General features: G+C 71.2%; 39 protein-coding genes and 3 pseudogenes. 22 read left to right on the top strand and 20 right to left on the bottom strand.

The genetic code is table 11. The annotated features are described in order from the left end of the window. Together ETD83_RS11565 and ETD83_RS11560 are read left to right on the top strand one after the other, a co-directional pair. Positions 1-826 (top strand): annotated as a pseudogene (locus tag ETD83_RS11565) (hypothetical protein); the annotation flags it as partial. 92 nt (positions 827-918) lie between these two features. Continuing rightward, positions 919-1,581 carry a nitroreductase family protein gene (locus ETD83_RS11560; RefSeq protein WP_138645078.1) on the top strand — a complete coding sequence of 221 codons (663 nt, stop codon included), beginning with the start codon at positions 919-921 and terminating at the stop codon, positions 1,579-1,581. 47 nt (positions 1,582-1,628) lie between these two features. Here ETD83_RS11560 and ETD83_RS11555 read toward each other — a convergent pair whose 3' ends face one another. After that, positions 1,629-2,261, bottom strand: coding sequence for an HhH-GDP family DNA glycosylase (locus tag ETD83_RS11555; protein WP_138645077.1), 633 nt, complete (start codon positions 2,259-2,261; stop codon positions 1,629-1,631). Positions 2,262-2,334: 73 nt separating this feature from the next. Then, positions 2,335-3,117 (bottom strand): ribonuclease HII, encoded by a 783-nt coding sequence (locus tag ETD83_RS11550; protein ID WP_138645076.1) that lies wholly within the window; start codon positions 3,115-3,117, stop codon positions 2,335-2,337. 159 nt (positions 3,118-3,276) lie between these two features. Here ETD83_RS11550 and ETD83_RS11545 point away from each other — a divergent pair, with 159 nt between their 5' ends. From ETD83_RS11545 to ETD83_RS11535, 3 genes are read left to right on the top strand one after another with little or no spacing between them, the layout of a single operon-like run. After that, on the top strand, positions 3,277-5,898 hold the full coding sequence (locus tag ETD83_RS11545) for an AAA family ATPase (protein ID WP_138645075.1): 2,622 nt from the start codon (positions 3,277-3,279) through the stop codon (positions 5,896-5,898). Positions 5,899-5,951: 53 nt separating this feature from the next. Next, positions 5,952-7,037: a winged helix DNA-binding domain-containing protein gene (locus tag ETD83_RS11540; protein ID WP_138645074.1), complete on the top strand. Its 1,086-nt coding sequence runs from the start codon at positions 5,952-5,954 to the stop codon at positions 7,035-7,037. A gap of 58 nt (positions 7,038-7,095) precedes the next feature. Beyond that, positions 7,096-7,821 carry a histidine phosphatase family protein gene (locus tag ETD83_RS11535; protein WP_138645073.1) on the top strand — a complete coding sequence of 242 codons (726 nt, stop codon included), beginning with the start codon at positions 7,096-7,098 and terminating at the stop codon, positions 7,819-7,821. 21 nt (positions 7,822-7,842) lie between these two features. On the opposite strand, the gene ETD83_RS11530 is transcribed toward ETD83_RS11535, so the two are convergent. From ETD83_RS11530 to ETD83_RS11480, 10 genes are all read right to left on the bottom strand, one after another. Then, positions 7,843-8,691, bottom strand: coding sequence for a 5-oxoprolinase subunit C family protein (locus ETD83_RS11530; protein WP_138645072.1), 849 nt, complete (start codon positions 8,689-8,691; stop codon positions 7,843-7,845). Between the two features lie 13 nt (positions 8,692-8,704). Beyond that, entirely contained in the window at positions 8,705-9,319 is a 615-nt protein-coding gene (pxpB, locus tag ETD83_RS11525) for a 5-oxoprolinase subunit PxpB (RefSeq protein WP_138645071.1), read from the bottom strand. Beyond that, positions 9,316-10,068: a LamB/YcsF family protein gene (locus ETD83_RS11520; RefSeq protein WP_138645070.1), complete on the bottom strand. Its 753-nt coding sequence runs from the start codon at positions 10,066-10,068 to the stop codon at positions 9,316-9,318. Before ETD83_RS11520 ends, pxpB begins: the two co-directional genes overlap by 4 nt. 29 nt (positions 10,069-10,097) lie before the next feature. Then, positions 10,098-10,466 (bottom strand): hypothetical protein, encoded by a 369-nt coding sequence (locus ETD83_RS11515; protein WP_138645069.1) that lies wholly within the window; start codon positions 10,464-10,466, stop codon positions 10,098-10,100. After that, positions 10,463-11,965 carry an SseB family protein gene (locus tag ETD83_RS11510; RefSeq protein ID WP_138645068.1) on the bottom strand — a complete coding sequence of 501 codons (1,503 nt, stop codon included), beginning with the start codon at positions 11,963-11,965 and terminating at the stop codon, positions 10,463-10,465. Before ETD83_RS11510 ends, ETD83_RS11515 begins: the two co-directional genes overlap by 4 nt. Positions 11,966-12,028: 63 nt before the next feature. Beyond that, positions 12,029-13,528: a TY-Chap domain-containing protein gene (locus tag ETD83_RS44360; RefSeq protein ID WP_230420836.1), complete on the bottom strand. Its 1,500-nt coding sequence runs from the start codon at positions 13,526-13,528 to the stop codon at positions 12,029-12,031. Positions 13,529-13,628: 100 nt separating this feature from the next. Further along, on the bottom strand, positions 13,629-15,167 hold the full coding sequence (locus ETD83_RS11495) for a hypothetical protein (protein WP_171064150.1): 1,539 nt from the start codon (positions 15,165-15,167) through the stop codon (positions 13,629-13,631). Positions 15,168-15,346: 179 nt separating this feature from the next. Further along, positions 15,347-15,595 (bottom strand): hypothetical protein, encoded by a 249-nt coding sequence (locus tag ETD83_RS11490; protein ID WP_138645066.1) that lies wholly within the window; start codon positions 15,593-15,595, stop codon positions 15,347-15,349. A 64-nt stretch (positions 15,596-15,659) separates the two neighbouring features. Then, positions 15,660-16,430 (bottom strand): cytochrome b/b6 domain-containing protein, encoded by a 771-nt coding sequence (locus ETD83_RS11485; RefSeq protein WP_138645065.1) that lies wholly within the window; start codon positions 16,428-16,430, stop codon positions 15,660-15,662. Then, complete coding sequence (locus tag ETD83_RS11480; RefSeq protein ID WP_230420837.1) at positions 16,417-17,064, bottom strand: molybdopterin-dependent oxidoreductase; 648 nt, start codon at positions 17,062-17,064, stop codon at positions 16,417-16,419. The genes ETD83_RS11485 and ETD83_RS11480 overlap by 14 nt, the downstream gene beginning before the upstream one ends. Positions 17,065-17,215: 151 nt before the next feature. Between ETD83_RS11480 and ETD83_RS11475 the strand changes: the two genes are divergently transcribed. From ETD83_RS11475 to ETD83_RS11465, 3 genes are all read left to right on the top strand, one after another. Further along, positions 17,216-17,797, top strand: a complete 582-nt coding sequence (locus tag ETD83_RS11475; protein ID WP_138645063.1) for an HhH-GPD-type base excision DNA repair protein — start codon at positions 17,216-17,218, stop codon at positions 17,795-17,797. Positions 17,798-18,153: 356 nt separating this feature from the next. Beyond that, positions 18,154-20,334: a SpoIIE family protein phosphatase gene (locus tag ETD83_RS11470; protein ID WP_138645062.1), complete on the top strand. Its 2,181-nt coding sequence runs from the start codon at positions 18,154-18,156 to the stop codon at positions 20,332-20,334. Between the two features lie 255 nt (positions 20,335-20,589). Continuing rightward, positions 20,590-22,269, top strand: a complete 1,680-nt coding sequence (locus ETD83_RS11465) for an RNA polymerase sigma factor (protein WP_138645061.1) — start codon at positions 20,590-20,592, stop codon at positions 22,267-22,269. A gap of 57 nt (positions 22,270-22,326) precedes the next feature. Here ETD83_RS11465 and ETD83_RS11460 read toward each other — a convergent pair whose 3' ends face one another. Further along, entirely contained in the window at positions 22,327-23,070 is a 744-nt protein-coding gene (locus ETD83_RS11460) for a YaaA family protein (protein WP_138645060.1), read from the bottom strand. Positions 23,071-23,093: 23 nt separating this feature from the next. Here ETD83_RS11460 and ETD83_RS11455 point away from each other — a divergent pair, with 23 nt between their 5' ends. Beyond that, positions 23,094-23,819, top strand: a complete 726-nt coding sequence (locus ETD83_RS11455; protein ID WP_138645059.1) for a GNAT family N-acetyltransferase — start codon at positions 23,094-23,096, stop codon at positions 23,817-23,819. Positions 23,820-23,995: 176 nt separating this feature from the next. Here the strand turns inward: ETD83_RS11455 and ETD83_RS11450 are convergent, their stop codons facing one another. After that, a complete protein-coding gene (locus ETD83_RS11450; RefSeq protein ID WP_138645058.1) occupies positions 23,996-24,226 on the bottom strand; it encodes a DUF7455 domain-containing protein in 231 nt (76 codons plus the stop codon). A gap of 346 nt (positions 24,227-24,572) precedes the next feature. Between ETD83_RS11450 and ETD83_RS11445 the strand changes: the two genes are divergently transcribed. The 4 genes from ETD83_RS11445 (at position 24,573) to ETD83_RS11430 (ending at position 29,078) form a co-directional block, all read left to right on the top strand. Beyond that, positions 24,573-26,663, top strand: a complete 2,091-nt coding sequence (locus ETD83_RS11445; protein ID WP_138645057.1) for a DNA gyrase/topoisomerase IV subunit B — start codon at positions 24,573-24,575, stop codon at positions 26,661-26,663. Between the two features lie 111 nt (positions 26,664-26,774). Next, positions 26,775-27,911, top strand: coding sequence for a sensor histidine kinase (locus tag ETD83_RS11440; RefSeq protein WP_138645056.1), 1,137 nt, complete (start codon positions 26,775-26,777; stop codon positions 27,909-27,911). 52 nt (positions 27,912-27,963) lie between these two features. Continuing rightward, complete coding sequence (locus tag ETD83_RS11435) at positions 27,964-28,623, top strand: response regulator (protein ID WP_138645055.1); 660 nt, start codon at positions 27,964-27,966, stop codon at positions 28,621-28,623. A gap of 74 nt (positions 28,624-28,697) precedes the next feature. Continuing rightward, positions 28,698-29,078, top strand: a complete 381-nt coding sequence (locus tag ETD83_RS11430; protein WP_138645054.1) for a hypothetical protein — start codon at positions 28,698-28,700, stop codon at positions 29,076-29,078. Positions 29,079-29,120: 42 nt separating this feature from the next. Here ETD83_RS11430 and ETD83_RS11425 read toward each other — a convergent pair whose 3' ends face one another. Continuing rightward, on the bottom strand, positions 29,121-29,687 hold the full coding sequence (locus tag ETD83_RS11425; protein ID WP_138645053.1) for a thioredoxin family protein: 567 nt from the start codon (positions 29,685-29,687) through the stop codon (positions 29,121-29,123). A gap of 82 nt (positions 29,688-29,769) precedes the next feature. Then, complete coding sequence (locus ETD83_RS11420) at positions 29,770-32,259, bottom strand: DNA gyrase/topoisomerase IV subunit A (protein WP_171064149.1); 2,490 nt, start codon at positions 32,257-32,259, stop codon at positions 29,770-29,772. Positions 32,260-32,408: 149 nt separating this feature from the next. On the opposite strand from ETD83_RS11420, the gene ETD83_RS11415 reads away from it, so the two are divergent. After that, positions 32,409-33,572, top strand: a complete 1,164-nt coding sequence (locus tag ETD83_RS11415; RefSeq protein WP_138645051.1) for a lactate 2-monooxygenase — start codon at positions 32,409-32,411, stop codon at positions 33,570-33,572. Positions 33,573-33,616: 44 nt separating this feature from the next. On the opposite strand, the gene ETD83_RS11410 is transcribed toward ETD83_RS11415, so the two are convergent. From ETD83_RS11410 to ETD83_RS11395, 4 genes are all read right to left on the bottom strand, one after another. After that, the gene (locus ETD83_RS11410) at positions 33,617-34,309 is read right to left on the bottom strand and encodes a class I SAM-dependent methyltransferase (protein WP_138645050.1); all 693 of its coding nucleotides are present in this window, start codon (positions 34,307-34,309) and stop codon (positions 33,617-33,619) included. Positions 34,310-34,386: 77 nt separating this feature from the next. Further along, positions 34,387-35,133 (bottom strand): SDR family NAD(P)-dependent oxidoreductase, encoded by a 747-nt coding sequence (locus ETD83_RS11405; protein ID WP_138645049.1) that lies wholly within the window; start codon positions 35,131-35,133, stop codon positions 34,387-34,389. 80 nt (positions 35,134-35,213) lie between these two features. Further along, positions 35,214-35,795, bottom strand: a complete 582-nt coding sequence (locus tag ETD83_RS11400) for a TetR/AcrR family transcriptional regulator (protein WP_138645048.1) — start codon at positions 35,793-35,795, stop codon at positions 35,214-35,216. A gap of 41 nt (positions 35,796-35,836) precedes the next feature. Then, positions 35,837-36,406 (bottom strand): hypothetical protein, encoded by a 570-nt coding sequence (locus tag ETD83_RS11395; protein WP_230420835.1) that lies wholly within the window; start codon positions 36,404-36,406, stop codon positions 35,837-35,839. Between the two features lie 320 nt (positions 36,407-36,726). Here ETD83_RS11395 and ETD83_RS11390 point away from each other — a divergent pair, with 320 nt between their 5' ends. The 8 genes and pseudogenes from ETD83_RS11390 to ETD83_RS11360 form a co-directional block, all read left to right on the top strand. Then, positions 36,727-38,031: a sensor histidine kinase gene (locus ETD83_RS11390; RefSeq protein WP_138645047.1), complete on the top strand. Its 1,305-nt coding sequence runs from the start codon at positions 36,727-36,729 to the stop codon at positions 38,029-38,031. Continuing rightward, entirely contained in the window at positions 38,019-38,666 is a 648-nt protein-coding gene (locus tag ETD83_RS11385) for a response regulator (protein WP_138645046.1), read from the top strand. The genes ETD83_RS11390 and ETD83_RS11385 overlap by 13 nt, the downstream gene beginning before the upstream one ends. Beyond that, positions 38,663-39,541, top strand: a complete 879-nt coding sequence (locus tag ETD83_RS11380; RefSeq protein WP_138645045.1) for a DUF4097 family beta strand repeat-containing protein — start codon at positions 38,663-38,665, stop codon at positions 39,539-39,541. The genes ETD83_RS11385 and ETD83_RS11380 overlap by 4 nt, the downstream gene beginning before the upstream one ends. Positions 39,542-39,929: 388 nt before the next feature. Beyond that, positions 39,930-40,898: pseudogene (locus tag ETD83_RS11375) on the top strand (methionine ABC transporter ATP-binding protein); the annotation flags it as partial. 239 nt (positions 40,899-41,137) lie between these two features. Then, positions 41,138-41,794: a methionine ABC transporter permease gene (locus tag ETD83_RS42420; RefSeq protein WP_171064148.1), complete on the top strand. Its 657-nt coding sequence runs from the start codon at positions 41,138-41,140 to the stop codon at positions 41,792-41,794. A gap of 20 nt (positions 41,795-41,814) precedes the next feature. Beyond that, positions 41,815-42,630 (top strand): MetQ/NlpA family ABC transporter substrate-binding protein, encoded by an 816-nt coding sequence (locus ETD83_RS42415; RefSeq protein ID WP_171064147.1) that lies wholly within the window; start codon positions 41,815-41,817, stop codon positions 42,628-42,630. Positions 42,631-42,715: 85 nt separating this feature from the next. Continuing rightward, entirely contained in the window at positions 42,716-43,693 is a 978-nt protein-coding gene (locus ETD83_RS11365; protein WP_138645043.1) for an STM4015 family protein, read from the top strand. Positions 43,694-43,736: 43 nt separating this feature from the next. Beyond that, a pseudogene (locus tag ETD83_RS11360) lies at positions 43,737-44,128 on the top strand (STM4014 family protein); the annotation flags it as partial.

Below are 44,128 nucleotides of genomic sequence, written 5' to 3'. Positions count from 1 at the left end.
GTGTACTGCCCGCCAGGAGGCGGCGCCTCCGCCGCCTCCTGGCGGGCAGTACACGCCGCCACCGCCGCCGCCGGGGGGCCAGTACGCGCCGCCCCCTCCTCCGCCACCGCCGCCAGGCGGCCAGTACGTGCCTCCGCCCCAGCCACAGGCGCAGCCCCAGCAGCAGGCGCAGCAGGCGCAGCCGCAGCAAGGTGGCGGTGCCATCTCGCTGACCAAGAACTCTCCGTCGGTGTCGCTCACCAAGCACGGCGCGACGTCCGGGCACATGCGGGTCAACCTCAACTGGACGGCGCGGGCGGGCGTCGCCAAGGGACGGCTCGGCAAGCGCCGCCGCGGCGTCGACCTCGACCTGGACCTGTGCTGCCTCTGGGAGCTCCGGGACGGCCGCAAGGGGATCATCCACGCGCTCGGCGACATGGGCGCCCTGGACCGCGCGCCGTTCATCAAGCTCGACAAGGACGACCGGACCGGAGCGATCGAGGCGGGTGAGAATCTTCACATCAACCTCGACCACACCGCGGACTTCAAGCGCATCCTGGTGTTCGCCGAGATCTACGACGGCGCCGACGACTTCCGCGGCCTGGACGCGATCGCCACGCTGTTCCCGGTGGGCGCGCCGCCGATCGACATGCGGATGGACGACTGCGTCGACGCGTCCCGCGACGCCGTCCTCGCCCTCATCGAGAACGTGAACGGCGAACTGGTCGTCCGCCGTGAGGGCCGGTTCGTCCTGCCGCCTCCCGGCCGTCCGCGCTGGGGGAAGATGTCGGTCGACCAGGCGTACGGCTGGAACCTGGAATGGGTCGCCTCACGCGGCAAGGACTGAACGGCCCGTCCGCGCATGTGCTGGTTAGGGGCCGGAACGTTGGCTGATGCTGCCGATTGTCCCGAGCCTGGCGGCAAGGGTAGGAACGTCGCATGAGCTCTGAGCGGCAGTACCCCGTCGTCCCGGCCCCCCATTTCGATGTTCCGCAGGAGGAGGCGGTCGAGCGCGTCCAGGCGTTCGCCGATTCGATGACGTTGCGGCGCACCGTGCGTGACTTCTCCCGCCGTCCGGTGCCGCCGGACGTCATCGAGCACGCGATCCGTGCGGCGGCGACGGCGCCGAGTGGGGCCAACCTCCAGCCGTGGCGGTTCGTGGTCATCACCGACGCCGAGCGCAAGCGGAGGCTCAGGGAGGCCGCGGAGCAGGAGGAGCGGGAGTTCTACGAGCGGCGCGCCTCGCAGGAGTGGCTTGAGGCGCTGGCGCCGCTGGGCACCGACTGGCGCAAGCCGTTCCTGGAGGACGCCCCCGCGGTCATCATCGTCTTCGAGGTGCACAAGGGCCCGGAGACGCCCCGGCCTTACTACGTGAAGGAGTCCGTGGGCATCGCCGTGGGGTTTCTGTTGGCCGGGCTGCACCAGGCGGGTCTGGCGACGCTCACGCATACGCCGAGCCCCATGAGGTTCTTGAACGAGGTGTGCGACCGTCCGCAGGAGGAACGCGCGTACGTGGTGATTCCGGTCGGCTACCCGGCCGACGACGCGATGGTGCCCGACATCACCCGCAAGCCGGTCGACGAGGTCATCGTCCGGCTATGACCTCCGCGCGTTCGTGACCCTCCGCACGTCGTGACTCTCCGCGTGGCTCACGCGGCCTTGAGGGCCTCGGCGAGCTTCTTGTCGCGGGCGACTCGCACCAGGGCCGCGCTGAGCCGCGCGAGGTCCTTGTCGGGCACCTTGGACGCGAGCTCGCCGGCGTCGGTGGGCAGGCCGAGCCGTTCGGCGCCCTTCCTCACCTGGCCGTCGATGTAGGGGCGCAGCCAGGGCCAGATGGACTGGGCCTCACGGCAGAAGATGTCCACGCCGGTGGGCCCGATCCCGGGGAACTCCTGGAGCAGCTCGGCAGCCTTGTGCGGGTCGCGTCCGGCGTCGATGGCGAGCCGCCGCAGATCACCCCCGTACCTGTCCTGGACGATCTCGGCGGTGTCGCCGAGGCGGGACGCGGTGCTCTCGTCGTAGCGGACGTAGTGGCCGCGGCCGAGTGCGTCGACCCGTTCCTGCCAGGTCAGCTTGCTCATCCCGCGCGGTGTCCCGCCGCCCGCCTCGAACAGTTCGCGGGCCGCCGCGATGGCGATGTCCGAGGAGATGCGCGCGCTCAGCAGGTTGGCCAGGACGAGCAGCTTGAAAAGCGCGGCCGGCTGGTCCTTCAGCGGGATGCCGGCCTCCTCGGCGAACGTCTCGCCGGACTCGTGCAGCAGCTTCTTCACGACGGTGTCCATGGCATCTACCTCCTGTCATCGCCCGCCCTACCCGAGTCGGCGAGGATGACTCATGCCCAGGCGCGGGCAAGGGTCACAGAAGGCTGAGCTGCCCTTCTCCTGCGAGCGGGTCACGGTGCTTCTTGAGGTGCCGCCAGCGTGGAAGGTCGTCCAGGTAGGACCATGACAGCCGGTGATGCGGTGTCGGTCCCGACTCCTCAAGGGTCTTCTGGTGGGTGGGCGACGGATAGCCCGCACTGTCCGCGAACCCGTATCCGGGGAATTCTCCGTCGAGGTCTGCCATCAACCGGTCACGGTGGACCTTCGCCAAGACGGAGGCGGCCGCGACGGTGACCGACCTTTGGTCGGCCTTGACCTCGCAGCGCACCCGCCAGGGCCGGCTCAGGAAATCGTGCTTGCCGTCGAGGATGACCACGTCGGGCGGGACGGGCAGCGACTCCAGCGCCCGGACGGCCGCACGCCGCAGCGCCTCGGTCATGCCGAGCTCGTCGATCTCCTCGGGACTGGACGCGCCAATGGCATGGCCTGCGAGCCATCCGGGCAGCACTTCGGCGAACGACGCGCGGTGGGCTTCGGTGAGGAGCTTGGAGTCGGTCAGGCTGACCGTTCTCTTGCCGCGCCCCTGGAGGACGGGCGGCGGAGTCAGGTCGGTGACCGCCGCGCACACCACGACGGGGCCCGCCCACGCGCCGCGTCCGACTTCGTCCACCCCGGCGATCGTGCCGGGACTGCCGCTCCTGGACGATCCTGCCCGGAGTTCGTCCTCGATCTCGTAGCCCGCGACACGCGAGATCTCCTTCGCGATGGCAGGGCCCGGATCCAGTCCGGGCAGGGCGTGCGTGGGGTCGGTCCGCATGCGCCCATCATCGCAGTGGCCGTCCACTTCTGGACACTACAAATGTGCTGGTCTCGGGACTGAGGTCTTGCCTGTCCCGCACCAGGCAGGCGCACCGGAGCCAACGAACAGGGCGCGGGGAGTCCCGTTCCGGGCGGTCCTGCGCTTTACTCGCTTCTGATGGCTTTGTTCGGCAGGTCCCGCTCCCGCCCGGCGAAGGACGCCGCGGCGCGGGATCTATTTGAGCGCCTGCGATGGCGCTACTTCCAGGTCACCCCGGGCGTGAGGTTCCTGGGCGGGCTGTTGCTCGTCGCCTTGGCCGTGTCCGCCACGGTGGTGCTTGAAGGACCCGTCCTTGCTGCTGTGGCGTTCCCGGTGATCCTGCTCGTCGTCGTCCACCTGACGTTGCGCTCGCCCACGGGCATGGCAGTCGTAGCGGTGATCGTGGCTTGGCTGGCGCTCTCGGTTCCTCTGGGAAGCCTCTACCCGGACGAAGGGCACCCGCCGTACCTGAGCCCCGCACTGCTCCTGGCCTTGCTCGCGCTCCCGGTGGCGTTCGTGGCGTTCCGGCTGCGCGGTTACGCGCCATGGCGTTCCGCGCTCCTCGCGCTGAGCGCGGCGGGCGTGACGACCGCGGCCATCGCGCATCCGTTGCCGGAGGCGAGCGTGGCGCCGGGCTGGGTGGCGGCCCTGGCCTTTCTCGCCTACCGCTGGGACCAGGCGCGGCGCACGGTGCCCGCTGAGGCGTACGAGACCGGCTGGGTCCAGGAACAGGCCGGCCCGAAGGGGGACGGCAACGCCGGGCCGCGCAGGAACCCGTCCGGCGGCGACAGGCGCGAACGCCCGGACCGGCTTGACAAACACGACAGGCCCGAGCGGTTCGACAAGGCCGACAGGCCGAGCCGGCCGGGGAGATCCGATAGGCGCGTCCCAGACGACGATGAAGCCGGCGCTTCAGCGGTTGTGCACGCGGGTCATGAGCAGCGCGCCGCGGCGCAGGCGGCCGACAATGCGGTGGCCCCGGAGCGTGCGAATCCCACGGAGCCGCGTAAGGAAAAGGCGCCGGAGATCTCGGTGGCCGAGGCGCTCGCCGAACTCGAGGACATGATCGGGCTTGAGCCGGTCAAACGGCAGGTCCGTTCCATCGCCGCGTCCATTGAGGCCGCGCACATGCGCGCCGCCGCCGGGGTGCCCACAGAGAAGCCGATGCGGCACTTCGTGTTCGTCGGGCCCTCTGGGACGGGCAAGACCACCGTGGCGCGCGTCCTGGCCAAAATCTTCTACGCCTTCGGGCTGCTGCCTGAGCCGGCCCTGGTCGAGGCGCACCGCGCCGACCTCGTCGGTGAGTTCCTCGGTGCCACCGCACTGAAGACCAACCGGCTCGTTGACTCCGCCCTGGGCGGGGTGCTGTTCATCGACGAGGCGTACAGCCTGGCCAACTCCGCTGAGGGCCAGCCGGACCGGTTCGGCGATGAGGCCGTGCAGACGCTCCTCAAGCGGGCGGAGGACGACCGCGACAACCTCGTCATCATCCTTGCGGGATACGACGCGCAGATGGCCGAGTTCCTCGACTCCAACCCGGGGCTGGCGTCACGGTTCGGCACGCGTGTGCATTTCCCTTCGTACCGTCCTGCCGAACTGCTCCGGATCGCCGACTACCACACCAGCCTCCGCGAGGACCGGCTCGACGCGGAGGCGCGGCGGCGGCTCGCCATTCGGTTCGAGGAAGTCGAACGGCGCGGCATCGTCGACGAACTGGGCAACGGACGGTTCGTCCGATCCCTGACCGAGGCGGCGGCGCGCGCGCGGGACGTGCGTGTGGTCGACGCCGTGTCCGCGTCCGCGGCCCCAGCGAACCCCAGCGCCGACGACCTGGTCACCCTGCGCGCCGAGGACGTCGAGGCGGCGTTCGCCGAGGTCACCGAGCGCTACCGCGGCTACGCCGAGACGCCGACGCTCGACGAGGCCCTCGGCTCGCTCGACGCGATGATCGGGCTCGAACCGGTGAAGCGGCAGGTCCGCGAGATCGCCGCCCAGCTCCAGGTCGCGAGGATGCGCCAGGCGCAGGGCCTGGTCACCCGCCCGCCGACCCGCCACTTCGTCTTCACCGGGCCGCCCGGCACCGGGAAGACGACCGTCGCGCGCGTGCTCGGGCGCATCTTCGCCGCGTCCGGGCTTCTCGCCCGTCCGGAGGTGGTCGAGGCACAGCGCGCGGATCTCGTCGGCGAACACCTGGGTGCCACGGCGCTCAAGACGAACAAGGTGGTCGACTCCGCCCTGGGCGGTGTGCTGTTCGTCGACGAGGCGTACGGGCTGAGCAACCCGGGCTACGCCGGTGGGGACGCGTTCGGCGCGGAGGCCGTGCAGACGCTGCTCAAGCGCGCCGAGGACGACCGCGACCGTCTCGTCGTCGTCCTTGCGGGATACGAGGCCGAGATGAACCGGTTCCTGTCGTCCAACCCAGGGCTTGCCTCACGATTCGACGTCCGCGTCGACTTCCCCTCCTACGGGCCGGACGAACTGCTCCGCATCGCCCAGCTCATCGCCGAAGAAGGCGGCGACCAGTGGGAGGAACGCGCTCTCGACGACCTCGCCCTGGTCTTCCAGCGCGCGTGCGGGTCGGGCCGTATTGACGAACTTGGCAACGGCCGCTTCGCCCGATCCATGTACGAGAAGGCGAGCGCGCGCCGTGCGCTGCGGGCGGCACGGCTCGGCGACGCCGCGACCGCAGCCGACCTCACGGTCCTCACCACCGAGGACGTCCGCGACGCGTTCGCCGAACTCACCCACCGCCTGACCTGACCCAAGCGCGTGTGCCGTGCCGCCGTGTCGTGGGCGTGCGCTGTAATCGGGGCATGACCTCGGTGACGTGGGCGCAGGTGCTGGCCTGGCGGATGCGGCGGCAGTTCATCGAATCCGCCGCCGACGCAGGGGCGTTGCAGATAGCGCGAAGGTTGGCGGGAGTGCAGGCGCAGGTCGCCTCGGCGGCGGAGTTCGCCGTGGCGATACGGCAGACGGCTCCCGAAACGGGCGCGGTGCAGAGAGCAATCCTGGACGAACGGACCCTCGTCAAGACCTGGGCCATGCGCGGAACCCTGCACCTGTTGCCCGCCGACGAAGCCGCCGCCTATCTCGTCCTGTGCGCAGCCGTGCGCAACTGGGAGAAACCTGTCTGGCAGAGGAATTTCGGGGCCACGCCCGCCGATCTGGAGGCGATCGCCGAAGCCGCCGCCGGCGCGCTGGCCGACGGCGCGGTACTCACACGCGAGGAGCTGACCACGGCCGTCGTAGAGGAGACCGGCTCACGGCATCTGGCCGAAGTGCTCGGCTCCGGCTGGGGCACCTTGCTCAAGCCTCTGGCCTGGTGGGGCGTGCTCTGTTACGGGCCGTCGCAGGGTACCCGCGTGACGTTCACGTCCCCTGAGCGGTGGCTCCCGGGCTGGACGGGCCTGCCGTCCATGGAGGACGCGGCCCGGACGGCCATTCATGCCTTCCTAGGTGCGCACGGGCCTGCCACCCCCGACATGTTCGACAACTGGCTGATGCGCAAGCTGAACCGCAAGAAGGACGTCAAAGCCTGGTTCGCCGCAGCCGAGGACGGGCTCTCCACCATCGAAGTGGAGGGCGTGCAGATGTACGTCCTGGACGAGCACCGCGACGAACTCCTGAACACCGAACCGAGTACGTCCGTCCGGCTCGTCGGGGCCTTCGACCAGTACGTCCTGGGAGCCGGGACGGGTGCGTCCTACCTCGTGCCGGCGGAGCGCCGAAAGGAAGTGAGCCGCGCGGGCGGCTGGATATCGCCTGTCGTCCTTTACGAGGGGCGTGTAGCGGGCGTCTGGGAGGCGAAGGACGCCGATGTGACCGTCACCGCTTTCGAGGACGTTCCCACCGCCCCGCTCAGGGACGAAGTGGCCCGGATGGAAGCGCTGCTGTCCTGACGGGTGTGGCACGACCCGGATCGAAGCGGGTGTGGAGCGTTCATCTAGTGTGCCGCCCATGGACGATCGCGACGACACGGCCCATCGGCGCGACGAGGCGGACGAGCCGGCCGTGTACCGGCAGACGCGGTACAAGGCGCCGGACGGAGCGGCCGAGCTTCTGCTGATCCGGCACGGCGCCTCTGAGCCCGCCCATTCGGACCGGCCGTTCCCGCTTGTGGACGGCCAAGGCGATCCCGAACTCGCGCCAGAGGGACGCGAACAGGCGGAGCGGGTCGGTGAGCGGCTCGCTGAGGAGAACCTCGATGCGATCTATGTGACGCCCCTGCGTCGTACGGCGCAGACCGCGGCTCCGTTGGTCCGTCGCCTGGGACTGGAGCCTCGCGTCGAGCCCGGCCTGCGCGAGGTGTATCTCGGTGAATGGGAAGGCGGTCTGTTCCGGAAGATGGTCGCCGAGGGCGATCCGGTGGCGCAGCGCATGTTCGCCCAGGAGCGCTGGGACGTCATCCCCGGAGCGGAGGCCAACGAGGCGTTCGCGGGACGGGTCGACGCGAGCCTCACCCGGCTCGCGGCGGCGCACGCGGGCGGCCGGATCGCGGTGTTCACCCATGGTGGCGTGATCGCCCAGGCGCTCGCGGCCGCGACCGGGGCCAGGCCGTTCGCGTTCCTCGCCCCCGACAACGGTTCCATCTCGTGCCTGGTGAGGATCGGTGACCTGTCGTCCATCCGCGGGTTCAACGACGTCTCCCACCTGGACTGGTCCGTGGCCGCCCCGCTGACATAGGCGCCGGGTGCTCGCCAGGTGCTAGAGGCGGAAGCGGAGGCGCTGGCCAGGGCGCAACTGCGCGGCGTCGGCGATACCGGTTGAGGCGAGCACCGCGACCACTGGGTAGCCGCCGGTCGTCGGATGGTCGGCCAGGAAGATGATGGGCATTCCGCTGGGCGGCACCTGAAGCGAACCGGTCACCATGCCTTCGCTGCCGAGTTCGCCCTCGCGGACGCGTGCCAGCGGCGGGCCGTCCAGGCGTACGCCCACGCGGTTGCTGTCCGGCGACACGACGTACGTAGTGGACGTAAGCGTCGCCATCGCGTCTTCAGCGAACCAGTCGTCACGTGGCCCGGGCAGGATGCGCAATATCGGTGTCTCAGGCATGGGCGGCGCGGGCGCGACGTCCACGGCGATGTCGCCGAGTCCTCTGGCGGACCCCACCGGAATGCGGTCGCCAGGCGAAAGAGGCGCAGGGCCTAGCCCCGACAGAAGGTCGGTCGAACGGCTCCCCAGAATCTCCTCGACGACGACACCACCCCGCACGGCGAGATAGCTGCGCAGCCCAGACTGCGGCGTGCCGAACTCGACCAGCCCGCCGTCCGGGACATGGCACGGCGCGTTCGTCCCGTATGCGCGGCTGTCGATGCACAGCGGCACTGGTGCTCCCGTGACCGCGATCCAGGTGTTCCTGTGGAAACGCAAGGCGGCCCCGCCGAGCGTGAGTTCCACGGCAGCCGCGCCCTCGGGGTTGCCAACAAGCCGGTTCGCCAGCCGGAAGGCACGCTCGTCCGCGGCTCCGGAACGCGGTACTCCGAGGTGCGCGCGGCCCGGCCGCCCGAGGTCCTGGACGGTCGCCAGCGGGCCGGGCCGCACGATCTCGATCAACGCACGACCTCGATCACGATGGTTCCCGGGGCACGAAACGGACGCGCGTTCCCGGCCTGAGCAGCGACGGGGGATCGCGCGTCACGTCCCACAGCCGCAGCCTGGAACGTCCGAGCAGCCGCCAGCCGCCCGGGGAGCTGGACGGGTAGACGGCCGCGTACGGCCCCGCGATCGCCACCGAGCCCGCCGGTACCGAGGTCCGCGGCGACTCGCGCCGCGCCACGTGCAGGGCCGGGTCGAGGCCCGTCAGGTAGCCGAATCCGGGGGAGAAGCCTAGGTAGGCGACCGTGTACGAGGCGGTGGTGTGACGGTGGACGACCTCGTCGCGGGACAGGCCGGTGAGTGCGGCGACCTCGTCCAGGTCCTCCCCGTCGTAGACCACGGGTATCTCCACCGGTTCCGCGTCTCCTGCCGCGTCCTCGGGTAGGCGCAGCTGCGGAAGCCGTGCGGCGAGACGGTCCAGATCGGCCGACGGGTCGACGATCACCAGGACGGTCTGTTCCCCGGGGACGACGTCCACGACACCAGGCGGCGGATCGTCACGCAGGGCGGCGTTCAGGCGGTGCGCGGTCACGAGGTCGCCGGTCTCCACGAGCAGGGCCGCGTCACCGGCGCGCAGCACTCTCACGCGAACGGCTCCAGCGCGACCCCCGCCCCGGACAGCGCCGACCGCACCGACCGGGCCAGTTCTACCGCGTTCGGAGTGTCGCCGTGTACGCACATGGAACGGGCGTCCAGCGCGACCTCTCCGCCGTCAACGGAAACGACGGTGCCCTCTACGGCCATCCTCACGGCACGTTGGACGACGGCGTCCCGGTCATGGACGACGGCTCCCGGTTCACGGCGCGACACGAGCCGACCAGACGGCGTATAGGCCCGGTCCGCGAAACACTCGGCGACCACAGTGAGCCCTTCGGCGACATCGCGCACCGCGGAACCCGCCAGTGTCAACAGCGGTAGCGAAGGATCGTAGGCCCGTACCGCATCGGCCACGGCGCGGGCCTGGACGGCGTCGCGTGCCACCCGGTTGTACAGCGCGCCGTGCGGCTTGACGTAGGCCACACGTCCGCCTTCCGTGCGCGCGATGCCGTCCAGGGCGGCGACCTGGTAGAGGACCTCGGCGGTCAGTTCCGGTGGGGGCACGTCCATCTCGCGGCGTCCGAAACCGGCCAGATCCCGGTACGACACCTGCGCGCCTATCGTCACCCCACGCTCGACGGCGGCCGCGCACACCCGGCGCATGATGAGCGGATCGCCCGCGTGGAAGCCGCACGCCACGTTCGCGCTCGTGATGACGTCGAGCAGTGCGAGGTCGTCGCCGAGCTCCCAGATGCCGAACCCCTCACCGAGGTCGGCGTTGATGTCGATGACCGCCATGCCCAAGACCTACCACCGATCACCGCGTTTCAGACGATCTCCTCGCGCACGTCCTCCACCTCGTGCCTGGACGCCCACGCCTGGTACACGCCACGGTCGAACAGCTCCAGCCGCAGCCGCTCCGCCACCGCCGCCTCGCCGCCGCTGTGCTCCACGCGCAGCCAGCCGTCATGTTCGCCAAGCACCACGAACGGCTCACCCTGCCAGGTGCAGCGCGTCGTGACGTACCGCAGGTCGTCCACGTCCGACAGCGGCACCACCTGGACGTACCGGTCCGGTGAGATCCGCCTGAAACCGTCGGTGTGCCGCGCGGTGTAGAGCCGGACCAGGTCGCCGTCCGGGCTCGCCTCGTACTCGGCGCCGTGCCAGGCCGCGTAGTAGCCGTGCCGGACGCTCATCCACGCCCTCCCGGCAGTATCACGAGCCACCTGCGCAGATCGGCGTCGTAGGACGCCACCGGCGACTCCGTCCCGGCGACGACGAGCCGGTACAGCTCGGCGCCGTGCGGCAGCCGCTGGCTCTCGATCTTGAACTCGGGGATGCCCGGGCCGTCGCCCGGCGCGTGGAGCGGCCCCGGGAACAGCGACGGCTTCACCGCCGGCCAGCGGATCACGAAGATCTCCTCGTCGTCGGGCGTGAACGGCGAGCCCTCGTACACCAGCCCGAGCCCGCGGATCAGCGCCGCCGGGGTCGCCGGCTCCGCGACGTCCTGGACCCGGTGCACGTAGCCGGCGACCAGGTCGTAGCCGCCATCCAGGTAGTGCCGGACGTGCTCGGGGCGCACCGCCTTCTGCATGATCACGACCTGCGGCCCGCCGTCCGCGGGCCCGCGCCGTCCCGTCGAGGACGCGGCCTCCCGCGGCCGAGGAGCGACGGGCGGGCTTGTAGGCGTCTCTGAGCCCTCCGGAACGCCGGACGGTTCCCGAGGCTCGGCCGGCGACGGAGAGGGGCTCTCCGGCGGGCTGGGGGCCGTCCGGGCGGCGACGGCGTCACCCGGGACGGGTTCGGCGCGCGCCGGCCCGTCGGGCTCGAAGAGCGCGTTCGCGTCCAGGTAGGACGCGCTCGGCAGGCCCGGGTTGATCGCGAGCTGCCAGTCTGGATGCGGCCAGCCGCGCGACAGCTCCGCCAGCGACGCCTCCCGGTGGTGCGCGGCCTGCCCTTGCAGGGAGTGGTTCATAGCCTCGGGCGAGGTGAACGCCAGGACGAACGTCCCGCCGCCGAACCGCGCCGTGGCGAACTGGTGGTCGCTCGCTCCTGCGCCCCCGGGAGCGGGCAGGTACAGGACGGCGCGTGCCAACAGGTTGAGGTACCCGTGCTGGTCGCCACGCTCCCGCGCCTCCGCGAGTGCGGTCTCCAGACCGGAGTCCGATGGGCCGGCGGGATGCACTTCGGGGTGGCTCTCAGGTTCGGGGACGGCCAGCGGGATGCCGAGCCCCGGCAACGCCAACGGGCCGCCGTCAGGCCCGGCCCGGCTCGCCTGGTAGACGAGTTCGAGCGGCGACTCGACGTGGTAGGCGTCGCGGAACGCCCCGACCATCAGCCCGGCAAGGAGGGCGGACGCCTCCAGACGCTCCGCCGAGACCCGGTCGACCCGGTCACCCCGGCCGGCCCGGGCACGACGGTCACGGCGCTCGCGCAGGGTGAACTGCTGCCACCAGTTCTTGCGCTCCTCCTCGTCCGGCGGCTCCCAGCCGAGCGCCCGCAGCCGCCGCTCCTGCCGCGGGGCCAGCGGGCGGGGCAGGAACGCGCTGCCGACGGCCTCGGCGTCGAACAGCCCCTCGGACCTCATCGCCTGGACGTAGGGCAGCCCGCTCGGACCCTGCACGATGACGAACGACGTGACCGGCAGGCGTGACAGCTCCAGCGTCAGCCGCTTGGCGAAGTCGTTCCAGTCCACAAGGGGTCCACTCTCACATCCGTGGGGCGCCGGGGATGCTACCGGACGGTAGTCGAATGCGCGTCAGTCGGCCCGCGGAGCCGGAACGGCGTCGGCCTTCGCCGGTGCCCACACGCCGCCGATGGCGTCATAGACCGCGAGCGGCGTCTCGTCGCCCTCACCGGCCGAGCGCCAGAGGCGGGTGCCATGGGGCGGACGGAGCGGGACGCCTGCGGGCGGCTGCGCGGCTACGGCGGGCTTCTTGTTCGTTGGCGCGCCCAGAGGAAGCGCCGCCGCGTTCCCCGCTGTGGCGCTCTCCGCCTCGGTGGGTTCCGGTTCGGCGGGCTTCGGCGCGACGACCTCTTGCGGGAAGCTCTCCCGTACGACGGGCTCCCGCACGACGGGCTCCGGCTCACCGTCGCCCGGCCCAAGCGCCGCCCGTAGATCGGCAGTGGTGTACGGGTCGATGGCGGTGTGGGAGTTCTCATGCGGCCGGTCGACGGTAGGAGCCGAGCCGTTGGCCGCCGGGATCGACCCACCGGCGACGGGGTTGGGCCCGGCGAGCGCGTTGGGGTCGACCTTCCCGTACGGGTTGGGCACGTCCGGCGCGAGGGACGGCGCCGCGCTCGCCTCTGCGTCCATGCGGGAGACGACGGACGAGTCCAGAAGGACTTCGCTGGGCAATCCCCAGTTGATCGCCAGCCGCCAGGTGGGGTCGGGCCAGGCGGACGCCAGCCGGGCGAACGAGGTGCGCCGGTAGAGGCCGGGGTGCCGGTCGCCGGTGCGGGCCAGGGCCCCTGGCGAGGTGAACACCGTGACGTAGGTGCTGCTGCCGATCGTGATGGTGGGGAACTCGGCGCGGTCGGGATCCTCCACTGCGGGCGCCGTCGCCGGGAGCACCAGGTCGGCGTTGGCCAGCAGCCTGAAGTACGCGCTGTTGTCGCCGTTCGCCTTGGCCTCGGCCAGGCGTGGTTCGAGCAGATCGGCGTTCGCGCTCGGAAGGCCCTCCGGCGGCATGTAGGTCCCCCTAGGCGGCGTCCCGGAGGGAAGCGAGCCCGCCTCCGCGAGCACGTCGCCGCCGGGCGCGCGGCCGGTCGAGGATCGGCGCTTGTTCACGCGCGACGGGTCAGCCACGTCGATGCCGAAGTCGGTCAACTCGATCAGCCCGGTGCCGTGCCGGTGGAACGACTCGTACACGAGGTCGGACGGCCGCCTGACGCCCTGGACGTCGCGCAGGGCGGTGACCATGACGTCGGCCAGCCGCGAGAAGTCGCCGCCGGTCACCGACTGCATCCCGCCGGGCGCGCCGAACTCGGGCAGTTCCGTCCACCAGTTGCGCGGGGCGGGCTCGGCGGGCGGGCGCCAGCCCGCGTCGCTCATGACCTCCTCGTCGGCCAGTGTGAGCAGCAGCGGCCCTTCGAGGAAGTTGTTGCTGACGGCCTCGGCGTAGAGTCGGTCCGGCTCGCGCATGGCCTGAACATAGTGCCGGCTCTCATCGCGCTCCCGCACGATGAGGATGGTGTCCCGTTCGAGACCCGCCAGCTCACGACCCAGCCGCCGGGCGAACTCGGACCACTCCAACAAGATCACTCCCTACGACCGGAGGCCGGCCCCCCGGGCCCCCGCGAGACCATGCCCGAGAACCGATGATTACCGCCGGGGACGCCGCGTGCAAACCGGGAGTTCACTCCGGTGGGGGTTCGTGACGCAGCACATGCAAGGCTTCGCGGAGAGCCTCCGGATCTTCTCCGCAGCGGTCCAGGACGTCGATGAGTTTGTGCAGGATCTCGTGGCGTTCGTAACCGATGTCGAGCAGTGATTGTGCGGTATCCCACAGCTGCGGGGGCTCCCCGTCCCACAGACGTTCGGCAAGGCGTTCGTGCGCGTTCAGGTGTTCTTCGTCCGCGCCGGGGTGCTCGAACTCCAGGATGACGCGGCGGTCGTCGCGGTCGGCCGGATCCAGGGTCGACAGGTTGATGAAACCGTGCCGCCCGGAGCGCCTGTGGGTGCCGGACAGGAACGGCAGGGCGAACGCCCGCCGCGGCAGCGCCTCGAGGTCGCCGTCGGGCAGGAGCCGGCCGACCAGATCACGGTCGAGACCGAACGCGGACGGGTCGCGGTAGGCCTCGGCGAACTTCGCGGTGGCGTCCCAGAGGGCGTCCAGCGTCGCCCTGATGCCCTCCTCGGGCAGCCCTGTGCGTTTGCCCGCCCACCGAACCCACGCCGCCAGCACGTGAGGGACGGCCTCCTGTTCGGTCGGGGACAGCAGGACCTTCCGCGGCAGCCAGTCGAGCAGGAACATCTCGCACTTGACGGGGCTGACCCGCAACGGCCGCCCGAAGTCGTGGGTGCAGCCGTAGTCGATGATGCGGTCGACGCACCGGCTCGCCGCGGAAAGGTCGGACAGACCCTCGGCCTCGTCCGACGCGAGGAACCTCGCCGCGATCGTCGCTCGCCTGTCGCGTCCGTACACCGGGGGCTGGGGGAGGCGCCCACCCGGCGGCAAGATGTCCACGCGCGCGCGGACGAAGGCGTGATAGGAGCCGAAGTTCTCGTTCACCGGCGGGTCGTCGGTGTCGTCCGTGAGGTCCAGCGCGCTTTGCAGCAGCGCCCTGGCGTCCCGCGAGTCGAGGGGCTCGAACCGCATCAGCGGGTTGTCGCGTCCCTCACGGCGGCAATGGTCCAGGAGCGTGTCGACCTTGGACGACACCCAGGCGTCCCTGACCATCCCGGGCATCGGCGGCCGCCCCACACGCGCGACGGGGGCGAACTGGCCGCTGGCCGACGGGACGGCCCCGGCCTTGTTGCGATCGACCAGGATGACCAGCGCGTGCCGTTCAGTGCCTCCATACGTGTAGGTGCAGACGATGGAGTCTTGGTCGCCGTAGACGTCCCTGGACACGAAGCACTCCTCGGGAGCGACCATCCCCACGCGGTCGGCCCAACCCGGCCTGGCGACGCCGTTGCCCATCAGCTCCAGCGCCGCGCGCTCGGCCATGGCGGCCTGGCGCGGGGTGCCCATGTAGGCCATTCCGATGAGCAGCGCCAGCGCGGCCGGGGTTCCGACCGTCCCCGCGTGGGCGACCAGTGCCTCGCCGATGATCTCCTCGACGTCGCCGTCCGGCACCCGCTTCGCCCACCACGAGCCGAGGATCTCGCTGACGATGAGCTCCGCGTCCAAGGGGCTGCGCACGGCCAGCAGCTCGCGGGCATGCTGCAGCATGCCATCGAAGATCGCGGTGACCTCGTCGGGGGGTGGCGATCCCTCTCGGCCCGGTTCCCCGGAGGAACGGTGGTGGCGGCGGGGATTCACCCTTCTAGCCTCTCAGATCAGCCGCGGGCGCTGTCCAGGACACGTCCGAACAGGGGACGGCGGCGACCTGGGACACGCGAAGGGGCTGCTCAGCCGTCGACTCCGCTAACCGGGGCGCGTCCAGAGGGCGGTTCCGATTTCAGAATGCCGGTGAGATGCTCACGCGCCATCCGTTCGACGCTGGTGGGCGTGGCCTCCAGACCGAGGTGGGCCATGCACGCCTGGACGTCGGCCACACACCGCCGGACCATGTCCGCGTGGAAGGTGGCGAACTCCTCGCAGAGCCGTCGGGTGAGCGCGTCGCGGGTCTCGGTCCGATGACCGGCCAGTGCAGGCATCAGCGCACACCTCCGCGCACGGGGTACCTCTCGATGTCCCATTCCAGCGCTTTTGCGGAGAGAGTCAATAGATATCGGGACGTCGTTGGGCAAATTCTGTGCCGTCGTCGCCGGAGCCCCCGTCCGGATCGGCGTTCGTCGCTGTGACCTGGGAACTCGCCCCGGCACCTGACGATCTTCGGACGGCGTCCCGCGACCTCTGCCAGGCGTCCGCCCAGCCCGCGTGGTGCCGTGCCGCCCAGCCGGGCTCCACCCGCCCGGTCAGCATCGCGTTGAGCGCGCCCCGGTCCCGGAACGCCTCCCACAGGTGCCCCGCCGTCACCACGACGACGATGAGGAAGAGCCAGTCGTGGACGAACGTGGCGCCCGTCCGCCACCGGTCACCCCAGGGATCGGGGAACGTCATGATCTCGCCGGTGCCGAGCATCAGCAGGATCGCGCCCGCGGTGAACGCCGCGTTCAGCTTCTGCCCCGCGTTGAACTTGCCCACGGGAATGACTCCGCGACCGTCCTGCACGGCCCTGCGGTCGCGGCGCTTCAGCCACTCCCAGTCGTGCGGAGCGAATCTGTTCAACCGGCTCAGGTCGGCCCTGAAGGCGCGAGACGCGAGACCGAGCACGATGGGCACCGGCAGTGCGAACCCGCACCACACGTGGACGGTCTTGAGCGTCTCCCGGTGGCCCACCAGCGTCGACAGCAGCGGCAGGTACAGGCAGGCAGCGGTCGCCAGGCAGATCAGCATCAGCAACGCGGTCACATGGTGGATCGACCGCTCCGCCACGGTGAACCGCATGAGCCAGGTCCGCTCGGACGGAGCCGGGTCACGTCGGCGCATCGTTCCGCCCGTTCGACCGGCCCACCCAGGCGTCGACGTCGTAACCGAGGTTCTCCCAGTAACCGGGAATGACCTTGTCGGTCAGTTCGATGCCGCCGAGCCACTTCAGCGACTTGTAGCCGTACATGGGCGCCACGTAGAGGCGCGTCGGGCCGCCGTGGTCGTGTGTGACGGGTTCGCCGTCCATCTGCGTCGCCACGAGGACGTCCCGCCGGCGCGCCTGCTGCAGCGTCAGCGACTCCGTGTAGACGCCGTCGAACGACGTGAATCGCACGGCACGGGCCCTGCGCGACACTCCCACCGCGTCCAGCAGGTCAGGGAGAGCCACGCCCACCCAACGCACGTCCGGCACGCGCCAGCCCGTCACGCATTGGAAATCCTTGTCGAGCACCGTCTGGGGGAACCGTGCCAGGTCGGCCAGCCCGAATGACTGAGGCTTGTCGACAAGGCCGCCGACGGTCACGCGGTGGGTGGCCGCACTGTGCCGCTTCACGCTCCCGGTGACGGAGTAGTAGCGGAACCCTCCAGCCGCCGGGAGGATGTCCCCGATCGGCCCCACCGGCGCCAGGGCACGGCTCACGCCGTCCTGAACGGATGCCCCCACGGCGACGCCCGCCGCGCCGAGGCCGAGCATCCCCAGCACAACCCGCCGACCAACGGGACTGCCCTCCGCCCGTCCGTCCTCGCTCATCTCCTCATTCGAGCACCGCTGGACGCTCCACGCCAGGTTCCGGCCGTGCCCGTAAGACTTCTGACAGATCTGGGACCGGCTCTAAGCTGGGCCCATGGCCACGAAGGTTCATCTAGCCCAGCGTCCGGAAGCCGACGAGCTGCTCGGACGCAGCCCGCTGGCCGCGCTGGTCGGCATGCTGCTCGACCAGCAGGTCCCGATGGAGTGGGCGTTCACCGGCCCCTACACCATCGCCCAGCGGCTCGGCGCCGACGACCTGGACGCGCACGAGATCGCCGCGCACGACCCCGAGCGCTTCGCCGCGCTGCTGTCGGAGAAGCCCGCCGTCCACCGGTATCCGGGTTCCATGGCCAAGCGGGTCCAGCAGCTGTGCCAGTACCTCGTGGACACCTACGACGGCGATGCCGAGAAGGTGTGGAAGGGCGTGGACAGCGGCAAGGAGCTGTTCAAGCGCCTCAACGGCCTCCCCGGGTACGGCAAGCAGAAGGCACAGATCTTCGTGGCGCTGCTGGGCAAGCAGTACGGGGTCCAGCCGGACGGATGGCGCGAGGCCGCCGGGGCCTACGGGGAGGAAGGCTCCCACCGGTCCGTCGCCGACATCACCGGCCCCGAGTCGCTCGCCAAGGTCCGCGCCTTCAAGCAGGAACAGAAATCCGCGGCCAAGGCCGCCAAATAGGAAGGCCGCCAAATAGGAGCGTCCCGCTACCGGCGGGGGACGCTGGCCGGAACTCGCCGAACGAGCCGAGTTGACGCCCTGTGACCCCCGGGCGCCGTAGCATCTCCTACTCGCCGTCCTGGCGGACCGCCTCCCGTGTCCTCCGCGACGGTGTCCGAATCCGACGTGTTCGCCTGTGGCCGAAGGGGACAAGGATGTTCATCAGGGCTTCCGTACGCGGCGAACCATCGGGATGATGAATACCTGACTCCGAACGGTGTTGTGATGGAGGCGGGAGCGCTAGCCTGCTCCCATTCACTCATAGTGATGAAAACTTGCCGCGCGGTACGGGATCCTCTGGGGCGGAGGTGTTGTCCATGAGCACCGAGACGTCCGTCCCGCGTCCTCGCGTTTCAGGGGTGGAGGGGCAGCCCATGGATGCGTCGGACGCCGCGCTGTACGCGACCTTGCTGACCGAGGCCCCGGCCGGGCTCGCGTTCTTCGACCGCGATCTGCGCTGCCGGCGGGCCAACGACGCGCTCGCCGCGCTGTTGGGCGTGCCCGTTGGCGATCTGCAGCAGCAACGGCCCGCCGAGGTCCTGCCCGAGGCGCTCGCTGCGGCGTTCGAGTCGGCGCTCCGCAAGGTGATCGACGAGAACCGTCCGCTGAGCGATCTCGACCTGGTCGTCCCGGCCGGGGAGGACGCCGCGGCCGAGCATGACGGCACGTCCGCCGAGGCGGCATCGCCCGTGACCCCTGGTGACGCGGCGGATCTGGCGACGGCGGTCGAGGAGCGCATCCTGGCCTGCTCGTGGCTGCCCGCCAAGGGCGCCGACGGCGAGCACCTGGGCGTCGTCCTGACCGCGCTGGACGTGACCGACCGGCGCAGGGCCGAGGAGGTCATCCGCCGCAAGGAGCAGCGCTACCGCTCGCTCGTGGAGGCCAGTGCCCAGGTGGTGTGGGTCGCCGCCCCGGACGGCGGCGTGATCGACGACGCGCCCGAATGGCGCGCGATCACCGGCCAGGCGCCGGACGACTACGCGGTCGGCGGCTGGCTGGCCGTGGTCCACCCCGAGGACCGTCCTCGCATCGAGGCGGCCTGGCGCGAGTGCGTCGAGGACAACCGGGTCTTCGAGACCAACTACCGGGTCCGCACCAAGAGCGGCACCTACCGGCACTTCGACGTACGGGCCGTGCCCATCTGGCAGGGCGACGCGGTCATCGAGTGGGTCGGCGCCAACACCGACGTCACCGGGCAGCGCGAGGCCGAGGAGATGCGCGGACGGCTGACCGAGCAGCTGTCGGCGGCGGCGCTGCGCACGGCGCGCCTTCAGCAGGCCACCTCCATGCTCGCCGAGGCGCTGACCGTGTCCCAGGTCGTCCAGGTCATCACGGAGGTCGGACGGTCGGCCATCGGCGCCGACTACTCCGCGGTGGCGCTGCTGGACGACGACAAACTCCGCCTCAGCATCGTGGCGCCGTCCCAGCCGGGCGCCGACGGCGAGAGCAGTCCCGCCTCCCGCGACGCGATCAAGGTCAGTGACCAGACCGTCATGTCGGTGGCGGTGCGCGAGAGCCGCCCGTTCCTGGCCGAGCATCCCGACAGCCTGCGCCTGCAGCTCGGCCACGGCGAGAAGGATCTGTTCGCCCAGCACACGGAAGAACGCGCCTGGGTGGGGCTTCCGCTACTGGCCGCGGGCGCGCCCATAGGCGCACTCCGTTTCTCGTTCACCCGCCCTAGGGAGATCACCGAGGAGGAACGGGTCTTCCTTGAGGCCCTCGCGGGCCAGTGCGCCCTGGCCGTCGAGCGCGCCCTGCTGTTCGAGCGCGAGCACAAGACGGCCGAGGAACTCCAGCGCAGCCTCCTGCCCAGCGATCTTCCGCAGCTGCCGGGCATGGTGCTGGCCGCCCGCTACAACCCCGCGACACGCCACGTCCAGGTCGGCGGCGACTGGTACGACGTGTTCCGGCTCCCCGACCGCCGCCTCGCCGTGGCCGTCGGCGACGTCATGGGCAAGGGCGTCCTCGCCGCGGCCGGTATGGGACGCGTCCGCAATGCCCTGCGCGCCCTCGCGCTGAACGACCCGCGCCCCGCCGCAGTCCTCGCCGGCCTGGACCGGCTGTTCAGCGCCACCGAGGACGAGGAGCAGTTCACCACCGTCGCCTACGCGGTGATCGACCCGGAGACAGGGCAGGGCGAGTTCAGCAACGCCGGCCACCCGCCACCCCTCCTGATCTCGCCCGACACGCCCGCGCGCGTCAGCACGCGGGAGCCGGGAACCCCCCTCGGCTGGCCGAGCCAGCGACAGCAGACAAGTTTTTCCATCGAGACCGGCAACACTGTGGTGTTCTATTCCGATGGACTTGTGGAGAACCGTAGGCGTGGGGTGGACGCAGGGCTGGAGGAGCTGGTCGCCGTTGCGGCGGACGCCCCACCTGAAGTGGTAGGAGATCCCGAGAGACTCGTCGACTTCCTGGTCGATCGGATGCTTGCCGGGTATGAGCAGGTAGACGATGTGACCGTGCTTGCCCTGCACGTCCCGCCCAAGCCCGCCTGAAGCGTGCCGAAGACGGCGCGAAGACGGTGGAGCACGTACGAAGGACCGTCCCGCGCCCTCTAAGGTGGAGAGTTACCGGGTAGGACTTCACAGGCGGAATGCGCAGCAGTGCCAGAATGCTTGACCCAACGAGAGCGGGTACGCTGCGGTCCCGCACCGGGAGGTCCGCTCCGTGTGCGGTCCCACACCAGTGTGAGGCCGGGCCCGTCAGGGCACTTGGGTCAGCCAAGCCACACGTTCGTTCGAGAGGTATTTGTGTCGCCTGCTAGCTCGACCTCGAAAGCGTCAGATCTGCACGATCACGTCATCGCGCAACTGATCGAGCGTGGACGGTCCCAGGGCAATCGCCTCGAAGCCGACGACGTACGACGTACGTTCGAGGAGGCCGACATCCCCGTGTCAGCGGCCTCCAGCATTCTGCGGAGCCTCAGCAAGGAGGGTGTGACCGTCATGGTGAGCGCTGCCGACTCCGCGGCGCCCAAGCGTCCGCGCAAGCGCGCGTCGCAGCCGGTGCGCAGGCCCAAGACCGCCGCGGCGGCCAAGGAGCAGCCCGACACGGTGACCGCGGTCGTCGGGGACGACGCCGTCGAGGCGGCCGCCGAGGAGATCGTGGCCGAGCCGCGTCCCGCGGCCCCCAAGCCCGCGCCGCCGAAGAAGGGCGCGCCCGCGAAGGGCGCCAAGTCCAAGAAGGCCGCGCAGGCGAAGAAGGGCGCGGCGCAGGCCGCCAAGCCCGCCCCGGCCAAGCCGGAGAAGAAGGCGTCCGACGACCCTGATGTCGACGACGATGTCGACGTCGATGTCGACGCCGACCTCGCCGACCTCGACGTCGACCTTGAGGACGACCCGGCCGCCGAGGCCGTGGAGGCGCCCGAGGCCGAGGAGGACGAGGTCGTCGCCGCGCCCGCGGCGAAGGCGGCTCCCGCCGCCGGCAAGCCCGCCGAGGGCGCGCCGCCCGAGGAGGAGGGCTTCACCCTCGGCGACGACGACGAGGACGCGCCCGCTCAGCAGATCGCGGCCGCCGGCGCCACCGCCGACCCCGTCAAGGACTACCTCAAGCAGATCGGCAAGGTCCCGCTGCTCAACGCCGAGCAGGAGGTGGAGCTCGCCAAGCGCATCGAGGCCGGGCTCTTCGCCGAGGAGCGCCTCGCCGCCGCCGCTGCCGCGATGACCGAGGAAGACCTCGAAGACTTCGAGTGGATCGCCGAGGACGGCCGCCGTGCCAAGAACCACCTCCTGGAGGCCAACCTCCGGCTGGTGGTGTCGCTGGCCAAGCGCTACACCGGACGCGGCATGCTGTTCCTGGACCTGATCCAGGAGGGCAACCTCGGCCTGATCCGCGCGGTCGAGAAGTTCGACTACACCAAGGGCTACAAGTTCTCCACGTACGCCACCTGGTGGATCCGGCAGGCGATCACCCGCGCGATGGCCGACCAGGCCCGCACCATCCGCATCCCGGTGCACATGGTCGAGGTCATCAACAAGCTGGCGCGCGTGCAGCGGCAGATGCTCCAGGACCTGGGCCGCGAGCCCACCCCGGAGGAGCTGGCCAAGGAGCTCGACATGACCCCGGAGAAGGTCGTCGAGGTCCAGAAGTACGGCCGCGAGCCCATCTCGCTGCACACGCCGCTCGGCGAGGACGGCGACAGCGAGTTCGGCGACCTCATCGAGGACTCCGAGGCCATCGTCCCGGCGGACGCGGTCAGCTTCACGCTTCTGCAGGAGCAGCTGCACTCGGTCCTGGACACGCTCAGCGAGCGCGAGGCGGGCGTGGTGTCGATGCGGTTCGGCCTCACCGACGGCCAGCCGAAGACCCTGGACGAGATCGGCAAGGTGTACGGGGTGACCCGGGAGCGCATCCGCCAGATCGAGTCCAAGACCATGTCGAAGCTGCGCCACCCGTCGCGTTCCCAGGTCCTGCGCGACTACCTCGACTGATCCTTCGTACGACGCTCCGATTCAGGGCCCCCGCGATGGGGGCCCTGTTTCATGCGGTCAGTCGGGGAGGACGACGTCCAGGTTGGCGCCGTTGAGCTCGGCGGTGTGGCCGAGGTCGGCGACGGCCTTCAGCAGCGCGTCCGGGGTGCGGGGCGCGGCGCCCGCCTTGAGCAGGTCGTGCGCGATCTGCCCGCGCGTCGCCTTCGCCATGTGGCTGACGACGGTCCGTTTGGGGACGCCGTCGACGACCCGTTCCCGGAACACCCGGACCGCCACGGCCGGCCCAGGCGCCTTCCACACGGACGCGTACGGCCCGGAACGCATGTCGACGATCAGGTCGTCGTCCAGCCGCAGGGCCTTGCGGATGGGCGGGCGCCACAGCGTTCCCAGGCGGCCGGCAGGGGGCAGCGACACCGCCATGGCCAGCCGGTAGGGCGGGACGCGGTCGGTGAGCCGCAGCGCGCCCCACAGGCCCGAGAAGACGATGACCTGCTCGGCGGCGGCCGTCGCGTCGAGGTCGGCGAGGTTCAGGTTGTCGTAGAGGACGCCCGTGTAGAGCCGCGCCGCGGGCAGCGTCGGCGCCTCGCGCAGTGCCAGGTTGCGGGCCAGGGCTTCGTCCACTTGGCCCGGCGGTAGGGCGAGCACTTCTGCCGCGTTCTTGCGCCGGCTCGCCCGCGTCAGGGCCTTCAGGACGCGTTCGCGCGTCGGGTTGAGGCCGGGGAAGCTCAGCGAGCCCAGGTCGAGGGGCGGGCCGTCCCCGCCGGTAGCCTTCTTCTCCGACGGCGGCAGCAGGATGTGCACGATCCCCCCGAAAGCGGTGACGGATGACGCGGTTCCCGGAGGTCGGCCGGCTGGTCGCCGAGGCATGGCCCGCGCCGTCCACCCAGGATATGGGCGGCTGGCTGCTGCGGCACGCCGGAGGTGTGACCAAGCGGGCCAACTCCGTCCTGCCTCTGGACGACCCAGGGGAGGTAGGGCACGCCGTCCATCAGGCGGAGCGCTTCTACACCGCGATGAGGTTGCCGACCGTGTTCTCGATCGGCGCCCAGGCGAAGCCAGCGGAACTCGACAGGTTCCTAGAGGGCCGCGGTTACGAGTTGGTGGATCCGACGCTCGCCATGGTGGCGGACATAGCGGGCCCCTACGAGCGTGACGGGGTGGAGATCAGGCAGGCACCGTCCAAGGAGTGGCTGGACCTCTGGTGGTCGGTGGACGGCCGCTTCGGCCACCAGTTGCCGACGGCCGAGAGGATCCTCACCGGCGTCCCGGCGGCCTACGCGTCGCTGGACGGCGTCGTCGTCGGACGTGGCGTGCCCCAAGGAAAGTGGCTCGGCGTGTACGCGATGGCCGTCGCGCCAGAAGCGCGCAGGCGGGGACTGGGACGGCGCGTGCTGCGCGCCCTGCTGGACTGGGGACGCGAGCAGGGATGCGAGCGGGCCTACCTGGTCGTCGTCGAACGGAACGCGCCGGCGCGGTCGATGTACGAGGCGGAGGGATTCGCGCACGTCAGCGGCTACCACTATCGGGTGAAGAATGTCACGGGCGGCTGACGGCCGGGACGGATCGGTGATCCACCCCGACCGCCCATTTTCTGATACGTTACGCGATCATTCAATTACGGAGCGGAGTTGGCGCCCAATTTGCTCCGGGAGAGCCGAAGGGGCGGAATGCGAACGGCGGCCACCGTCTCCGATGGCCGCCGTTCAGGGCTCCTGCTATATGGGGGTCACCGCTCGTCGTCGGGAGTGACGGCCGGGGTTTCGGTGAGCCGGTCGGTCTCGTCCTGAATGTCGGCCCCGTTGGAGCGGAGGGCCTCTGCGTACTTGCGTCCGTGGTGGGCGCAGAACAGAAGGTCGCCGCCGCCTACAAGGACTGCACGGACGTAGGCCTGAGCGCCGCATCGGTCGCATCGGTCGGCGACGGTCAACGGCTTGGTTGGGGCAAGGGCTCCAGTCACGGCACCTTCCTCATGCTCGGGGTCGGTACTTAGGACAACATCTAACCCGACGCTGACGTTCCCAACCTGGTTCTTCGTACGCCCACAGCGGAATGGCCCAATAAGTGACCGACGTCACATTAGACGGCCTCCCATCGGAACAGCAGCATGGCGTTCGTCCATCGGAGTCCGGGGGGCGTATCGGGCGAAGCGCGCCGGACGCCGGTGTTCCGGGTAGCCTGGCGAACCGTCAGGAGCCGCCGCGCAGGCGTGCCGGAACGTCCGGGGCGGCGAGCCTTTCGGAGGATTGTCGGCTACCGGGGGTACTCTTCTGCCGACCGTCCGACCCCCGAGGAGCACACGCACGTTGACCGCCGCGACCGCTGAAGCGACCACCGAAGACCCGCACGGCTACTCCGCCCGGCACCTCTCGGTGCTGGAGGGCCTGGAGGCCGTGCGGAAGCGACCCGGCATGTACGTGGGGTCGACCGACAACCGGGGCCTCGCGCACTGCCTGTGGGAGATCGTCGACAACTGCGTCGACGAGGCCCTCGCCGGCTACTGCACCCACATCAGCGTGACGCTGCACGCGGACGGGTCCTTCGAGGTGGCCGACAACGGCCGCGGCATCCCGGTCGACCTGGAGCCGAAGACGGGCCTTCCGGGCGTCGAGCTGGTCATGACGCGGCTGCACGCGGGCGGCAAGTTCGGCGGGGTGTCCTACACGGCGTCCGGTGGCCTGCACGGTGTCGGCGCGTCCGTGGTGAACGCGCTGTCCGCGCGGCTGGACGTGGAGGTCGACCGCGACGGCCACACCCACGCGATCAGCTTCCGGCGCGGCCTGCCCGGCGAGTTCGCCGACGACGGCCGCCCGAACGCCCGGTTCAAGAAGAAGTCCGGCCTTCGGCAGGTCCGCAAGGTCGCCAAGAAGGTCACCGGCACCCGTGTCCGCTTCTGGCCCGACCTGCAGATCTTCCTGAAGGACGCCACGGTCGAGCAGGCCCTCGTCCTCGACCGGATGCGCCAGACCGCGTTCCTCATCCCCGGCCTCACCATCGACGTCCGCGACGAGCGCGGCGAGGAGGTCGTCGACGAGACGTTCCGGTTCGACGGCGGCATCAGCGAGTTCTGCGCCTACCTGGCCAAGGACGCCGCGATCGTCGACGTCCTGCGGCTGCGGGGCCGCGGCCACTTCACCGAGACCGTGCCGGTCCTCGACGACCAGGGCCACCTCACGCCCACCGACGTCGAGCGCGACCTCGAGGTCGACATCGCGCTGCGCTGGGGCACCGGCTACGACACGATCACCAAGTCGTTCGTCAACGTGATCGCCACCCCGAAGGGCGGCACCCACGTGCGCGGCTTCGACCGCGCCATGCTGAAGGTGCTGAACGAGCAGCTCCGGGCGACCAAGCTGCTGAAGAACGGCGACGAGGACGTCCTCAAGGAGGACGTCCTGGAGGGCCTCACCGCGGTCGTGACCGTCCGGCTCCCGGAGCCGCAGTTCGAGGGCCAGACCAAGGAGGTCCTCGGCACGTCCGCCGCTACGCGCATCGTGTCCCAGGTCGTTCTGCGGGAGCTGCGCGCGATCTTCGAGAACCCGCCGCGCGGGCAGAAGCAGCCGCTGCGGGCCGTCCTGGAGAAGGTCGCCGGGGCCGCCAAGACGCGCATCGCCGCCCGCACCCAGCGCGACAACCAGCGCCGCAAGAACGCCCTGGAGAACTCCGCGCTGCCCGCCAAGCTGGTCGACTGCCGCACGGCCGACGACCGCAGCGAGCTGTTCATCGTCGAGGGCGACTCGGCGCTCGGCACCGCCAAGCTCGCCCGGAACTCCGAGTTCCAGGCGCTGCTGCCGATCCGCGGCAAGATCCTCAACGTGCAGAAGGCGTCCGTCGCCGACATGCTCAAGAACGCCGAGTGCGCCGCGATCATCCAGGTCATCGGCGCCGGCTCGGGCCGCACGTTCGACATCGACGCGTCCCGCTACGGCCGGATCATCCTGATGGCGGACGCGGACGTCGACGGTTCCCACATCCGCACCCTGCTGCTCACGCTGCTGTACCGCTACATGCGGCCCATGCTGGAGGAGGGGCGCGTCTACACCGCCGTCCCGCCGCTGCACCGCATCGAGCTGGTCAAGCCCAAGAAGGGGCAGGACAAGTACGTCTACTGCTACAGCGACGGCGAGCTGACCCGCAAGCTGGTCGAGTTCGAGCGCAAGGGCCAGCGCTGGAAGGAGCCCGTCCAGCGCTACAAGGGCCTCGGTGAGATGGACGCCGACCAGCTCGCGGAGACCACCATGGACCCGCGCCACCGCATGCTGCGCCGGATCCGCGTCGAGGACGCCGACGAGGCGTCCAAGATCTTCGAGCTGCTGATGGGCAGCGACGTGGCCCCGCGGCGCGCGTTCATCACCGCCGGCGCGTCCGAGCTCGACGCCGAACGCATCGACGTCTGACCTCCGCCGCCCGGGTTGACCCGCCCCGGCGCGGTGTCCACCCGGCGGTGGAGAGCGGGGTTCCAGCCTGGCGCCGATCCGCGCACGGCCACGGTCCCATAGCTTCGTACCGTGAAGTGCAGAACGTCGCTCATCGAGCGGTATGTGATGGTCGCCATCATCGGCGTCCTGCTGGCATGGGCGCTGTTCGCCTACGTGCGCGCCCTCTTCGACTCCGAGGACCCACCGGCGCTGCACGGGCTCGGCCTGGCCATCACCCTCCTGAACGTCGTCATGATCGTCCTTCTGGTCGGCGGCGTGCGCATGGGGCGGGGCAAGGAGTCGCGGTGGCGGACGGCGTCGGTCGTCCTGCTGGTGGGGGCCGTGACGGGCTCGATGGTGTTCTACGGGATCGACCCCGACTTCGGCGCGGGATTCGTCGTCGCCATGATCGCCCTCTGGGCGCTGTTCACCCGGGTCCCGCTGATCTGGGGCTTCGCCGCCAGCGGCCTGACGATCGTCGCGATGAGCGTCCTCGGCGCGCTCTTCCGGGACGGCGGCGCCGATCTCGGGCTGCTGATCGCCTTCCTGGGCATCACCCTGGGCGCCGCCGCGACCCGCCAGGGCATGGTCGCGCAGGAGGCGACCCGCAGCGCGGAGGCCGCCAACGCCGTGCTCGCCGAGCGGTCGCACATCGCACGGGAGATCCATGACATCCTCGCCCATTCGTTGTCGGCGCAGGTCGTCCACCTGGAAGGGGCGCGCCTGCTGCTGTCCCGGGACGGTGACCGTGTGCAGGCCCTTGACCGGGTAGAGCGCGCACGCGATCTCGCGCGTTCGGGGCTGGAGGAGACCAGGCGGGCCTTGGCCACGCTTCGCGGGGAGATCCCGGAGCCCAAGGAGGTCCTGGCGGACCTGGCCGAGGAGTTCCACGCGAGCACCGGCCGTCCCTGCGACGTGCAGGTGACGGGCGTACCGCGCGAACTGTCGCCGCAGGCGGGGCTCGCCGTCGTCCGCACCGCGCAGGAGGCGCTCACGAACGTCCGCAAACACGCTCCGGGCGCGCGCGCACACGTCGTCCTGCGCTATCTGAACGACGGGGTCGAACTCGAAGTGACCGACAGCGGCGCCACCGAACCCGTTGTGGAGCTGGGCGGCGGGGGGTACGGCCTGGTGGGGATGCGGGAGCGCGCCGAGCTGATCGATGGGACGCTGGTGACCGGCCCGGACGGCGAGGGATTCCGTGTGTCCCTCCGGGTGCCGGTATGACGCGGAGTTCCGGTATGACGCGGAATACGGGTGTGACGGGAGGCGGTGCGCGGTGAGCGAGAAGACGAGGATCCTGGTCGTCGACGACCAGACCGTCGTGCGCGAGGGCCTGGTGCTGCTGCTCGAACTCCTGCCCGGCCTCGACGTGGCCGGGGCCTGCGGGGACGGCGAGCAGGCCGTGGCGATGGTCGCGGAACTGGGCCCGGACGTCGTCCTGATGGACCTGCGGATGCCCCGGATGGACGGCGTCGAGGCGACCCGCCGGATCAAGGAGGCCCGTCCGGACGTGGAGATCGTCGTCCTGACCACCTACGCCGACGACGAGTCGATCTTCGCGGCGCTGCGCGCGGGGGCCCGCGGCTACCTCACCAAGGACGCCGGCGCGGACGAGATCGCGCGGGCCGTCGCCGCAGTCCGCGGGGGAGCGGCGCAGCTCGACCCGGCCGTCCAGCGCCGCCTGGTGGAGGCCGTCGCGACCGGCGACCGGCCCGGCCGTCCCGGGCGCGACGGGCTGCCGGACGGTCTCACCCGCCGCGAGGCCGAGGTCCTCGCCCTGATCGCGCGGGGACGTTCCAATGCCGAGATCGCCGGTGACCTGTTCATCTCCGAGGCGACCGTGAAGACGCACATCAACAACCTGTTCGCCAAGGCGAACCTGCGCGACCGGGCGCAGGCCGTCGGCTACGCGTTCAGGCACGGCCTCGCCGGTTGATCGTCGATCACCACGGGGCAAGATCTCGGTCAAGGGCCCGGCGGGCGCGTCCCGGCGGTCCGAGCATGAAGATCGTGCTCAGAACCTCCATGATCGCGGACTACCTGCGCCCGTACGCGCAATGGCGGATCAATCGTCCCGACCCGTGCGACGACGGCCGCAACGCCCGCGCCGCGATCGGTCTCATCGACGCGGCCGCCTACGTGACGCAACTGGACGAAAGCGCGCGCGTCATCGTCCGCATGGCCGGCGCCGGATGCTTCACCACGGGCCGTTTCGACCCGGGCGCCGAGGGCGAGAGACTGATCCGCTTCTGGCATTACGACAACGCCGACGGCGGGCCGTCCGACCTCCTGGAAGCCCTGGCGGCGGCCGCCGAACGCGGGGTGCGATCCGGAAACGTCAAAGCCGTCGTGCTGCCGCGCCCGCGGGAGGGCGAAGCCACTCCGGCGTAACTCGGCCGGCGTAACTCGGCCCGTGTGACTACAAGCGGAGTATTACACCGGCTCGTTTCCGGGCTTCCATTTGATTCCGCAGCCGAGGCTGGGCGTGTGCGGCTCGGGCACGTCCTTCCCCGCCAGCACCAGGTCGAGCGCGTTCCTGAGCGACGCGCCGTCCGCCGGGACGTCGTTGCGCGGGCGGGCGCCGTCGAACTCGCCCCGGTACGCGAGCCGCCGCTCCCGGTCGTACAGGAAGAAGTCGGGCGTGCAGGCGGCGCGGAACGCACGGGCCGTCTCCTGCGACTCGTCCACCAGGTAGGGGAACGCGAACCCGGCGCGTCCGGCCTGCTCCCGCAGGTGCTCGGCGCCGTCGTCGGGATAGTTGACGACGTCGTTGCTGCCCACGGCGACGGTCGCGAGGCCCTTGCCCGCGTACTCGGCCGTGACGGCGCCGAGGGGGTCCTCGATGCGGCGCACGTACGGGCAGTGGTTGGACAGGAACGCGACCAGCAGGGCGGACGCCTCGGGGAAGTCGTCGTGCGACACCCTCCCGCCGTCGATCGACGGAAGGCTGAACGCCGGAACCGGGGACCCGAGCGGAACCATGAACGATGCGATCGGCATGCCGACATTGTGGCGCACCCGCTAGGGGCGCACCCCGCCTGTGACGCACCCGCCCTCGCGCACCGTTCGTGGCGCCTCGGGTTCACTCCCCGGGTTCGTCCTCCTCCGGTGGCGGCGGGCCCAGGGGGCCGCTGATGGCGGTCAGGGGGTTGTCGAGTTTCTCGCCGGAGCCGTCCCTGCGGCCAAGGGTCACGTTCAGCATCGCCGGTCTGCCGTTGGCGGCCGCGGCGCGGAGCGGGGTCGGCGCCGCCCACGCCTGGAGCAGGACGTCCTCGCCCTTGAGGAAGCGGTGCGCGCGGACGCCTCCCGTCGCGCGCCCCTTGGCCGGGAAGTCTGCGAAGTCCGCGAGCTTGATCGCGCCGGTCTGGGTGCCGGGCAGTGCGGACGACGAGCCGGAGACCGTGATGACGCGGGCCTCGCGGGACGGGTCGATCGCGCCGAACCACAGGACCCGTGCGTCCGCGGCCAGCTTGATGCCCGCCATGCCGCCCGCGGCGCGGCCCTGGGGCCGGACGACCGAGGCGGCGAAGTGCAGGAGCTGCGCGTCGGAGGTGATGAAGACGAGGTGCTGGTCGTCGGACAGGAGCTGCACGGCGCCGACGACGCGGTCGCCGTCCTTGAGGCCGATGACCTCGAACTCGTCGCGGTTGGCGGGGAACTCGGGGACGACCCGTTTGACCACGCCCTGCGCGGTGCCGAGGGCGAGGCCGCCGCCCTCGTCGGTGACGGCGGCGATGCCCACGACCGTCTCGTCCGGTTCCAGGTCGACGTACTCGGTGACCAGGGCCCCGCCCGCAAGGGAGGGCGGCGTCGCGGACGCCGGGAGCGTCGGCAGGTCGAGGACGTCCACGCGGATCATGCGGCCGTGCGACGTCACCGCGCCGATCTGGCCGCGCGCCGTGGCGGGGACGACCGACGTCAGGACGTCGTGCGCGGAGCGGGGGCCGCTGTCGGGCAGCGGGCCGGGGCCGTGCGTGCGGGCCATGAGCCCGGTGGACGACAGCAGCACCGTGCACGGGTCGTCCGCCACCTCCAGCGGGACGGCCGACGCCGCGGTCTGCCCGGACGATTCGAGCAGGATCGTCCGGCGCGGGGTGGAGAACTCCTTCGCGACCTCACCGAGCTCCTTGGAGACGACGCCGCGCAGCTTCCGCTCCGATTCGAGGATCGCGGTCAGCTGGGCGATCTCCTTGGCGAGCTGCTCCTTCTCCTTCTCCAGTTCGAGCCGGTCGTACCGGGTGAGGCGGCGCAGCGGCGTGTCGAGGATGTACTGCGCCTGGATGTCGGACAGCTCGAAGATCTGCATCAGGCGCTGCTTGGCCTGCGCGGCGTCGTCGCTCTGCCGGATGACCTGGATGACCTCGTCGATGTTGAGGAGCGCGACGAGCAGGCCGTCCACGAGGTGCAGGCGGTCCTCGCGCTTCTTGCGGCGGAACATCGAGCGGCGGCGGACGACGTCGATGCGGTGGTCGACGTACACCTGCAGCATGTCGCGGAGCCCGAGCGTGCGGGGCTGGCCGTCGACGAGCGCGACGTTGTTGATGCCGAACGTCTCCTCCATCGGCGTCAGCCGGTAGAGGTCCTGCAGGACGGCCTCGGGGTTGAAGCCGTTCTTGATCTCGATGACCAGGCGGAGGCCGACGTTGCGGTCGGTGAGGTCCTTCAGGTCGGCGATGCCCTGGAGCTTCTTCGCGTTGACCAGTTCCTTGATCTTGGCCTTGACGCGCTCCGGGCCGACGGCGTACGGAAGCTCGCTGACCACGATGCCCTTGCGGCGCGGCGTCACGTTCTCGATGGTCGTGGTGGCGCGGGTGCGGAACGTCCCGCGGCCGCTGGCGTAGGCGTCGCGGATGCCGTCCAGGCCGACGATCTTGCCTCCGGTGGGCAGGTCGGGGCCGGGGACGTGGCGCATCAGGTCGTCGAGGGTGGCGTCCGGGTGGTCGATCAGGTGCCGGGCCGCGGCGATGACCTCGCCGAGGTTGTGCGGCGCCATGTTCGTCGCCATCCCGACCGCGATGCCGGACGCGCCGTTCACCAGCAGGTTCGGGAACGCCGCCGGGAGGACCTCGGGCTCGCGCTCCTGCCCGTCGTAGTTCGGGCGGAAGTCGACCGTGTCCTCGTCGATGGAGGCGACCATGAGCATCGCCTCGCGGGACAGGCGCGCCTCGGTGTACCGCATGGCGGCGGGCATGTCGTCGCCGCCGAGCGACCCGAAGTTGCCGTGCCCGTCGACCAGCGGCATCCGCATCGCCCAGGACTGCGCCAGCCGCACCATCGCGTCGTAGATCGCGCTGTCGCCGTGCGGATGCAGCTTGCCCATGACCTCGCCGACGACGCGGGCGCACTTGACGTGCCCGCGGTCGGGCCGCAGCCCCATCTCGTTCATCGAGTACAGGATCCGGCGCTGGACGGGCTTCAGCCCGTCGCGCACGTCGGGGAGCGCCCGCTGGTAGATCACCGAGAGGGCGTACTCGAGGTAACTGCCGCGCATCTCGTCGGAGACATCGACGTCGACGATGTTCTCTTCGAAGTCCGGCGGCGGGGGAGGGGCCTGGGATCCGCGTCGTGCCATGCCCAACATTGTGGCCGGTCCTAGGGACATCTTTCGCCCGCCCCACCGGGTGCGGCGTCCGGATCGGCGAATCGGTGCCGTTCCGTCACCTCCGTCGACCTGGCAGATTGGTGCCGGACGGTTCCGGATCATCGCAGGTGGAGGCTTCCTTGAGCGCGCTGGCCGACTTCCAGAACTCGATCTATCTCCAGGGGCTCGGCGACGTCGTCCCGGCGCTGCCGACGGACCTGACCAGGCTGGAGGGCCTCGCCGAGCGGTCGCTGTCGGCGCGGGCGTTCGGGTACGTGGCGGGCGCGGCGGGCAGCGAGGCGACGGCTCGGGCCAACCGGGCGGCGTTCGACCGGTGGCGGATCGTGCCGAGGATGCTCAGGGACGTGACCCACCGCGACCTGTCCGTGCAGGTGCTGGGCACGCGGATGCCGTCCCCGGTGGTGCTCGGCCCTATCGGCGTCCTGTCGATCGTCCATCCGGACGGTGAGCTGGCGGTCGCGCGGGCGGCCGCGGCAGAGGGCGTGCCGATGGTGCTGAGCACGGCGTCCTCGCACAACATCGAGGACGTGGCGGGGGCGAACGGCGACGGGCCGCGCTGGTACCAGCTGTACTGGCCGAAGAACCGGGATCTCGCCATCAGTTTCCTGGAGCGCGCCAAGGCGGCCGGCTACACGGCACTCGTCGTCACGCTCGACACGTTCACGCTGGCGTGGCGCCCCCGGGACCTCGACCAGGCGTACCTGCCGTTCCTGCGCGGAGTCGGTGTCGCCAACTATCTCAGCGACCCGGTCTTCCAGGGCATGGTCGGCGGTCCGATCACCGACGCCAACCGTGACCAGGCGATCCTGCACTGGGTCGCCAACTTCGGGAACCCCGCCCTGACCTGGGACGACCTGATCTTCCTGCGGGAGCACTGGGACGGACCGATCGCGCTGAAGGGCATCCAGCATCCGGACGACGCCCGCCAGGCCGTCGACGCGGGCATGGACGGCGTGATCGTCTCCAACCATGGCGGACGTCAGGTGGACGGCGCCGTCGCGTCCCTCGACGCACTGCCCGGTGTGGTCGACGCCGTCCGCGACCAGGCGACGGTGCTCTTCGACAGCGGAATCCGCACGGGATCGGACGTCGCCAAGGCGCTCGCACTCGGCGCCAAAGCGGTGCTGGTCGCGCGTCCGTACGCCTATGGGCTGGCGCTCGCGGGTGAGGCGGGCGTCCAGCACGTCCTGCGCTGCCTCCAGGCCGAACTGGAGTTGACGCTGGCGCTCTCTGGCTTCACACGTCCGGACGAGCTCAATCCAGAGGTCCTTGTGCGCGCATGACGGGCGGGCGTCGTGACGGGTGTCGTGCCGTGACGGGGTGGTCGTCAGGAGCGGCGGGCCAGGACCAGGCTTCCGCGCTTCGTGACCGGGAGGGGCGTCCGGAGCCGCCGGGCCGCCTCGGCCGCCTGCGACCGGGGCATGTGGCGGGCGATCAGGTAGTCGCGGACGGCGTCGTGGTCGGGAAGCGTGATCAGTGGCGCGTCCCACCGCTCCACCTCGACCTCGCCGAACACCTCGCAGACGCGCGCCGGGGCCTCCTCGGCGTCGAACGTGGTCGGCTCGGGGCGCCAGACGGGCGACAGTTCGGGGCTGTCGGTCCGGCAGATCGCGGTGACGAGCAGGACGCCGCCCGGCGCGAGGACGCGGCGGGCCTCGCGGAGCGCGAGGCCGGGATCGTCCAGGTGGTAGAGCATGTTCACGGCGACGGCGGCGTCGAACGTCCCGTCCCGGAACGGCAGGCGCAGCGCGTCGGCCCGGACGCGCGGCGTCGGATGGGCGCGCAGGAGGGCGGCGGACGCGTCCAGTCCCACCAGCCGGAACGGCGGCGGGTCGGGGAGGGCGTCGCTGAGCGCGCCCTCCCCGCAGCCGATGTCCAGGACGAGGGACGGCGCGCCGTGCAGCAGCTTCGCGGCGATGTGGTCGTGCAGGCTCCGCGCCCCGATCAGGTACTTCCTGGTGACCCTGGAGGCGAGGCGGAACCGTTCCGGGTCGGAGTCGTAGTCGGGTGTGAGGGCCATGGCCTGAGTCTTCCCGGTCAGCCGCCCTGAAAAGCGTCTTCAGGCCGTGGCGGGCCGCGTCAGGCGGTGGCGGGGCGTCAGGCGGTGGCGCCACCGTCGACGACCAGGTCGTGCCCGACCACGTGACCGGACGCGTCCGACGCCAGCCACAGCACCGTCTCGGCCACTTCGGACGTGTCGGCCACGCGTCCGGACGGGGCGGCCGTGCGCATCCGCTCCGCGCGCTGGGCGCGGGTCTCGCCGGGGAGCAGCGACATGGGCGTGTCGCTGGCGCCGGGGCTGACGGCGTTGATGCGGACGCCGTCGGCGATGTGGTCGAGGGCCGCGGCGCGGGTAAGGGCGCTGACCGCCGCCTTGGACGCCGCGTAGGCCGCCAGGCCGGGACGGCGGCCGTGCGCGCCGATGTTGGACGCGATGTTGACGATCGTCCCGCCGCCCTGGCCGCGCATGTAGGCGATCTCGTGCTTCATCGACAGGAACACGCCGGTCAGGTTCACCGCGAGGACGTCGTCCCAGGCGGCCTCGTCGACGTCGGCGAGCGGCCCGGTGGCGCCGAGGATCCCGGCGTTGTTGACGGCGACGTGGAGGCCGCCGTGGCGTGCGGCGACGGTCTCGACCATCCGGGCGGCGGAGGACGTGTCCGTCACGTCGGCGACGACGTGGTCCGCGCACGGGCCGATCTCCTTGACCGCGTCGGCGAGCGCGGTCGCGTCGCGTCCGGCGAGGACGACCGTGGCGCCGTCGCGGGCGAAGGCGCGCGCGATGGCGCGGCCGATGCCGCCGGCACCGCCGGTGACGAGCGCGATGCTGCCGTCGAACGTCATGATCTGTCTCCTAGATACTAGATCGATCGTTCTTGAATTGAGCCGAAGAAGGCCCCGCCTCACGGAAGGGCGGGGGAGGGTCAGTCGAAGACGGTCAGCGCCTCGCGCGTCGCGTCATAGAGGCGGTCGTCGTCGGCGGGCGCGCGGCCCAGCACGCGAAGGCCCTGGAAGAAGACGACCAGGAACCGGGCCAGCGCGCGAGGGTCCCGGTCTGGGGACAGTTCGCCCTGCGCGCGGGCGCGGGTCAGCGCCGAGGTGAGCGACGCCTCCAGGAAGTTCCAGCTCGCCTCGACCAGCCGGGCGGCCTCGGGATCGCGGGCGGCGAGCTCGACCGCGGTGTTGACGACGAAGCAGCCGTGTCTCGGCCGGTCGCGCGACGACTCCTCGGCGTAGTGCTCGACCAGCGCCTTGACCTGCGGCAGGACGGGCCCCGGCTGCGACAGCGCCTCCGCGATCGCCGGGTCCGTCGTCCGCAGGTAGTGCTCGAACGCCTTCAGGTACAGCTCGTGCTTGCCGCCGAACGTCGCGTAGATGCTGGCGCGGGCGACGCCGAGATGCGCCACGAGGTCGGCCATGGACGTCGCCTCGTACCCGCGCTCCCAGAACAGGTCCAGGGCGCGCCTGAGGGCCTCGTCCGGGTCGAACTCCTTCGTCCGTGCCATGGGGCGAGACGATAGACCTATCTAGAACGATCGGTCAAATATCAGAGCTGTGGCCGGGCCGGGACGGCGGGACCGTCGAGGTCCAGGGCGTCCAGCACCGAACCGTCCGCGGCGAGGGCCTCGACGATGGGACCGCGGCGGGCGCCCCACACGACGGCGACGTGGCCGTGCGCGGGAACGTCCAGCAGCCGCTTGCCGACCCGGATCCGCGCGACCTCCGCCGACGCGCGCAGCCGCGCCTCGTTCACCCACTTCGCGCCCCACGGCAGCAGCCGGTTGGCGTTGCGGACCGTCCGGCCCGACCCGTACTTCAGCAGGTGGCGGCCCATCTCCCCGGACGAGCGGCGCGCCAGGGGCTCCTCGGGGGCCGACCCGCCGGCGCCGCCGAGCTCCATCCACTCGCCGTCGCGGCGGTGGAACGTCCAGCCCTCGATGAAGCCGGGCGCGGCGTCGCCCCACTGGTGCAGGAACGTGACAACGGCGACGTCGCCGTCCATGTCGAGGCCGAGCGGGAGGAAGTCCCGTCCGTCGTCGCGGGCGGCGGGAACCGGGTCGGGCAGGCCGTCCCTGAGGAGCCGCATGCACTCCTCGCGCACTTCTTGGTCGTTCATGATGCGGGGTGGTCGTTCATGTTGCGGGACCTCTGGATCGTGCAGGCGGGACGTTCGTGCAGGCAGAGCAAAGGGCCCTCCCGCGAGAGGGCCCCCACGCTGGACACACTCTAGAGGTCCGGCTCGTCTGGTTTCACCCGTCTGGCGGACTCCCGTCCGTGCTTTGCCATGCGTCCTTCATCTCACCTTCAAGCACGGCCGATCCCGAGTGGCACGGACGCCACCTAGGTGACTCGGAGGCAGGGGGTGGCACTAGGTTCACCACAGCATGTGAGGCTCGGTTCCTGGTGGCCCGCGAAACGGGGCAATACGGTTGCTCCATGGCAACCACTCCGGCGACCGTGCCGCGTGCCCGCGCGCACGCTCCGTGGTCGGCGACGGCGTGGCGCGACACCGCGTTCGTCGCGTCCGGGGTGCCGCTGCAGGTCGCCGGGTGGCTGATCGCGGTCTCGCTCTGGACGGTCTGGACGCCCGAGAAGGCGGTGAAGATCCTTTTGCTCGCGGGGGCGTCGGTCGTCCTGGTGCTGCTCGCGCTGCGGCCGCTGACGTCCTGGCAGCGGGAACGCTGCTGGGCGATGCTCGGCCTGCACATCCCGCGCATGCCCGGCTTCGACGACGGGAACCTGCGCGACACGCTCCGTGACCTGCGCTCGCCCGAGCTGTGGCGGGTCCTGCAGTACCACATGGTCGCCGGGCCGTTCCTCGCGCTCGGCGGTCTCGGCGTCATCGCCGCGTGGGCGAGCGGAGCCCTCCTCACCGTTTCCGGCGTCTACGGGTGGGCGCTGCCGTCGTCCAGCCCGATGAGCCCGATCACCCATCCGGCGCGGATCGCCGTCCTGTCCGGGGCCGGGGTGCTCCTGCTGGCGGCGGCGCCCTGGGCGGCGGCGGGCGTCCGCCTCCTGGACGCCCGCGCCGCCTCCGCGCTGCTCGGTCCCGACCGTGCGCGGGAGCTGGAGCGGCGCGTCGAGGACCTGGCCGAGAAGCGCGCCAGCGTGGTGGACGCCGCCGACCTCGAACGCCGCCGCATCGAGCGGGACCTGCACGACGGGGCGCAGCAGCGGCTCGTCTCGCTCGCCCTGGGCCTCGGGCTGGCGCGGGAGACCCTCAGCGGCGTCCCGGACGAGGCCATGCAGGTGATCGTCGAGGCGCACGAGGAGGCCAAGGAGGCGCTGACCGAGCTGCGCACCCTGGTCCGCGGCCTGCACCCGGCCGTCCTTGAGGACCGCGGTCTGGACGCCGCGCTGTCCGGCGTCGCCGCGCGGGTGCCGCTGCCCGTCCGGCTGCGGGTCGAGGCCGAGCCGCGCGCCTCGTCCACCGTCGAGGCCGTCGCGTACTTCGTCGTGTCCGAGGCCCTCACGAACGTGGTCAAGCACGCGCGGGCCACCCAGGTGGACGTCGCCGTGATCCGGCGCGGCGACGTGCTCCACGTGACCGTCACCGACGACGGCGCGGGCGGCGCCGACCCGTCCGGCGGAGCGGGCGCGTCCGGGGGCAGGGGCGCGGCCGGTGGGACGGGGCTGGCCGGGCTCGCGCGGCGCGTCCGGTCCGTGGACGGCACGTTCCGGATCACCAGCCCCGCCGGGGGACCGACCACCGTCACCGTGGAGCTGCCGTGCGCATTGTGATCGCCGAGGACTCCGTCCTGCTCCGCGCCGGGCTGATCAAGCTGCTGGAGACCTCCGGGTTCGAGGTCGCGGCGGCCGTGGGCGAGGCCGGCGGGCTCCTCGCCGCCGTCCGCGAGCACCGCCCGGACGCGGCGATCGTGGACGTCCGGATGCCGCCCGGCTTCACCGACGAGGGCGTCCGGGCGGCGCTGGTCATGCGGCAGGAGTCGCCGGAGGTGGCCGTCCTGCTGCTGTCCCAGTACGTGGAGGAGCGGTACGCGGCGGAGCTGCTGGCGGCCAGCACCCGCGGCATCGGCTACCTGCTCAAGGACCGGGTCGCGGACGTTTCGGTGTTCCTGGACGCCCTGCGGCGGGTCGCGTCCGGCGGCACCGCGCTGGACCCGGAGGTCGTCTCCCAGCTGCTGCTGCGCCGGCACCGCGACCCGCTCGACCGGCTCACCCCGCGCGAGAAGGAGGTCCTGGCGGTGATGGCGGAGGGCCGCTCCAACGCGGGCATCGCCGCGGCGCTGGTGGTGAGCGAGAGCGCGGTTGCCAAGCACATCAACAACATCTTCGCGAAACTCGACCTCCCGCACACCGAGGGCGACCACCGCCGCGTGCTCGCCGTCCTCCGATTCCTGGACGGCGAGCCATGATCCTTCGCAGCGCAGGCGCCGCCGTCCGGACGCCGCCGCGAGCCCCCATCACCACCGCGAGTGGCGCGAGCGGCGCCTCGGCGGTGCCCGGACGCCCCAGGCGGCGCGGGATATGGATCTTCCTGGCGATCGTGACCGCGCTGGTCCTGGTGATCCCGGCCGGCCTCACGGCGTGGGGACGCGCCATCCGGCAGACCACGACGTCCGTCACCCCCTACCGGCACGCGATCACGGAGCTGCGGCTCGACGCCGGCGGCGCCGAGGTGTCGGTCGGGCCGGGACCGGACGGCGAGGCGCACGTCTACAAGCGGCTCAGCTGGGGCGTCCGCAAGCCGGACACGACGGAGGCGGTGGTGGGCGGCGTGCTGTTCGTCACGTTCCGCTGCAACGGGTCGGGGCTGGTCAGCGGCCGGGAATGCGGCGCGGACATCGACGTCAGGGTCCCGCGCGGGACCCGGGTGTCGGCCGCCACGGGCTCCGGGCGGATCAGCGTGCGGGGCCTGAGCGGCGACCTCGACCTGCGGACGGGCTCGGGCGAGGTCAGGGCCGCGGACGTGCGCGGACGGCTGCGGCTCCGGGCCCGTTCCGGCGCGGTCGTCGCGACCGGGCTGGCGTCGCCGGAGGTCAAGGCCGAGGTGTCCTCCGGCCTGCTCGACCTCCGCTTCGCCGAGCCGCCGGGCGCCGTGGAGGCGCGGGCGGCCTCCGGCACCATCAAGGTCATCGTCCCGCCCGGCTCGGTCTACCGCGTCACCGGCTGGACGGGCTCCGGCTCCGCCCACCTCAACAAGGCGGTCCTTGACGACGCCTCGCCGCGCCGGATCTCCGTCCACAGCGGCTCGGGTGCCACCTACCTCGACTACCGCGACGAAGAGTGACGGCGGCCACACCGCTCGGGATTTGCGTCAGTGGTGTGGAGCGGGTTAACTGCTGACATGATCTCCGTACGCCTGTGCCCTGAGCACCGCCCGCAGACTTCGCGGGCCATGCGGCGTATGTGCAGCTGTCGAATGTGTGACCGCTGAGGGCCCCTGCCTGAGCCTCGCGCCCCGAAGCGAGCGAATCCCGACACATGAGTCGCGCATGGATCTCGAACGCCATCTGCTGAGCCACGCCCCATACCCGCCCGGCCTCTCCTGAGCGCGCGCGTGCACGGCTGAGCCCCGCGCGCCCGCCGCCGTGCGACGCCGTGCCCCGTGTGGTGTGTTCCGACCTGTTCACCGCCGCCTGACCCGGCGGCCTTCCGTCCGCATGGATTGATTCCCTGTGATTCAGATCGAAAAGCTTCGAAAGGTGTACCGCGGCCGCGGCCGCGAGGTGACCGCCGTCGACGGCGTCGACCTGACCGTCGCCGAGGGCGAGGTCTTCGGCGTCCTCGGCCGCAGCGGCGCGGGCAAGAGCACCCTGCTGCGCTGCGTCAACCTGCTGGAACGCCCGGACGAGGGCCGCGTCGTGATCGACGGCCGGGACCTGCTCGCCCTGCGCGGCGGCGCGCTGCGCCGGGCGCGCCAGGGCATCGGCATGATCCACCAGCATTTCGGCCTGCTCGGCAGCCGCACCGTCGCCGGCAACGTCGCGTTCCCGCTGGAGGTCATGGGCGTCCCGCGCGCCGAGCGGGCCCGCCGCGTCGCCGAGCTCCTGGACCTCGTCGGGCTCGCCGAGCACGCGAAGGCGTACCCGGCGCGGATCTCCGGCGGGCAGAAGCAGCGCGTCGGCATCGCCCGCGCTCTCGCCGGGCGGCCGAAGGTGCTCCTGTCGGACGAGGCCACGTCCGCGCTCGACCCGGAGACGACCGCGTCGATCCTGGAGCTGCTGCGCGACCTCAACCGGCGGCTCGGCCTCACGATCCTGCTGATCACCCACGAGATGGACGTGGTCAAGAGCATCTGCGACTCGGCCGCCGTCATGCGGGACGGCCGGCTCACCGAGCAGGGGCCGGTGACCGGGCTGCTCGCCCGTCCGGGCTCCGAGCTGGCCGGCGGCCTGTTCCCGCTGCCGCCCGCCGAGATCCGCGACGGCTACACCCTCGTCGAGGTCACGTTCGTCGGCGGTGCCACCGATGAGCCGTTCGTGTCGGCGCTGGCCCGCAAGTACTCCCTGGACGTGAACATCCTCGGCGGCGCCGTCGAGACCGTCGGCGGGGAGCGCGTCGGACGCCTCCAGCTCGAACTCCCCGGCGACCCGTCCCTGAACGCCGCGCAGATCGCCTTCCTGCGCGAGGCCGGCCTCGCCGTGACCGTGAAGACCCCCACCCCCGAGACCCCCGATCCAGGGGTGCGCCCTGCCGGGACGTCCGCCGCTGGCACTCCGGCCGCCGAGCCGCCCGCTTCCGGGATGCCCTCTGCCGGAAGGCATGCCGGTGAAACCTCGGCCGTCGGCACGTCCTCCGCCGGGACGCCGACCGCCGGAACGCCCGCTCCCGAGACGCCCGCCTCTAGGACGGGCGCCGTCCACGACGTTCAGGAGGACGCTCGATGAGCTGGGACGAGGTCACCCCGCTGCTGTGGCCCGCCACGGTCGACACCCTCTACATGACCGGTGTGGCGACGCTGTTCACCGCCGTCCTCGGGCTGCTGCTCGGGGTGCTGCTGGTGGTCACCGAGCGCGGCGGGCTGCTGCCCGCGCCGCCGGTCAACAAGGTGCTCGGCGTGGCCGTCAACATCGGGCGCTCGCTGCCGTTCCTGATCCTGATGGTGGCCATCATCCCGTTCACCCGGACGGTCGTCGGCACCAGCATCGGGAACGCGGCCGCGATCGTCCCGCTGACCGTGGGCGCCATCCCGTTCTACGCGCGGCTCGTCGAGATCGCGCTGCGCGAGGTGGACCCGGGCGTGATCGCCGCGGGGGACGCGATGGGCGCCACCCGCCGGGAGATCGTCGGCAAGGTCCTGCTGCGCGAGGCGCGGCCGGGCCTGGTGTCCGGGCTGACCGTCACCGTGATCGCGCTGATCGGCTACACGGCCATGGCCGGGACGGTCGGCGGCGGCGGGCTCGGCAACCTCGCCGTCGTCTACGGCTACGAGCGCTTCGAGACCAAGGTCATGGTCGCCACCGTGGCGCTGCTGATCGTCCTCGTCCTGATCATCCAGGCGGCGGGGGACCTCGTGTCCCGCCGCCTGACCCACCGATAACGCAGAGAAAGGCACCTGTCGTGCTACGCAAGATCACTGTCGCGCTGGCCTCCGTCGGACTCCTCGCGGGCCTGACCGCCTGCGGCTCGTCGGCGGCGTCGGACGATCCGGACGCCCCGCTGAAGGTCGCGGTCAACCCCGTCCCGCACGGCGACATCCTGACGTACGTCAAGGACAATCTGGCGTCCAAGGCCGGGCTGAAGATCGAGGTCGTGACGTTCAGCGACTACCAGCAGCCGAACACCGCGCTGAAGGAGAAGCAGGTCACGGCCAACTACTTCCAGCACGTGCCGTTCATGGAGGAGTTCGAGAAGAAGTCCGGGACGACGCTCGCGTTCGTCGCGCCCGTCCACCTCGAACCCCTCGGCGTGTACTCGAAGAAGGCGCCGAGCCTGCGGGCCGTGCCTCAGGGCGCGACCGTGGCCGTCCCGAACGACCCGGCCAACGAGGGGCGCGCGCTGAAGCTGCTCGCCGGAAACGGCCTCATCACGCTGAAGCCGGACGCACCAGCCACCGCGACCGAGCGCGACATCGCGAGCAACCCGAAGGGCCTGAAGATCAAGCCGCTGAAGGCCGCGCAACTGCCCCGCTCGCTGGACGACGTCGACCTTTCGGTCATCAACGGGAACTACGCGATCGAGGCCGGCCTCGCGCCGAACAGGGACGCGCTCGCCGCCGAGAAGCCCGAGGGCAACCCGTACGCCAACGGCGTCGTCACCCTGCCGGAGGACAAGGACGACCCGCGCGTGAAGAAGCTCGTCCAACTGCTGCAGGGCCCCGAGGTCAAGAAGTTCGTCGAGGACAAGTACAAGGGGTCGGTGCTGGTCGCGTCCTGATCGCGACAAAGGCGAGAAAGCGCGGCGTACTGTCCTTCGCTCCTGATAGGACAGGGCCGACGATCTCGCTCGCGAAGGGGGACACATGGGTGTGTACGAGCACCTTGAGGAGTACGCCGGCCTGCCGGTGGCCACGTTCAACGAGGAAACGGGGGTGGACGACGACACCGAGGAGGAGGACGACGACGGCCGCGGCGCGTCGCCCGCCGGGGATTTCCCGCCCGCGGCCGAGGCGGCCTGGTACGTCGGGACGTCCTTCAGCGAGGAGCCGTTCGGCGACATCTTCGCGCGGTTCCTGCGGACGATCGACACCACCGAGGTCACGGCGCTGATCATCGGCTACTGGGGCGCCTCCTACGACGATGACGTCGCCGACCCGGTCGAGCTGCTGTGCGGGGCCGCCGCGTCCTTCCCGAAGCTGAAGGCGTTGTTCCTGGGCGACATCACCGGCGAGGAGTCGGAGATCTCCTGGATCGAGCTCTCCGACATCTCGCCGCTGTTCGCCGCGTTCCCGGCGCTGGAGAGGTTCGAGGTCCGCGGCTCGCAGGGGCTGAGGCTCGAACCGGTCAAGAACGAGCGGCTGAAGGTGCTGCGGTTCGAGTCGGGCGGGCTGCCGGGGCATGTCGTCCAGGCCGTAGGGGCGAGCGAGCTGCCGGGCCTGGAGCGCCTCGACCTGTGGCTCGGCGAGGAGAACTACGGCGGCGACTCGACCGTCGCCGACCTCGCCCCGTTCCTCGGCGGCGAGCGGTTCCCCGCGCTGCGCCACCTCGGCCTGGAGGACAGCGAGATCCAGGACGAGATCGCGGCGGCGGTCGCGGGCGCGCCCATCGTGGCGCGGCTGGAGTCGCTCAGCCTCGCGATGGGCATCCTCACCGACCAGGGCGCGGAGGCGCTGCTCTCCGGCCAGCCGCTCACGCACCTGCGCAAGCTCGACCTGCACCACCATTTCCTGTCGGACGCCATGGTGGAGCGCGTGAAGGCGGCGCTGCCCGGCGTCGAGGTCGACCTGGACGACCAGGAGAAGCCGGACGGCGACTGGCACTACATCGCGGTGTCGGAATGACCCGCCGCGCCGCCATGGCCGGTGGCCGTGTCGCGGTGACGGGATGACGTTCGCCGTCGTCGGCACGCCCGGCGACCGGCGTCCCGCGCTGTTCGCCGCCGCGTGCCGGTCGTCCGGGCTGCCCGAGCCCCGGCTCATCGCCTGGACGGACGTGCTGCGCGGCGCCGAGATCGTCCTCCGGCCCGGCGACCTGCTGCGCGTCGACTCGCCGGGCGAGGACCCGGAGGCCGACGTGCTGCTGCGCGGCCCCGGCGCACCGGCACGGGTGGGCGGCGGGGCGCGCTGGCACCGGACGTTCACGGCGGCGCTGGGCCGGCTGTCGGCGGCGGCGTCGGCGGCCGGGGCGCGGCTCCTCGGTGACGTCGAGGAGACCGCCGTCATGTTCGACAAGCGGCTCGCGCATGCCCGCCTCCAGGCCGCCGGAGTGCCCGTCCC

It is taken from the genome of Actinomadura soli, from assembly GCF_005889715.1.
GTDB classification, from domain to species: domain Bacteria; phylum Actinomycetota; class Actinomycetes; order Streptosporangiales; family Streptosporangiaceae; genus Spirillospora; species Spirillospora soli.
Note: the sequence above shows the minus strand (reverse complement) of the source record. Positions and strands in the feature narration are given on the sequence as shown.

Coding starts and splice junctions, on each gene's coding strand:
- ETD83_RS11515 (WP_138645069.1), bottom strand. CDS start 10,466: ATGAGCGTCCGGCACGGCTACTACGCGGCCTGGCACGGCGCCGAGTAC.
- ETD83_RS11480 (WP_230420837.1), bottom strand. CDS start 17,064: ATGCTCGGCCTCGGCGCGGCGGGCGTCGCCGTGGGGGCATCCGTTCAG.
- ETD83_RS11405 (WP_138645049.1), bottom strand. CDS start 35,133: ATGACGTTCGACGGCAGCATCGCGCTCGTCACCGGCGGTGCCGGCGGC.
- ETD83_RS11395 (WP_230420835.1), bottom strand. CDS start 36,406: ATGAACGACCAAGAAGTGCGCGAGGAGTGCATGCGGCTCCTCAGGGAC.
- ETD83_RS11555 (WP_138645077.1), bottom strand. CDS start 2,261: ATGGACACCGTCGTGAAGAAGCTGCTGCACGAGTCCGGCGAGACGTTC.
- ETD83_RS11535 (WP_138645073.1), top strand. CDS start 7,096: ATGGACGATCGCGACGACACGGCCCATCGGCGCGACGAGGCGGACGAG.
- ETD83_RS11365 (WP_138645043.1), top strand. CDS start 42,716: ATGGGTGTGTACGAGCACCTTGAGGAGTACGCCGGCCTGCCGGTGGCC.
- ETD83_RS11560 (WP_138645078.1), top strand. CDS start 919: ATGAGCTCTGAGCGGCAGTACCCCGTCGTCCCGGCCCCCCATTTCGAT.
- ETD83_RS11545 (WP_138645075.1), top strand. CDS start 3,277: ATGGCTTTGTTCGGCAGGTCCCGCTCCCGCCCGGCGAAGGACGCCGCG.
- ETD83_RS11425 (WP_138645053.1), bottom strand. CDS start 29,687: ATGCCGATCGCATCGTTCATGGTTCCGCTCGGGTCCCCGGTTCCGGCG.
- ETD83_RS11410 (WP_138645050.1), bottom strand. CDS start 34,309: ATGGCCCTCACACCCGACTACGACTCCGACCCGGAACGGTTCCGCCTC.
- ETD83_RS11485 (WP_138645065.1), bottom strand. CDS start 16,430: ATGCGCCGACGTGACCCGGCTCCGTCCGAGCGGACCTGGCTCATGCGG.
- ETD83_RS11400 (WP_138645048.1), bottom strand. CDS start 35,795: ATGGCACGGACGAAGGAGTTCGACCCGGACGAGGCCCTCAGGCGCGCC.
- ETD83_RS11455 (WP_138645059.1), top strand. CDS start 23,094: ATGACGCGGTTCCCGGAGGTCGGCCGGCTGGTCGCCGAGGCATGGCCC.
- ETD83_RS11550 (WP_138645076.1), bottom strand. CDS start 3,117: ATGCGGACCGACCCCACGCACGCCCTGCCCGGACTGGATCCGGGCCCT.
- ETD83_RS11390 (WP_138645047.1), top strand. CDS start 36,727: ATGGCAACCACTCCGGCGACCGTGCCGCGTGCCCGCGCGCACGCTCCG.
- ETD83_RS42420 (WP_171064148.1), top strand. CDS start 41,138: ATGAGCTGGGACGAGGTCACCCCGCTGCTGTGGCCCGCCACGGTCGAC.
- ETD83_RS11520 (WP_138645070.1), bottom strand. CDS start 10,068: ATGGCGGTCATCGACATCAACGCCGACCTCGGTGAGGGGTTCGGCATC.
- ETD83_RS11475 (WP_138645063.1), top strand. CDS start 17,216: ATGGCCACGAAGGTTCATCTAGCCCAGCGTCCGGAAGCCGACGAGCTG.
- ETD83_RS11495 (WP_171064150.1), bottom strand. CDS start 15,167: ATGCTGCAGCATGCCCGCGAGCTGCTGGCCGTGCGCAGCCCCTTGGAC.
- ETD83_RS11380 (WP_138645045.1), top strand. CDS start 38,663: ATGATCCTTCGCAGCGCAGGCGCCGCCGTCCGGACGCCGCCGCGAGCC.
- ETD83_RS11540 (WP_138645074.1), top strand. CDS start 5,952: ATGACCTCGGTGACGTGGGCGCAGGTGCTGGCCTGGCGGATGCGGCGG.
- ETD83_RS11420 (WP_171064149.1), bottom strand. CDS start 32,259: ATGGCACGACGCGGATCCCAGGCCCCTCCCCCGCCGCCGGACTTCGAA.
- ETD83_RS11470 (WP_138645062.1), top strand. CDS start 18,154: ATGAGCACCGAGACGTCCGTCCCGCGTCCTCGCGTTTCAGGGGTGGAG.
- ETD83_RS11490 (WP_138645066.1), bottom strand. CDS start 15,595: ATGCCTGCACTGGCCGGTCATCGGACCGAGACCCGCGACGCGCTCACC.